Consider the following 55,832-nt stretch of genomic DNA (forward strand, 5'->3'; position numbering starts at 1 on the left):
CGGTGGTTATAGCGTCGCGGGGAACGCCCGGTCCCATTCCGAACCCGGAAGCTAAGCCCGACAGCGCCGATGGTACTGCAACCGAAGGGTTGTGGGAGAGTAGGACACCGCCGAACATTACCTGAAGAAAAAGGGCCCTGCCCGGTCGAGAACCCCCTGGTTCTCCCGGGCAGGGCCCTTTCTTCGTTGCCCGAGTTCGGCCGAGACGCCGGGCGCTAATCCGGTTGACACGCTTCCGCGCGGCTGGGCAGGCTACGGCCATGCGCTTCTCGTTCTGCATCCCCAACTTCGGTGACTTCGCCGACGCCCGAGCGGTGGCCAGGGTCGCGGCGGCGGCGGAAGAAGCGGGCTGGGACGGCCTGTTCGTCTGGGACCACGTGGTGCTGGACAAACGTCCCGGCCGCGCGTTCGGTGATCCGTGGATTCTGCTCACGGCCGCCGCGCTCGCCACCGAACGGATCCAGCTCGGCCCCATGGTCACGCCCGTCGCCCGGCGCCGCCCGCAGCAGCTCGCCCGTCTGGTGTCGACGCTGGATCACCTCTCCGGTGGCCGGGTCGTGTTCGGCGTCGGGCTTGGCGCGCCCCTCGACGCGGAGTTCGGCGACTTCGGCGAAGCCACCGACCCGAAGGTGATCGCCGGGAAGCTGGACGAGGGCATCGACCTGATCAGCCGCTTCTGGACGGGCGAACCGGTGACGTTCTCCGGCGAGCACTTCACGGCCCGCGACGTGACGCTGTTGCCCGCGCCGGTGCGGCGGCCCCGCCCGCCGGTCTGGGTGGCGGGCCGCTGGCCCAACCGGCGGCCGATGCGCCGGGCGGCCCGCTGGGACGGCGTGGTGCCGATCTTCGAGGCGGCAGGCGACACGGGCCTGCCGGACCTGGGCGAGGTGCGGGACCTGATCGGCTTCATCCGGCGCGAGCGGACCACCGACGCACCGTTCGACGTGGTGATCGGCGGGACGACTCCCGCCGATCCGGTCCGGGCGCGTCATCTCGTCGAGCCGCTGGCCGAGCTCGGCGTCACCTGGTGGGAGGAGAGCCTGCCGTTCGGCAGCCCGGAGGAGGACAAGCTGGAGCCCGTGCTGCGCCGGGTCGAAGCCGGGCCGCCCGCGCTGTAGATCGCGCCGGCGAAAGCCCCACGACCGCTCGCCAGGAGCCGTGGGATCACCGCGTTTCGGGGGCTCCCTGGCTGGGGCGGCGCAGCAGGTAGATGTCCATGATCCAACCGTGCCGCGCACGGGCCTCGGCGCGGGTTTCGCGGATGCGGTCCGACAGCGCGGAGTCGAGCGGCCCGGAGAGCAGGATCTCGTCCGGAGTTCCGACGTAGGCGCCCCAGAAGATTTCCAGTCCGGCGTCGGTGAACCTGTCGAACGTGGTGTGCGCGTCGAGCATCACGAAGACGTCGTCGACGCCCGCGGGCCAGCCCGAAGCCAGCCGCCTGCCCGTGGTGACCTGCACCGCGGTCCCGATCTGGTTCATCGTCGTGCGGTGCCGGGCCACCAGCGCGGACACACTGCTCACCCCGGGCACGACCTCGTACTCGAAGGCCACGGTCCCCCGCGCCAGCACGGCCTCGATCAGGGTGATGGTGCTGTCGTACAGCGACGGGTCGCCCCACACCAGGAACGCGCCGTGCTGCCCCTCGGCCAGTTCGTCGCGGATCATCCGCTCGTAGACGTCGGTCCGCCGCCGATGCCAGTCGGCCACCGCGGCCAGGTAGTTCCCGGGATCGCGATCGCGGGGCGGATCGGTGGCGCGCACCACGCGATACCCGGGGCGGGTCACGAACCGGTCGAGGATCTCCTGGCGCAGGCGGACCAGATCGGCCTTCTCCTCGCCCTTCTCCAGCACGAAGAACACGTCGACCCGGTTCAGCCGGTCGATCGCCTGGACCGTGAGGTGTTCCGGGTCGCCGGCGCCGATCCCGATCGCGTAGAGCTTCCGCATACCCGGCAGTCTGCCCTGCCCGCCACCGGGCATACCGTGGGGGCGGGAGGTAGCAAACCCTTACCCCCATGGGGTATAAAGACGGTAGGCGGTGATCACCGCCGCGGTACTACTGCGAGGAGCGAGTCCCATGACCGAAGCCACCTACACCGTCGAGGGTATGACCTGCGCGCACTGTGCCAGCTCCGTGCGCGAAGAGGTCGGCGAGCTCGCCGGCGTCGCTTCGGTCGATGTCGACGTCGCCACCGGATTCGTGAAGGTCACCAGCGAGGCACCGCTCACCAGGGACGAGATCGAGGCCGCGGTGAGCGAGGCCGGATACCGGCTTGTCGCATGACCGCCACCACCGCGCCGCACCGGGTCGAGCTCACGATCGGCGGGATGACCTGCGCCTCGTGTGCCGCCAGGGTCGAGCGCAAGCTGAACAAGGTCGACGGGGTGTCCGCCTCGGTCAACTACGCGACCGAGAAGGCACACGTCGAATACCCCGAGTCCGTATCGGTCGGCGATCTGATCGGCGTCGTCGAGGCCACCGGGTACACCGCGAAGGCGCCCCAGCCCGAGAAGCCGGAGGCCGGACCCGCCGAACCGGGAGACGAGACGCGCCTGCTGCGTGACCGGCTCATCTGGTCCGCGGTCCTCTCCGCGCCGGTGATCCTGCTGGCCATGGTCCCCGCCCTCCAGTTCACCAACTGGCAGTGGCTCTCGCTGACCCTGGCCGCGCCGGTCGTCACCTGGGGCGCTTGGCCGTTCCACCGTGCCGCGTGGACGAATCTGCGGCACGGCGCCGCCACGATGGACACCCTGATCTCCCTCGGTGTCGCCGCCGCCACGCTCTGGTCCCTGTACGCCCTCTTCTTCGGCATGGCCGGAATGCCGGGCATGACGCACGGCTTCGAGCTGTTCAGCGAGCCCGGGGCGGGTGGCGTCAACATCTACCTCGAGGTCGCCTCCGGAGTCACTACCTTCATCCTCGCCGGCCGCTACTTCGAAGCCCGGTCGAAGCGCCGCTCCGGCGCCGCGCTGCGAGCCCTGCTCGAACTCGGGGCGAAGGACGTCGCCGTCCTGCGTGACGGCCGTGAGCAGCGGGTCCCGATCGGCGCCCTCGGCGTCGGCGACCTGTTCGTCGTGCGGCCCGGCGAGAAGATCGCCACCGACGGCGTGGTCACCGAGGGTGGTTCCGCCGTCGACGCGAGCATGCTCACCGGGGAGTCCGTGCCGGTCGAGGTCGGGCCGGGTGACGCCGTCACCGGCGCCACCGTCAACGCGGGCGGCAGACTGGTGGTCCGCGCGAGCCGGGTCGGCGACGACACCCGGCTCGCGCAGATGGCCAAGCTCGTCGAGCAGGCGCAGAACGGCAAGGCCGCGGTGCAGCGGCTGGCCGACCGGGTGTCCGCGGTGTTCGTCCCCGTGGTGATCCTGCTCGCCCTCGGCACGCTCGTCGCGTGGCTGGCCACCGGCGCCGAGGCCGACGCGGCGTTCACCGCCGCCGTCGCGGTGCTCATCATCGCCTGCCCGTGCGCGCTCGGCCTCGCCACGCCGACGGCCCTGCTGGTCGGGACCGGCCGCGGTGCCCAGCTCGGCATTCTCATCAAGGGGCCGGAGGTGCTCGAATCCACGCGACGTGTCGACACGATCGTGCTCGACAAGACCGGCACCGTCACCACCGGCCGGATGAGCCTGCTCGAGGTCCACGTCACCGGCGGGACCACCGAGGACGAGGTCCTGCGGCTCGCGGGCGCGGTCGAGCACTCCTCGGAGCACCCGATCGCGAAGGCCATCGCCGACGGCGCCGCCGAACGCGTGGGCGCGCTGCCCGCGGTCGAGGAGTTCCGCAACACCGAGGGGCTCGGCGTCACCGGGATCGTCGAGGGCAGGGCACTGATCGCCGGTCGCGCCGCGCTGCTGCGCCAGTGGAGCGTCAAGATCGACGACACACTCGACGAGGCGAGGGTGGCGGCCGAGAAGCGTGGTGCGACCGCGGTGTTCGTGGCCTGGGACGGCGAGGCCCGCGCGGTGCTCGTCGTGGCCGACACGATCAAGCCGACCTCCGCTCAGGCGGTCGCCGAGCTGCGCGCGCTCGGGTTGCGGCCGGTGCTGCTGACCGGCGACAACGAGGGCGCGGCCAGGGCGATCGCGGCCGAGGCGGGGATCGAAGAGGTCGAGGCCGAGGTCATGCCGGAGGACAAGGTCGAGGTGGTCCGGCGGCTGCAGGCCGAGGGCCGGGTGGTCGCGATGGTCGGCGACGGCGTCAACGACGCGGCCGCGCTCGCCCAGGCCGACCTCGGACTGGCCATGGGCACCGGCACCGACGCGGCGATCGAGGCGGGCGACCTGACCCTCGTGCGCGGCGACCTGCGATCCGCGGTGGACGCGATCCGGCTGTCCCGCCGCACGCTCGCCACGATCAAGGGGAACCTGTTCTGGGCCTTCGCCTACAACGTCGCGGCGCTGCCTCTGGCCGCGCTGGGCCTGCTCAACCCCATGCTCGCGGGCGCGGCGATGGCGTTCTCCTCGGTCTTCGTGGTGACGAACAGCCTGCGGCTCCGCGGCTTCCGCGCGGTCACCCGCTGAGCGGCGGGCGGTCCTCCCTGTTGCCGTGCCGGTAAGGCCACCTTGCGGGCGTCCGACGCCCGCAAGGTGGCCTTACCGGCACCACGGGAGCACGACGGCCCGGAATTGTCGGTGGGTGACGTTACCGTCGCGCACATGGCGTTATCCGTAGCAGAACGAGAGCAGTTCCTGGCCGAGCCGCACGTGGGCGCACTGGCGGTGGCGGAGGTGCCCGGCCGTGCCCCGCTGACCGTCCCGATCTGGTACCAGTACACCCCGGGCGGGGAGCTGTGGATCAACACGGGCGTGCGTTCGCGAAAGACCGCGGCGATCAGGGCGGCGGGGCGGTTCAGCCTGATGGTCCAGCGCGTCGAACCGACGGTGCGCTACGTGTCGGTGGAGGGACCGGTCACCAGGATCGTGCCCGGCGGCCGGGAGCGGACCACGGAGATGGCCGCCCGCTACCTGCCCCCGGCGCAGGTCGAGGGGTATGTCGAGTACGAACTGACCCAGCTCGGCGAGCACGTGGCCATCTACCTGCGGCCGGAGCACTGGCTGTCGGCCGACTTGAGCCCGGCTCCGCCGGGGGAGTGATCGACCGCGGCCGCCGGCGGGGAAGGAGGGTGGCTCAGGAACGCACCAGCCGGGCGATGGCGTCGGAGGCCTCGCGGACCTTGAGGTCGGCCTCCTCGCCCCCGGTGGCCGCGGCCTGCACGACGCAGGTGGCGAGGTGCTCGTCGAGCAGTTCGAGGGAGAACGACTGGAGTGCCTTGGTCGCCGCGGACACCTGCGTCAGGATGTCGATGCAGTACTTGTCCTGCTCGACCATCCGCTGCAGCCCGCGGATCTGGCCCTCGATCCGGCGCAGGCGCTTGAGGTAGGCCTCCCGTTCACTGCTGTAGCCCGCCATGCACCCGACCCCTTCGTTGTCGTCCCTTGACCGCAGTATACCTGCCGGAAAGTATACCCTTCCCGGGTATGGCGTGGGCGGTCCTCGCCGAGGTCAGCCGCCACTCGCGGCGTCGGAAAGGGTGGCGACCGGTTTGACCCGTTGGACCGGGACGGCGGGTTTCTTCGCACCGGGCCGGGGATCGGGCTCGGGATCGAGCGCGGCATTGGCCTTCGACAGCAGGTCGCGGCAGCCGGTGAGACTCGCGGCGAGCCTGCGCCGGACGTCCTCCAGCGCGGCCACCTTGCCTTCGGCCTCGGTGACGATCCGCTGGGCCCTGGCCCCGGCCTCGCGCACCCGCCGTTCCGCTTCGGCCTTCGCGGTCGCGTCGCGTTCGGCCAGCTCTCGCATCGCGTCGGCACGTCGAAGCGCCATCGCCCGGTCGAAATCCTCTTCGAGACGCGCGCGCCGCGCGGCGGCTTGCTCGTCCAATTCGCGGCGTCGTCGCTCGGCCTGACGCGAGGCTTCCTCGGCGTCGGCGACCAGCTTGCGCTCCCGCCTGGTGAGTTCGACCGCCTCCAGTTCGGCGTCACGCCGCGTCTGCTCGGCCTTTTCCCGCGCCCGCGTCGTGATTTCGGCGGCCTCTTCGCGGGTGAGCTCGATCATCCGGCGCGAGCGCTCCTGCAACGCGTCCGGCGCGATCGGGGTGCGGCTGATCCGGTCGATCCGCGCGCGCAGCTCGCGGTTCTCCTCGGCCAGCCGGGCCGCCTGGCGCCGCGCCTCGTCGCGTTCGGCCGTCCTCCGGCGCAGCTCGGTTTCGGCCAGCTCGACGAACTCCCGGACCTGGCCACGATGGAAACCGCGCCACGCCAGGTCGAAGCCGGCCGCTGAGCGGGTCTTCTCCTCGCCACCACCGGGGATCATGCTCACCTCCCATTTGGATGGTTTCTCCTCGGCCGCGTGTTTTCGTTGCGGTACCGGGGTTTCGGCTGCCACCAGTGTGCCGCATGGCGGGCGATCGCGCCCGTGCCGGTTGTTCCGCCTATTCTTCGAGCGGATCCTCCGCGCCCGTCGCGGTGCTGCGCACCCCCGGCAGCTCCGCGAGTTCGGCGGTGAGATCGGGAAGATCGCCGCGGCCGTCCAGCAACAGCGTGACCACCGCGATCCGTTGCCCCTCCTCGGAAACCGTCTCCCGGTCGACCGCGACGCGCACCACGATCCAGCCGCGCCCGGTGCAGGTCGTCAGCACATCGCGGAGCACGCCTTGCCCGTCGTGATAGCTGAGCCGCACGACGGGCGGCTCCTTGCGATGCCGGGCCACGAACTTCGCCAGCGGCGGGAAACCACGCGTGATCACGAAGAGCCCGATCGTGGCGGCCACCGCGAGCACCGGCAGCCCGGCGCCGCAGGCCATGCCGACCGCGGCCGCCACCCACACGGTGGCCGCGGTGGTCAGCCCGCGGACGGCGTCGCGGCGCACGAAGATCAGCCCGCCGCCGACGAACCCGATCCCGGACACGATCTGCGCGGCGATCCGGGACGGGTCGAGCGCGACGTGCTCGGTGCTCAGCAGATCGGCGAAGCCGTACTTCGAGACCAGCATGAACACCGCGGAACCGACTCCGACCAGGGTGTGTGTCCGCAGGCCCGCGCTCTTGGCCCCGGCTTCGCGTTCCATGCCGATGGCGGTGCCGAGCACCAGCGCGAGCAGGATCGGGGGCAGCAGGGCCCACTGCTCGTCCGTGGACCACAGGGCGTGCACTTGTCGATCGCCTCCCGTCCCGACGCGGTGATCACCTTCCCCGGCTACCTTGCACCTTCGCCGATTTCCCGGTGCGGGCACCCCGGGTGTCCGGTGCGCACGGCGTGAGAACCACCGGCGCCGGTCCGCGCGCATACTGAGCGTCACCTGACTCGGGAGGAGGCCGGGCGTGACGAGCGGTGCGCGGAACGCGGTGGTGGCCGAGGACCACGTCGGCTATGCCGAGGTCCGGCGCAATATCCGGCGGCTGCTCGCGAACACCCCGGGGGTGGGCGCGGAGCCCGTGCCGGCCTGTCCGGAATGGACGGTCCGTGACCTGGTCGCGCACCTGGTCGAGATCGCCGAGCGCGTGCTCACCCGCTTCGGCGCCGAGGTCCCGTCCGCCGTGCCGGGGGAACCCGGCGTCGGCGAGCTTCTCGACCGCTGGGACCTGCTCGGTGCCGAGGTGGACCGGCGGCTCGCGGTGGCGGGCGGGCAGCGCGGTGAGGTACTGGTGATGGACGCCTTCACCCACGAGCTCGACCTGCGCTTCGCCCTCGGCCACGGCTTCCCCGCCGAGCACGTGGCCTGGGTACCCAGCTTCGAGGTCCTTGTCCGCGGGTTCTCCGGGGCGGTGGTGGAACGCGGGCTGCCCGCCGTGCGGATCACCACGCCCGGCGGGAGCACCTGGCTCGCCGGGACGGGACCCGTCGGAGCCGGGGTCACCGCGCGGCCCGACGTGCTCTACCGCGGTCTCGCGGGCAGGCGGACAGCCGCCCAGCTCAGCGCGCTGAACTGGGACACCGACCCCGCGCGCTGGCTGCCCGCGTTCACCTGGGGCCCCTTCCGCCCGCCGATCTCGCCGGTCGAGTAGCGGTTCAGCCGCTCGGGGAGATCGACGAGAGCATCGCCGCCAGGCCCAGCACCACCGTCGCCAGCGCCACCTCCGCGCCGACCGCGGTCCGCAGCCGGCGCAGCGGCACCGTCAGCACCTCGGTCCCGCCGCCGTGCCGGGTGCCCGCTCCGCGCAGGACCGCCCGCCGCGCGAGGGTGGCCAGCGCGAGCAGCCCGGCGAACCCGGCCAGCTTGAGCACCAGGAGCACCCCGTAGGTCGTCGACCACAGCGCGCTCGGCGACGGCACCGTCCGGAGGCTGAGGTAGGCGCCGCTCACCACGGCCACCACCACCGACGTCGCCGCGATGCGGGAGAACCGGGCCACCACGGCGCCGACGTCCTCACCGGCGGCGGGGCGCCACAGGCACAGCGCCAGCTGGACGAGCCCGCCGATCCACACCGCGATCGCGCCGAAGTGCGCCAGGTCGGCGCCGACCGAGAAGAACATGATCGGGTCCGCGACCGCGTGCCCGGAGGCGGAAAAGGTCAGCAGCACCAGGAACCCGGCCACCATCGTCAGATTCTCGTACCGCGACCGGAGCCGTTCCGGCACCGCGTCCCCCGGCACCAGCAGCCGGGGGAGGAGCCAGGCCAGCGCCCCGGCCGCGGCCAGCCGCAGCAGGAGCAGCTTCCCGTACGCCACCCGCAGCGTCGAGGCGAGCATGCCGGGGTCGAACACCGCCGACACCCCGCGCCCGGCGACGTACGGGCCCTGCAGGAGGAACCCGGCGATCGCGGTGACGGCCGAGAGCGCCCAGCCGTAGCGCAGCACCCGGCGCACTCTCGGGTCGGTCCGTCCCGCCCGGCGGCAGACCAGCACGAAGACCAGGCCGCCGAGCAGGGCGACCCCGGCGAACGAGCCCCAGCGGAACACGGTGAACAGCGCGTCCACCAGCCCGTCGGTGCCGGTCGCCGCCGACACCGCCCCGGCCGAGGTGACCAGTGGCCCCGCGCCGACGACGAAGGCGAAGGTGCCCCGCACCGGATGCGAATCCACCGAGACGAACGCGTATTCGACCAGGTAGCTCGCGTCGGGCAGGCCCGGTTTCAGCCGGACGGCCAGTTCCTCGGGGACCGCGCCGGGCTGGAACACCGGCCCCTCTTCGACCCGGTTGCCGCGGGGGTCCACGACGTGGATCGACCCTGGCTGGATGCCGACGTCCTCCGAGAGCCGCACGGACACCTGCGCCGGGGCCCCGCCGAGCCGCGTCCCGTCACGGGGCGTCGAGGAGACGATCTCCACGTGCGCCGAGGCCGGTGCCGCGGCGAGCACGCCCATCCCGAGCCAGCCGGCCAGGAACAGCAGCAGGGCGCCGGCGCGCCGCGCCGTCCGCGTGGTCACGGCCGGGACAGCGCGGGAGCCGCCGGCCGGGACGCCCCGCAGGAGCAGCCCGTCCGCGCGCGCTCGGCGGCCGACGCGCGCCGGTGCAGGATCACCGCGACGACCATCGGGATGGTGACGATCGTGTTGTAGAACAAATGCAGTTCCACCCGGGGAACGAACATCTGGATGATGCTGGAGGGCACCTTCTGCCCGGGGAACCGCCAGCCCGCCTGCGCCTGCAGCAGCAGGAGCAAATGTTCGATGTGGTGCCAGAACTGAATACCCAGTGCCAGGTTCCACCATTGCCGTGACCGCCCCGCGAAACCTTTTCGCAACAGGAACAACGCGATCAGCATGACGATCGCGTAGCCGTAGTGCAGCCATTCCGAGCTGATCAGCCACGGAAACGGAATACCGAGCAGGCCACGCGCGTCCGGCACCTTCCAGCCGAGCGCGTAGATCTGAAAGGCCTGCACCAGATGCTCGGCCCAGTGTGCCAGTACGACGACCATGAAAACCGCGAGCGCGGCGTGGTGGTACCTGCTGTTCAAACTCCCCAGAAAACCCGTTGGCCGCGTGAATTCGGAGGTCGACATGGCAGCCCCTTCCGGCGTCCGAACACGGTTCTTCCCGACGATAGCCGCTTGTCCGCTCCGGATGGTTACTCCGGATTGTCGGACTTGACCGGTCGATTGCGCTGTTCGGCGGATTGCCCGGCGAATCCGGTGACGGTGGGTGCGCGCGCGAAAACGCCGGTGCCACCGGTGGGAACCGGTGGCACCGGCGATCGCGTCGCGCCGCGGGAGGTCAGTGGACGCTGATACCTTCGGAGGGCTCGGGCGGGGCCGGAATGTGGAACAGCTTCGTGAACAGCTCGAGGTGCTGTGGTTCGCCTTCGATCCGGACCTTTCCGCTGCGGATGGCGTCCGCGGCGGAAAGGTCGCCGGTGAGGACGTCGATGAAGCTGGGCCCGGTCGGCTCGATGACGAGGTCGGCGTCCGGGTGCGGGCCTTCACCCGCCTTGAGCGCGCCGTCGTCGATCAGGGCGTGGATCACCATGTTGTTCGCGTGCTGGATTTCGTAGGTGATGTGGACGCCGGTGGCGTTGTCGGGGTTGAAGGTGGTGTAGAGGGAGAGGATGGCGGAGTCGAGGGTGAAGATCTGGTCGGGTCCGGGGTGGCCGAGGGAGCGTGCTCCCCAGAGTCCGAGGTCGAGGACGATTTGGTCGAGTTCGGAGCCGTATTCGGTGAGTTCGTAGACGACTCCGGCGTCGAGCTGGGGCAGGACGCGGCGGCGGATGACGCCGGACTGTTCGAGTTCGTTGAGCCGCGACGAGAGGATGCTGGCGGGGATCTTCGGCAATGTCTGCTGGAGATCGGTGAAGCGCTTCGGGCCGAGTACGAGATCGCGTACCACGAGAAGTGCCCAGCGTTCTCCGATGATTTCGAGTGCGCGGGCGAGGCCGCAGAACTGTCCGTAGGTGCGAGTGCTCATACCCCGGTCCTCACATTGTCTCGGTGGTGCGTCGTCTCGGTGGTGCGTCTCAGTGGTGCGTCTCGGTGGTGCGGTGTGCTCGCCGGTCGTGCCGGCCTGGCGGGACGGAGGCGCCCCCGTCGTGGATCAGCTCGGAATACAGCCGCTGCAACCGTTCGCAGGGTTGCACCCCGAGTTCTTCGTTCAGCCGGACACGCAGGCGCCGGTAGGTCGCCATCGCGTCGGAGCGGCGTCCGCTGCGGGCCATGAGCCGCATCAGCTGTCCGTGGACCGCTTCGTCAAGGGGATCGGCCGCCGCCAGCGAACGGAGCTCGCCGATCAGCTCGTGGTGCGCTCCGCTGCTGAGCTCGGCTTCGATCCGCGACTGCCGGGTGCCCCGGCGCCGTTCGAGCAGTTCGGCCGCGTAGGCGGACAGTACCGGTCCACAGTGGACGTTCGCGAACGGCTGGCCGGTCCACAGGTCCAGTGCAGCGCGGAACGACGCGGCCGCGGCGGCGTGTTCGCCGCGTGCCTGTTCCGCGTGCCCTTTCCGTTGCAGCTGCCGGAAGGCGAAGACGTCGACCTGCGCGGGGTCGATCCGCAGCACGTACCCCGGGGGTTTCCGCACGAGCATGGCCTCGCCGTCCGGCGCGAGCCGGTGCCGGTCGATGCAGCGGCGCAGGTGGTACACGTAGGTGTTGAGCGTGGTCCGGGCGCTGCGGGGCGGGGCCTCGTCCCACAGCTCCTCGATGATCGCTTCGGTGTGCACCACCTTGCCCGGCCGCATCAGCAGCATCGCCAGCAGTTGCAGCACCTTCGGCGTGCTGGGCGCGTGGTCGGTCCCGTCGCGGATCACCTCGACCGGGCCCAGAACGGCGAACCGCACCGAGCCGGTGCCGCCGGAGGCGGGGGCCGCGTCGTACGGTGCGTTCGGTACGGTACGTTCGGCGTGCGTCACTGAACCCTCCTTCCCGGCGCATCGGGGAACAGTCTTCGTCCTTGACTGTGGCGCAGGGACCCCATCGGGTACCAGTGAGCCCGGCATCGGCGGACAGTGGGTTTCACCCCCGGTGCCATATGCGTTTCGCATACTCGATCCGTGTGGCAGGCACTGGCCGCCGGGCCGCGGTGAAAGCAGGATCTCCCCTACGGGGTTTCCCACCACGGCAGGAGTGCTTATGTGCGAGACATCGGCATCGCCCGTGCGTTCCCGGCCCGGTGCGCGATGACGGCCGGGACGGCCAGCCGGACGCTGGGGTTCAAACGGCATCTGCGCGCCGAGATCAGTGAGGGCAACGGGGCCTACCTGTTCTCCGAACAGGGCGTCATCGCCATGCGCGGCGCGCACATCGCCTCCCTCGCGGCCCTCCTGGACGGCACCCACGATCTCGACGACCTGCTCCGTTCCCGGCCCGAAGGCATGGCACCCGAACAGGTCACCGGGCTGCTCGCCCGGCTCGCCGAGGCCGGTCTGGTGAGCCTGCGCGCCCCGGAGGACCAAGCCGCCGACGAGCGCTCACTGGCCTACTGGGACGCCTGCGGTATCGACAGCGCCGCCGTCGCGGCCCGCGAGAAACCGGCCAGCGTACGACTGTACGCCGTCGGGGACGACGTCGACACCACCCAGGTCGGGCGCGCGTTGTCCGACGCCGCGCTCGACCTCGCCGAGGACAGCCGGTTCGCCGACCTTTCCGTGGTCCTGTGCGGCGACTACCTCGACCCCCGCCTCGCCGAGATCGACGCCGAGCACCGCCGCACCGGCAAACCCTGGCTGCTCGCCCGCCCGGTGGGGGCCCAGGTGTGGATCGGCCCGTTCCTCCAGCCGGGTGAGTCCGCCTGCTGGCACTGCCTGACCAGCAGGCTGTGGGGGCACCGGCACGCGGAGGCCTGTGTGCAGGCCGTGCTCGGGCACGCGGGCCCGGCGCGGCGCCCGGTGTCCGCGGTGCCGCCGTTGACCGCGGCCGCGGCCCACCTCATCGCGCTCGAGACGACCAAATGGCTGGCCGGCTACCGGTACCGGGGCCAGCACTGCGTCTGGGTGCTCGACACCCTCGACCTGCAGGGCAGGCTGCACGAACTGCGCAGGCGGCCGCAGTGCCCGGAATGCGGGGACCCGGGGCTCGTGGCCGGGCAGGCGGCGCGGCCGGTGGTGCTCGGCGCCGCGGTCAAGGTGACCTCCTCCGGCGGTGGGCACCGCACGCTCACTGCGGCGCAGATGCTCGACCGCTACCGGCACCTGGTCAGTCCGGTCACCGGGATCATCAAGGAAATCCAGCGCGACCCGAACGCGCCGCCGTTCGTCAACGCCTACCGCTCCGGGCTGAACGTGGCCCGCGGGATCACCGGTATCGCCGGCCTGCGCGCCGGGCTGCGTGGCGAGAACGGTGGGAAGGGTGCCACCCCGATCGACGCCGAAGTCGGCGCGCTCTGCGAGGCGGCGGAACGGTTTTCCGGGAACTACCAGGGCGACGAACTCCGGATCCGCGGGTCGCTGCGCTCCCTCGGCGAGGAGGCGGTGCACCCCAACACGTGCATGCTCTTCGCCGATCGGCAGTACCGCGAGCGCGGGGAGTGGAACGCCGAGCACGCGACCTTCCAGCACGTGTGCGAGCGCTTCGACGAGGACGCCGAGATCGACTGGACGCCGGTGTGGTCGCTCACGCGGCGGCGGCGCAGGCTGCTCCCCACCGGCTACCTGTACTACGGCACCCCGCCGGAGTGCGGCATTCGCGGGGTCCGCGCGGATTCGAACGGCTGCGCGGCCGGAAGCAGCCTCGAAGACGCGATCCTGCAGGGCACGCTGGAACTGATCGAACGCGACGCCGTGGCGCTGTGGTGGTACAACCGCACGCCCGTGCCGGGGGTGGATCTGGGGGCCTTCGGCGATCCGCTGCTGGAGGAGATGACCGGGCACTACGCCGACCTCGGCCGCGACCTGTGGGCCCTCGACGTCACCTCGGACCTGGGCGTGCCGGTCATGGTGGCGCTGTCCCGGCGGACCGACGGGCCGACCGAGCAGATCATGCTCGGCCTCGGCGCGCACCTCGACCCCCGGATCGCACTGCGCCGCGCGGTCACCGAGCTGAACCAGCTGCTGCCCGCCGTCGTCGAGGACGGCCCGTTGTTCGACGACGTCGACGCCGCCCGCTGGGCGCGCTACGCGACCGTCGCCAACCAGCCGTACCTGCGGCCGGTGGCGGGGACGCGGGCCAGGACGATCGGTGACTTCGAGTTCGTGCACCGCAAGGACGTCCGGGACGACGTCGAGGCACTCGGGCGTACCTTGTCCGCCCATGGCATGGAAATGCTCGTGCTCGACCAGACCCGCCCGGACGTCGACCTGCCGGTGGTGAAGGTCGTCGTGCCCGGGCTGCGGCACTTCTGGGCACGCTTCGCCCCCGGCAGGCTGTTCGACGTCCCGGTGCGCCTGGGGAGGCTGGCCGCACCGACGCCGTACGAGCGGTTGAATCCGTTCCCGCTGTTCCTCTAGAACGGCCGGAGGGAACGCGACCCGTGGGAACCGCCCTCGGGAAGCCGCGCAGGACAACAGGAGTTTCAGGTGACACCGCAGAGCCCGGACGGGCAGGCCGAGACGATCCAGCTGTGGTCTCTCACGGAGGACGCGCTGGTCGAGATCGGTGAGGACGGCTCGCTCGTCGTGGTGACCCGCTGGGGCGAGTTCGACTTCCCCGACGCCGGCGTGCTGGTCCGCGAATCGTTGCGGCGGATGGCACTCGGGCCGATCTCGCTGACCAACGTCGCCGCCGCCGTGCACTACTCGGACCCGAGCAGCGAGTACTGGACGGTCCCGCTGCGGAAGGCGCTCGGCAGGCTCGGTGGCTCGGTGGTCCGTTCGCTGGGGCTCGCCGACGGCAGGGCGCCGCTGCTCTCGGCGATCCCGGTGACGCTCGCGCCGCACTTCTCCGTGCACCCGGTGCCCGCCGAACGGCCCGTCAAGCTGTCCCGGTTCGTTTCGCTGCGGCCCGGCGCGGGCGGGATGCTGCTGGCCTCGCCGGGGGCGCGGTACAAGGTCCTGCTCGAACAGCAGCAGGCGATCGTGATCGCCTGCTCACTGGCGGCCTCGACCTCGGCCGAACGGATCGCGGCGGCGACCGGGGTGTCCCAGGCGGTCGTCACCGACGTCGTCGCCTTCCTGGTGGCCGCGGGCGTGGTGCTGACCGGGGACGAGCGGGGCCGCTTCGCCGAGGACGACGACGCCGAGCTGGCCCTGTGGGCGCCCGACGACCTCATGTTCCACACCCGCAGCCGTACCTGGCAGAGCGGCGGCCCGCCCGACCTGGAGACCCGGCGGGCCGGTGCCGCGCCGCCGGTGGTCAAGCCGGTCAGCGCCGGGCCCACCTTTCCGTTGTACCGGCCGGATCTGAGCGAGGACGCGGAGGGGACGGCGCTGACGACGCTGACCTCGTTGCTGGAGACCGATCACGTGTGCCCCGAGTTCACCGACCGTGAGCTGACCGCGGAGCAGGTCGGCGAGTTCCTCTACCGGTCCGCGCGGGTCCGTTCGGTCGGCCCGGCGCATCTGCCCGCCGGGCCGAGCCATGAGGCGTCGCAGCGGCCGTACTTCAGTGTCGCGTGTCTTTACGAACTGGAAATCTACGTCAGTGTCAACCGCTGTTCCGGGCTGGCGCGGGGTATCTACCACTATGACCCGCTGTGGCACACGTTGACATTGATCAACGACGACGCCGCGGATCTGAGCCCGATGCTGGACATGGCGATGGTCGCGGGCGGCAGCCACCGCAGGCCGTCGCTGGTGCTGACGATGACCGCGAGGATGTCCCGGATCGCGTGGGTACTCGGCGGTGCCGCCTATGCCACGACACTGCTGCATGTCGGTGCGCTGCAACAGGTTCTGTACCTCATCGCGAAGGCGATGGGGCTGGCCGCGCACGCCGTGCCGGTCGATGCCAGCGATCGGGTCGACCGGGCACTGAAACTGGAATGGCCCGCCGAAGTGGGTGTCGGCGAGTGCGTTCTCGATTTCCCTTCGTGACCGAATCCTCCGAAGCCGGGTGACCCCGGCCGGTTGACCATACGCTCGCTTTTGCCAGGGTGATTCCTTCCTGCCGGAAACATCATTACCTGTTACCTTTGTGCCACTGGGGAAGCTAGACACGGAGGGGCGACCGTGGCAGCGATGGCGAAGGAGCTCGGGACAGGCAGATGGCGGCCGTCGTCGACGGGTGATCCGGCGGATCCACCGCTCGGGAACGGCCTGGGCCGCCTCGCGGGCGGGCCCGTTCCCGGACTCGTCTTCGCGGCGCGGGTGGGTGTGTACGGCGGAATCGCGGTGCTCGCCGTGCTGCCCGTGCTCGCGCACACCGCGTCGTGGCCGGCCAGGGTGGCGGGCCTCGGGTACGCGGCGGGCCTGGTCGCCGTCCTGCTCACCTGCCTGGGCAGGCTGCCGGCCCCGCGCTACGTGGGGCCCGCGCTGGTCCTGCAGGCCGCGCTCGGCTACCTGCCGGTCCTCCAGTTCGGCGCGGCCTGGAGCGTCTTTTCCGGATTCTTCGCGGGCGGGCTGCTGCTGGTGGTCAGACCGCCGGTCGCGGTGCCGGCCGCCGCGCTGGTCGTGGCCGTGGCCGGGGCGCTCACCGGGTTCGCGGGCGCGGCGGGGCCGTCGGCGACCGCCGGGCTCCTCGGCGCGGTGTTCACCGCCGTCACGGCACTGGCGGTGTTCGGGCTGACCTGGTCCGCGCGGCTGGCGGCCGAGCGGACCGAGACCCGGCGCGAGCTGACGCGCCGGGCGGTGGCCGAAGAACGCAGGCGGTTTTCGCGGGACGCGCACGACCTGCTCGGGCTCAGCCTGTCGGCCATCACGCTGAAGGGCGAGCTGACCAACCGCCTCATCGCCGACCAGCCGGAGCGGGCGATGGAGGAACTCGCGGAAATCCTCGACATGTCCCGTAAGGCGCTGGCCGACGTCCGCTCGGTCGCGGCGGGTTACCGTGAACTCTCCCTCGACGACGAATGCCTCAGCGCGGTCGGGGTGCTGCGCGCGGCCGGGGTCGAGGTGCTCGTGGACCGCGGCCCCCTCGAACTGTCGACGACGGTGGCCACCACGCTCGCCACGGTGCTGCGGGAAGGGGTGACCAACGTGATCCGGCACAGCAAGGCGAGCTGGTGCCAGCTCACCGTGCGGGCCGCGGGCGGGACGGCGTGGCTGGTGCTGGTGAACGACGGCGTCACCGAGGACCTGGAAGGGGAGGCCCGTACCGGCTGTGGGTTGCGCAACCTGACCTACCGGGTCGGCGCGCACGGGGGCGAACTCAGCGCGGCGATCCAGCCGGACGGCACGCACCGGCTCTCCGTGCGTGTCCCGTTGACCGCCCTGCGTCCCCATCGGCCCGGCAGGGCCCGCTGACCGGGAAACCCGCCCCGCTCAGCGGGAGGTTTCCCCTCGGGTCAGAGCCACTCGGCCTCGGTGGCGATGCGGATGGCGTGCACCCGGTTGCGGGCGTTGAGCTTGGTGACCACCGCGGCCAGGTAGTTGCGCACCGTGCCGGGGGACAGGTACAGCTCGGACGCGATGTCGGCGACGTTGCGCCCGCGCGCGGCCAGCCGCAGGATTTCGATCTCCCGCGGCGTCAGCGGGCATTCGTCGGTCTCCCACGCGGCCAGCGCCAGTTCGCTGTCGATGACACGGCGGCCCACCGCGACCGAGCGCACGGCGTTGGCGAGCTTGTCCGAGGGCGCGTCCTTGAGCAGAAAGCCGTTGACCTTGGCGTCCAGCGCGCGCCGCACGGTGCCGGGTCTGCCGAGTGAGGTGAGGATCAGCGTGTGCACGTCGGGCAGGCTCTCGTGGATCTCCATCGCCGCGGTGAGGCCGTCCTTGCCGGGCAGGTCGATGTCGATCACCGCGACGTCGGGCTGCACCGCCTTCGCGGTCGGCAGGATCTCGTCCCCGGAAGCGACTTCGGCGACCACTTCGATGTCGGATTCGAGGTTGAGGAGCGCGACGAGCGCGCCGCGGACCATATGCATGTCCTCGGCAAGCAACACCCTGATCACGACGACCTCTCACCCCAGTTCCGTCCGCTGCCCACCTATTGTACGCCCTGGCCGCTAACCAGCGGACCTTTCGTGGACAAACATCGTGCCGGCCGGAAGGACACAGGTGTTTCCGGTGCGTCGCGCGCACTGCGGGCAGGAGCAATACCCGCAGGTCGGCGTGCGATCGGCATCGTCCGAACGGACGCATTTCCCGATGCGGCGTGGTATTGCCGCCCGCTCAATCACTTGTCGAGAGTTCCGCGATGGTGCGCGTCTTATCTGACAGAAGGGGAAATGTCATCGTCAGGAATTCGAGGGTGCGGAAATGGAGCTACGAGCGGTCGCGTCCGCGGTGGGGCCGGTGGACACCGGCGGACCCGCGCTGGGGGACGGACCAGAGTGTTCGGTACGACCGGTGCCGCCCGCGGTGCTGCGGGCGATTTCGTCGATGCACGAACGATACTGCGAGCCGATCACCTTGACCGAGCTGGCCGGGGAGGTGTTCGCCGGCCCGTTCCACTTCTCCCGGGTGTTCACCAGTGCGACCGGGGTGACGCCGGGCCGGTTCTTGACGGCGGTCCGGCTGTTCGAGGCGAAACGGCTGCTGCTGACGACGTCGCTGTCGGTGCCGGACATCGGGCGCGGGGTGGGCTACCGCGGCGTGGGGGCGTTCACCAGCCGGTTCGTCCGCGCGGTCGGGATGACGCCCAGCCAGTACCGCGCGCCCGAGGTGAGTGAGCTGATGGTCGCGGTCGCGCCACACTTCCAGCGCATGCCGGCGCTGAGCCGGTTGCGAGAAATGGGCAGGGGCTGCGTCCCGGTCCAGCGCCACACCGGGACGCTCACCGCGCGGCTGACGACGCCTCCCGGCGCGGCCCCGGCACAGGTCCTGGTCGGGCTGTTCGGTGACGCGATCCCGCAGAGCGGGCCGGTCGCGTTCGCCGGGCTCGCCGAAACCGGCCAGTGCGAGCTCACGATCCACGGTGTCCCGCCGGGTGAGTGGACGGTCATGGCGGTGGCCGAACACGCCAAGGGCACCCCGGCGTCGACGTTCTCGGTCGGCACCCTGCCGTGGCGGCCGCGGGTCGGTCCCGGCGGCCGGACGACGGTGCGCCTTGACCTGCGGGCACCGGGGCCGGCGGACCCGCCGGTCGCCATCACCCTGGCCACCCGGACGGAACCGCTCGCGGCCGGGCTCGGCCGCGCGGTGCGGCGGCCGGTCCCGCGGGCGGTGGCCTGAGGTACCCGGAAACGGACGGGCCCCGGCCGTGCGGCCGGGGCCCGTCCGTCGCGCTCCGCGAAGGCGGACTCACACCGCGACCGGGCGCGGGGTGGCACGCCGCAGGTCGGGCAGCGCCAGCAAGGTCGGCGGATCGAAGCCGCGGCGTGGCCGCAGCCGGACGTCGGCGAGGCTCGCCGCGACGCCTTCGCGGACGACGACCGGCCCGGCCGTGCCGAGGTAGGGGCACGGCCCGCCGTCCTCGGGCGCGCCCGAGCCGACGGCGTGCGCCAGGACGTACCAGGTCCCGGTGGGCACGTCCGGCAGCACGTACGGTCCCCCTCCGGTGAGGAAGGTGTACCGGGCGGGCACGCCTTCGGTGATGCGGCCGGGGAACAGGCCGACGAACACCATGCCCACGGCGCTCGTGGGCGGGCACCACAGCTGCCCGCGCACGGTGGCCCCGGAGCGGACGCCCTCGGGCCGCTCGGGCAGCCGGGGGGTGCGGCCCCGCAACTGGCGGTACGCCGTCGGGGAGTACCCCACGCTGCTGCTGAACCGGGCGCTGAACGTGCCGACGCTGTTGTAACCGACCTGGTGACTGATGTCGGTCACCGACGTCGACGTGCACAGCAGCAGCCGCTTGGCCTCGGCCAGGCGCAGCGCCGAGAGGAACCGGCCGGGGGACAGGCCGGTGACCCGGTTGAACACCCGGGAGAAGTGGAACTTGCTGAACATGGCCGAGCGGGCCATGTCGTCGATGGTGAGCCGTTCGCCCAGATTGTCCCGCATGGTCACGATGGCGCGTGCCACGGCTCGCCGGACGATCTCATCCATGGTGGCCGCCCTTCCTGTTCGCCGTTACCCGGGCCGACGGGATGCCGAAGTGCCTGTGGCCGATCGGCCGGAATTGTTTCGCCCATGACTCTAAGAGCGGACGCGTCTACTTCTTAAGTGCTCGGTGCAAGGACTCGACGTGGGTTCCCCACGCGGCGGACATGCGTTTCTCATACCCATTCCGGGCATGGATCAGGCGGGCGCCGATCCGTGGCCGACGGCCTGGGACAGGGCACGCGAGCATGTCACTTCACGCCTACCGGTGCGACAGGCTTGACTACCCTGAGTACCGAACAGGGCATTTCGGCCGCCCGATCGTCGCTCTCCGTGGCGCGATCGGCCTAGCGGGGCGCGCTGCGCGGAGCATGTGGAAAACACGGCCGCGCGGTGACGCGGACACTGGAATCGTAGCCGGGGAAAGCGGAGGATTTTCGGTACGTGAACCGTTCTGATTCACCACTGGGAGCCTCGACATGCGTAAGCACGGTTGTGACAACGTCCTTTCTCTGCTCGCTGACCACGGTATCGATGTCGAGAACGTGGACAGCTCGGCAGAACTCGAAATCAACCACTTCGACCAGTGGATCAACGGCAAGGGCCGGATATCGGGCACCACCGACTGCCTGATGGCGGAATTGCTGCTCGAAGCGGCGTGATTCCGCCGACCTACCCCTGACCAGCCCTGGTCGAGAGTCCGGGAGCGCACCTTCCCGAAGCAAGCCGGTCGCCGGTGGCGTGATGAGCACGCGCCCGGCGGCCGGTTTTCCATTTTCGCCGCACCCGGCCGAAGTGTTTTCCCCGAACTCGAACACCGTACTGTAACCAAAGGTGTTCGGACGTACGCGGAACGAATTCCGGCTCGCTCGCGCGGCCGCCGTATGTCCTGGTGACCGCACTTCGGGTTACCCGAATGGCGCAGCTGAAAGTCCCTCGCGGATGTTTAACTGACAACACCGAGGGGGCTGTGCGGTGAAATGGGGACACTGGGTGATCAAGGTAATGGTTGCTGAGGACATGCATATCGTCCGTGGTGCGCTCATCGCGTTGCTGCAGCTCGAACCCGACATCGAGGTGGTCGCGGAAGTCGCCTCTGGCGACGAAATACTGCCGGTGGCGCGCGCGACCGGTGCCCAGGTCGCGGTCATCGACATCGACCTGCCGGGCAAGGACGGCCTGACCGCGGCCGAGGAGCTGCACGAGTACCTGCCGGACTGCCGCACGCTGATCCTCACCAGCCTCGGCAGGCCCGGCACCCTGCGCCGCGCGCTGGCCGCCAAGGTCAGCGGGTTCCTGCTCAAGGACGCGCCGCCGGACAAGCTCGCCAACGCCGTCCGCGGCGTGCTCGCGGGACGGCGCATGGTCGACGGCGACCTCGCGCTCGCGGCGTGGGACGCGGCGGACTGCCCGCTCACCGGCCGCGAGATCGACGTGCTCCGGCTGACCGCCGAGGGCTACGAGACGGTCGAGGTGGCGGCGCGGCTGTACCTCTCGGCCGGGACGGTGCGGAACTACCTGACCACCGTCGTCGCGAAGCTCAACGCGCGCAACCGGGTCGACGCGATCAGGATCGCGAAGGACTCCGGCTGGCTTTGAGACCCCGGTACCGGGCCGGTCAGGCCGGGACGACGGCGCGGAGCCGGAACCGGCCGTCCGGCTCGACCGCCGCGGTGAGCCTTCCGCCGAGGCCGGCGACCCGTTCGGACATGTTCCGGATACCGCTGCTCGGCGCTTCCAGCCGGGCCGGCTCCGCCGGTGCCTCCGCCGGCTCGGCGGGCCGGCCGTTCACCCCGTCGTTCACGATGTCGAGGCTCACGCCCTCCGGGGTGCGGCGCACGGCGATCTCGCAGTGTTCGACGTTGCTGTGCCGCAGCACGTTGGTCACGCCCTCGCGGAGCACGACGGCCAGCACCGTCCGGACCGGGGCGGGCAGGTCCGCGTGCTCCATCTCCATCCGCACCCGCACGTCCGCGGTCTGGAGGATGGACTGCGCGGACCGGGATTCGCTCTCCAGGGAAAGCTCCCGGTAGCCGCTGGCGACCGAGCGGACGTCGGAGAGCGCCTGCCTGGTCAGGCCGAGGATCTCCGCCAGCTCGTCGGCCGCCCGTCCCCGGTCCAGCGGCAGCACCCTGCTGGTGAGCTCGCTCTTCAGCGCGATGGCGGACAGCGTCATGCCCAGCAGGTCGTGCAGGTCCCTGGCGAACCGCAGGCGTTCCTCGGCGACGGCGATCTGGGCGAGCCGCCGCCGGGTGTTGTCCAGCTCGGCCGCCACCCGCACCAGCCAGGTCAGGCCGAACACGACCAGGCTGGACAGCACCGCGGAGGTGGTGCTGTAGATGATCGCGTACGTGCCGACCTGGTGCCCGACGGTGATCCACACGGTACTGCCGACCGTCACCGCGAACACGGCCCAGCCCGCGATGGGCGGCAGCACGAGCAGCGCGCTGCCGGCGAGCATGCCGGGGACGCTGAGCCAGTCGTCGCCCAGCGGGATGGCGGGCAGGTAGATGAGGCAGGCCTGGACGAACAGGAGGCCGTAGCTCTGCGGGGACCGCAGGCGGGTGGTGGGGCGGCTGAAGTAGGACAGCTGCAGGGTCAGCAGGGCGGCCAGGTAGCCGGTGATGAGCAGGATCTGCCAGGCCTCGCGGGTGACCGTCAGTACCCGCAGTTCGACGGCGAGGGTGACCGTGCAGAACGTGGCGGTGAGCAGCGCGCGGACCTGTCGCGTGTCGCCGCGGTCGAGGTCCCGGCGCTCGCCGCTCGCGGCCTCGTCGTCGGGGCCGAGCTCCTCGGGCAGGGGCAGTTCGACGTGGAAGCGGTAGCGCCCGTCGCCGTCCTTCCCGGCGGACACCTTGCCGCCCAGGGACTCGAGTTCCCGTACGAGGCTGTCGTACTCGCTCTCGGCGTCGGGTTCCTCGTCGCGTACCCCGTCGCTGACGATGTCCAGGGACACCTGGTCGCGCCGCTTGCGCACGGAGATCTCGCAACTGTCCACTTCGCCGCGCCGGAGCACGTCGGTGACGCCCGCGCGGAGCACCTTGGCGAGGGTGGTCCTGGCCTGCACGGGGAGCGCGCTCTGGTCGATGTGGACGCGCACCGCGATGTCGGAGGCCCGCAGCAGGGATTCGGCGGCACGGAACTCGTTGGCGAGGGAGACCTCGCGGTAGCCGCGGGCGACGGCACGCACGTCCGACAGCGTCCGCTGCGCGACACCGGTGATCTCCGACAGCTCCCGCTGGGCCTGGTCGATGGACCGGTGGATCAGCCGGTGGACCAGTTCGCCCTTGAGCGCGATCGCGGACAGGCTCAGCCCGAGCAGGTCGTGCAGATCCCTCGCGAAGCGGAGACGCTGCTCCGCGACCGCGCGCTGCGCGAGTTCGGACCGCGCCGCGTGGAGGTCGGTGATCATCCTGGCGAGCCTGCTCATCAGGTACACGTCGAGCCCGAACGCCGCGCCCGCCACCGCGGTGTAGACCGCGTCGAGCGCGCCGGAGCCGAAATGCAGCTGGAGCAAGGATTTGGACAGCAGCACGGCGGCGAACAGCGGCCAGCCGACCCGGGGACGGAACACGAGCAGGACGCTGCCGGCCAGGAAGGACGGCAGCCCGGTCCACACTTCACCGAAGGTGAAGATCGGGACGTACACCAGGAACGCCTCGATCGCGAGCATCACCCGGCTCGTCGGGGAGTTCAGCCGCGTGGCCGGGCGGCTGAAGTAGAACAACTGGATCGCCAGCACCGCGACCACGGCGAGGACGCCGTAGGTGCTGCGCAGGTAACCGAGATGGGCTCGCTCCAGAGTGGTCAGTGTGACCGCGACGTGTCCCAGGAAGACCGTGGTGACGACCGCCCGTGCCAGGTACCACGCCAGTTTCGGGCGCTGGTCCGCGCTCGCCGTGCCGCGTGGCTCCGCCGTCGCGGCCAGGTGTGGTTCGGATCCGTCGCTTCCCAGTGCCGGAGACAGCAAAGGAATCTCCTCCGGCATCTCGGGTGGTGAGCTCGTCAAGGGCTTCCCACGTCGTGCGATCCTATCCCAGGCCGTGGGCGCCCGATGGCGTCCGACTTGCCCGCGACCGGTCGGCGCACGCCCGTTACGCTGTTTCGCCCACCTGCGAACGACCGTGGGGGAAGCACGGGTGGCCTAGCCGCACTGAAGGGTTCCGGCGGGCGTGAGGACGCTGAGCGCCCGCACGAGGAAGTCCAGCCCGGGAATGCCGATCGAGCCGGTGTGCAGCACGGTCCTCCCGATACGGTGGAACACGCTGAGGCCCGGGATCTCGTCGTCGCCCCCGTCCGCGGGCACGCCCGTGGTGGCGGGGAAGTCCGAGCCGAAGCCGCGGTCGGTGACCGAGTAGCAGGGCAGGCTCCGGCCGAGGTAACGGCGGTACTGCTCGATTTTCGCGGACGGCGCCGAGGAAACCAGGACCAGCCGCGAGTCGCGCCTGCGCAGCCGCGCGAGGCGGTCGGCGACCTCGTCCGGCGGGTTCGCGTGCCGGATCCGGTCGGGCATCGTGTGGTAGACGATCAGCTGGCGGTGCCCGGCGAACAGGTCGCCGAGCCGGACGCGGCCTTCGGTGCCTTCGAACGTGTAGGCGGAGGCCGGGATCAGCCGGGACCGTTCCCGCCCGGCCACCGTCCCCGCGTGGACGATCTCCGACAACGTCATGTCTTTTCCTCCCGCCGACTGGCGCCTGGCGACGCCGGTTCCCCGGTGTGATTGTGCGCCGGGTTCGCACCGGAGTGCGGGGAAGCGACCGAAGTGCGCACGATGGGAGACGCGCGGCCCCGGGCGTCCACACGGGATTCCCCGGGTCCCGCGACGCGGCGGGCCGGCGCCGCGCCCGCTAGGCTTCGGTGATGGCGAAGTACTTCGACATCCATCCCGAGAACCCGCAGCGTCGCGCGCTCGGGCAGGTCGTGGACGTCCTCCGGTCCGAAGGGCTCATCGCGTACCCGACCGACTCCTGCTTCGCGCTCGGCTGCCGGCTCGGCAACCGGGACGGGATCGACCGGATCCGGGCCATCAGGAAGCTGGACCACCGGCACCACTTCACGCTGGTGTGCCAGGACTTCGCGCAGCTGGGCCAGTTCGTGCACGTGGACAACACGGTGTTCCGCGCGATCAAGGCGGCCACCCCCGGCCGGTACACGTTCATCCTGCCCGCCACCAAGGAGGTCCCGCGGCGGCTGATGCACGAGAAGAAGAAAACGGTCGGCGTGCGCATCCCCGACCACGTCGTCACCCAGGCACTGCTCGCCGAGCTGGGCGAGCCCCTGCTCTCCAGCACGCTCCTGCTGCCCGACGCCGGTGAGCCGCTGACCCAGGGGTGGGAGATCAAGGAACTGCTCGATCACTCCCTCGACGCGGTGCTCGACTCCGGGGACTGCGGGGTGGAGCCCACCACGGTGGTCGACTTCTCCTCCGGCGAGGCGGAGATCGTGCGCTACGGCGCCGGAGACGCGTCCCGCTTCGAGTAGCACCGCGCGGAGTGGCCGCCCCGCGCGGTGCCAGGCCTGCGCGGGATCAGCGGACCGTCAGGCCCTCCGACGGCTCGGGAGCCAGCGGGACGTGGAACAGCTTGCCGAACAGTTCCAGGTGCTGCGGTTCGCCCTCGATCCGGACCCGCCCGCTCCGGACGGCCTCCTGCGGCGTGAGCTGTCGCGTGAGGATTTCGAACAGCGCCGGGCCGCGCGACTCGATGACGAGGTCCGCGCCGGCGTGGGCGCCTTCACCCGCCTTCAGCGCACCGTCGTCGACCAGCGCGTGCACGACCATCGAGTCGTCGTACCGCAACTCGTAGGTGATGTGGACGCCGGTGGCGTTGTCGGGGTTGAAGGTGGTGTAGAGGGAGAGGATGGCGGAGTCGAGCGTGAGGATCTGGTCGGGTCCGGGGTGGCCGAGGGAGCGTGCTCCCCAGAGTCCGAGGTCGAGGACGATTTGGTCGAGTTCGGAGCCGTATTCGGTGAGTTCGTAGACGACTCCGGCGTCGAGCTGGGGCAGGACGCGGCGGCGGATGACGCCGGTCTTCTCCAGTTCGTTGAGCCGCGACGAAAGAATGCTCTCCGGGATCTTCGGCAGGCCCTGCTGCAGTTCGGTGAAGCGCTTCGGGCCGAGGACGAGATCGCGTACCACGAGCAGGGACCAGCGCTCCCCGATGAGCTCGAGTGCGCGAGCCAAGCCGCAGAACTGGCCGTAAGTACGAGTGGTCATCCTACGATCCTCACTTTTTCTCTTGGTACACCAGGTTTTTCGACGGGCAGGGCGGGCCGGCGTAGACGTGTCATGTCGCGGGCTCGCCTTCGGACAACAGGTTCCGGTGCAGTACTTGCAGTTCGTCGCAGGGTTCCACCCCCAGTTCGTCGGTCAGCTTGGCGCGCAGGCGCCGGTAGACCACCATCGCGTCGGAACGGCGGCCGCTGCGCCCGAGCGCCCGCATCAGCTGCCCGTGCAACGCCTCGTCGAGCGGGTTGCCCGAGGTGAGGGAACGGAGCTCGCCGATCAGCTCCAGGTGCTTGCCACTGTTGATCTCCGCCTCGATCCGCATGCGCAGGGTGCTGCGCCGTTGTTCCAGCAGGTCCACGGTGTAGGCGGACAGCACCGGTCCACAGTGGATGTTCGCGAGCGGGGGCCCGGACCACAGGTCCAGCGCGGCGCGGTAGGCGCGCGCGGCTTCGGCGTGCCGGTTCGCCCGCTGCGCTTCCCTGCCCTGCTGCTGTAACCGGGCGAAGGCATGGACGTCGAGCTGCGCGGGATCGATGCGGAGGATGTAGCCCGGCGGCTTCCTGACCAGCAGGTCCTCCCCGTCGGCGGCGAGGCCGTGCTGGATGATGCACCGGCGCAGGTGGTAGATGTAGGTGTGCAGGGTGGCGCGGACGCTGCGCGGGGGGCTGCTGGCCCACAGCTCCTCGATGAGGGAATCGGTGTGCACCATCTTGCCCGGCTGGGTCACCAGCATGGCGAGCAGCTGCAGGATCTTCGGTGTGCTCGGTGCGTAGTCGACGCCGCCGCGCCGCACCTCGAGCGGGCCCAGCAGCGTGAACCGGACCTCGTCCTCCGGTGCGGGCGCCGTGGCCCGGTCGAGGGCGCCGGTGAGTCCGTCCGATAGGTTGCTGTCGGAGTACATCACTACGCCTCCAGTCGGTACCGCTTGTGATCCCCAGTGCGGTCCGCGGCGACGAACGCCAGAACACGGGCCGTGGCTTCGAATGTGACAGAGTGCCCCGTCCCGGGCCAGTGAGCGGTCCATCGGGGTGCGCGTGTGTTCCGCCCCGGTGCGTATGTGTTTCTCCCGGTTTCCGAGGTGTCCGGCACTGGTGGCTACCGAAGGCGAGTCCGCAGGATCGGATATTGACCCTCGCCGGGGTGGCCCCGACCTGCGGACTCGGATCCTCGTCGGGAGCCGGTCCGGTACGACGGAGGGTGAAAAACCGCTCACCGGATGTCGCCGGGTACCGGATCTTCCCAACCGAAACCCTGGCTCCGCCGCTGCGAACCGCGCGGGGCGGGCCGTGCGGTTCACCGGTGCGGCCACTGAGGAACACACGAGCCGGTGTGCGGAACGCATATCCGCCCAGCCGGGGCCGATCGATCCTCGATCGGCCGTCGACCGGGCTGCAATCAGCGGAGTCTTGGCTGGCGGTCAGGAAAAGAGAGTCAGCGAGGAATTCGAGGTTGGACTCATGGTGGTGTTACGACCGATCGCGTCCACGATGGACGGTGACCTGCTCGACCGGCCGGCTTCCGGCGCTCTGCTTTCGTCGCCCGCCCAGCCGGTCCCGCCCGCTGTGCTCCAGGCGATTTCGTCGATGCACGCGCGGTACTACGATCCGATCACCCTCACCGGCCTCGCCGCGGAAGTATTCGTCAGCCCGTTCCACTTTTCGCGGATCTTCAGCAGGGCGACCGGGGTGACGCCGGGGCGGTTCCTGACCGCGGTCCGGTTGTTCGAGGCCAAACGGCTTCTGCTGACGACGTCCCTGACGGTGTCGGACATCGTCTGCAGTGTCGGCTACAGCAGTGTCGGGACGTTCACCAGCCGCTTCGCCCGCGCGGTCGGGATGACCCCGACCCAGTACCGGGACCCGGAGGTCGGCGAGGTGCTCGTCGCCATCGCCCCGCACTTCCAGCGGCTGCCTTCGCTGCCCGCGCTGCGCGGCGCGGGGCACAGCTGCGCCTCGTTGCGGGCGGGCACCGGCACGATCACCGCGCGCGTCGAGATGCCGCGTGGTTCGGCGCCGGCGGACGTCCTGGTCGGGGTCTTCGCCGACGCCATCCCGCAGAGCGGCCCGGTGGCGTTCGGTGGCATGGCCAACGCCCGTTCGGGAGAGCTCACCATCCACGGGGTCCCGGACGGGGAGTGGACCGTCATGGCGGTCGCCGCGCATTCCCCCGGCACCTCGGCGGCGAGCTTCTCGATCGGCACGCTGGGCAGCCGGGTGGCGGTGCGCCCGCACGAACGGGTGCGCGTCGGCCTCGGCATGCGGGCGCCACTGGCGACCGATCCGCCCATCGCCATCACGCTCGCGGCGAAGCCCGCCCCGCTGGTCAGCCGGATGACCTCCCCGCAGCGGCCGTACCTGCGTGCGGTCGCCTGACCTTCGACCATCCACAAAGGACAAAATATGTCGACACTGTTCGGTGTGCTGCGCAAGAAGATGCTCGCACCGTCCCTGGCCTCCGTCGGGTTCGCCGAGCGGGGTTTCCCGGTGACGCCGTCCGCGGCCACCGTGAAGCTCGAGGCCGTCCCCCAGGCGGTGGTGTGCGGATTCGAATGGGCCATCGAGGGCGCGTCGCTGTGGGAACTCGAGCGGCGGCTGGAACTGGTGGAACCGGAACAGCGCGGATTCGCCTACGAGGGTGCGACCATGGGGTGCAGCATCCTCGACGCGATGCCGGGCGGCGGCCGGAACAGAACCCGGGAACTGCTGGAAGGGCCGGGGAAACCGCATATCTTCCTAACCTACATCGGGATCGGGTTCGCGATGGCGAGGCTGCCGAGGCCGTTGTGGAAGAACATCCTCCCGGAACTGTCGGAAGTGCCCTATCACCCGACGATGAGCTGGCTCGCCGTGGACGGCTACGGGTTCGACCGCGCCTATTTCGACACCCGCCGCTGGGTGGACGAGCGGGCCGAGCCGGAACCCTATCCGTGGGCGGGCAGGCCCGACTACTTCCCGCGCGCCTTCGACCAGGGCGTCGGCCGGGCACTGTGGTTCATCAACGGGGGCGACCCGCGGGCCGTCGCCGAGGCGGTGAAGCGCTTTCCCGAGCAGCGGCAAGCGGACCTGTGGAGCGGCGTCGGCCTCGCCGCGACCTTCGCCGGGGGCTGTGACCGGGCCGGGCTGGCCGAACTGCGCCGGTCCTCCGGGCCGCACCACGCCGAGCTGGCGCTCGGTGCGGTGTTCGCGGTCAAGGCACGCACCTTTTCCTCTTTCGTGCCAAGGCACACCCACGCCGCGGCCGGGGCGCTCACCGACCTCACCGTGGAGGCCGCGGTCGAGCTGGCCGACCGGACGGAGGTCGCGCCGGACCTGGCCGCGCCCGAACCGCCGTACGAGGTGTGGCGGGAACGGATCCGCGCCGGGTTCGGTGCCGGGGAACACCGCAGGGCGGGCTGACCGCGCCGGTCCGGTTGCGCAACGGAGGAGACACCGGGCGCAACTCCGGAGGTAGCCGGACGGTCACCGAATATGTGAATCTGACCTGTAGAAATGCACGGACGACTTATTCTACCCGTAAGGGGGAGAGTGCGTTGGGCAATGGTTGGCGCGCGTTAAGACGCCGCATCCTGACTCCGGACGTCTCGGAGACCACGCTGGACAAGCGAGGTTTCCACAAGAAGAGCCCAGCCGCTCAGGAACTGCTGGAGACGGTCGGGGAGAAGTTTCTTCTCGGCTACGCGCACGCGGTCGAGGCACGCTCCTTCGAGCAGGCCGAGGAATGGCTCGAACGGATTCCCGAACAGTTCCGCGGATTCGCCTACGAGGGCGCGGGAATGGGATACGGGATGCTCGACGGCCTGCCCGGCGGCGGTCGTTCGCACATCACCGGTTTCCTCGACGGCCCTGGTGAAAAGCACGACTACATCATCTACGTCGGTGTCGGCTGGGCGATGGCGCGGCTGCCGCGCTTCCGCTGGCCCTCGCCCGCGGACTTCGACCCGCTGCTGCGCTGGCTCGTGCTCGACGGCTACGGCTTCCACCAGGCCTACTTCAGGACCGACAGGTACGTCCGGCAGCAGTACCAGGAGCAGGGATTTCCCTGGCCGGACAAGGCACGGAGCGGCTACGCGCTCCGCGCGATCGACCAGGGCATCGGACGGGCGCTGTGGTTCATCTGCGGCACCGACGTCGACCTGGTGACCGAGACGATCGCCGGGTTCGCGCCGGAGCGGCACGGCGACCTGTACGCGGGCGTCGGCCTGGCCTCGACCTACGCGTGCGGGGTCGACGCGGACGAACTGCGGAAGCTGGCCGAGTTCGCGGGCCCGCACCGCGGCAGGCTCGCGCAGGGCAGCGCGTTCGCCGCGGAGGCCCGGGTCCGCGCGGGCCTGCTCATCCCCGAAACCGAGGTCGCCACGACGGCGATCTGCGGGCTGCCCGCCACGCGCGCGGCGGCGATCACGCAGGAGGTCCGGCCGGCCGTGGTGGTCGACCGTGAGCTCCCGGCGTTCGAAACGTGGCGGCAGGAGATCGCCGAAACGGTGTTGGCACACGGAGGTGTGGAGAAATGACCGCGACCTTGGGCTGGCTGCGCAGGCAGCTGGCGGGCATCGTGGCGCTGGTGCTGGTACTGGGCCTGTTCATGGTCGCCAGGCTGCCCAGCGTCTCCGCCGCGGAGCAGGACACGATGGCGTCGAAGTACGCCTTCCAGCCGATGTCGATCGCGCTGCCGCCCGCGCCGAAGCAGCAGTCGATCCGGCCGGTGAACAAGACCTACGAGCACATCCGGGCATGGATCTCCTCGGTCGGCGCGGGCATCGCCATGGCGGACCTGAGCGGGACCGGGAAGCCGAAGGATCTCTGCCTGGTCGATCCGCGCAGTGACCAGGTGGTGGTGACGCCGGTGCCGACCTCGGGCCAGCGGTACGCGCCGTTCGCGCTGGACGTGGCGCCGCTGCCGACGAACCCGAACGTCGCGCCGATGGGGTGTGTCGCGGGTGACTTCAACGAGGACGGCCGCACCGACCTGATGGTCTACTACTGGGGCCGCACGCCGGTGGTGTTCCTGGCCAAGGCGGACGCGACGAGGTTCGACGCCACCGCGTACGCGCCGGTCGAGCTGCTGCCGGGGGACAACCGGGCGAAGGACGGCACCTACAACGGTCCGAAGTGGAACACCAACGCCGCGACCGTCGGCGACTTCGACGGGGACGGGCACCAGGACATCTTCATCGGGAACTACTTCCCCGACAGCGCCGTGCTCGACCCGAACGCCGAAGGCGGCGTGCAGATGAACCAGTCGATGTCGCACGCGCCCAACAGCGGCGGGAAGCACATCTTCCGCTTCACCGGCGCCTCGGCGGGCGCGAAGCCGACGGCCACCTTCGCGCACGAGCCCAAGGCCATCCCCGAGGCATTGCAGATGGGCTGGTCGCTCGCGGCGAGCGCGACGGACGTGGACGGTGACGGGCTGCCCGAGCTCTACATCGGCAACGACTTCGGCCACGACCGCATGCTGTACAACAAGTCCACGCCTGGCCACGTCGAGTTCGCCGAGGTCAACGGTGTCCGCGGGATCGCCGACCCGAAGTCCAAGGTGATCGGCAACGACTCGTTCAAGGGTATGGGCGTCGACTTCGCCGACCTGAACCACGACGGCCTCTACGACATGTACGTCTCCAACATCACCACCTCGTGGGGCATCGAGGAGAGCAACTTCCAGTTCATGAACACCGCCAAGGACACCGCGGACCTGCGGGCGAAGCTGCGGCAGGGCGAGGCGCCGTGGACCGACCGCAGCGCCGAGGCGGGGACGGCGTGGTCCGGCTGGGGCTGGGACGTGAAGATCGCCGACTACAACAACAGCGGCGACTCGGTGATCACCCAGGCGACCGGGTTCGTCAAGGGCCAGGTCAACCGGTGGCCGCAGCTGCAGGAACTGGCCACCTCGCACGACGGTCTGCTGTCCAATCCGTTCTGGTGGCCGAACCTCCGTGCCGGCGACGACATCGGCGGTGACCAGACGCTGCACTTCTTCGCCAAGAGCCCGGAGGGTCGCTATGTCGACCTCGCCCCGAAGCTGGGGCTGGCGGTCCCGGTGCCGACCCGCGGTATCGCGGTCGGCGACCCGGACGGCAGCGGGCTGCTTGACTTCGCGGTGGCGCGGCAGTGGGAGGCCCCGGTCTACTACCACAACGTCAGCCAGAAGCCGGGGAAGTTCCTGGAGCTGGAGCTGACCACCGACGCGGCCAAGTCGGCGGGCCCGCTGCCCGCGCCGGGCACCCCGGCGATCGGCGCCGAGGTCACCGTGACCACCGCCGACGGCAAGAAGTACATCGACCGCGTGGACGGCGGCAGCGGCCACTCCGGCCGGCGCAGCCACCAGGTCCACTTCGGACTCGGCGAGACCGTGTCCGGCCCGCTGAACGTGCACCTGCAGTGGCGGGACCGCACCGGCCAGCTCCGGCAGCAGGACCTCAAGCTGGAGCCCGGCTGTCACATGATCCAGCTCGGCACCCAGGCCATCCAGGAAGGAATGTGACGGTCATGGCCCAGACAACCGCGGCGGCGGCTCCGCCGAGGCACACGAACAAGGTCGTCATCGCGCTCCGCCGGTTCGCGATCTCGATCAGCGTGTTCAACATCGTCGGCTACACCCTGCTCGGTTTCGAGCAGCCGTGGCTGTACCCGTTCATCGCGCTGGCGACCGCGTACACCACGGAGATCGTCCTCGAGATCATCGGCGCGAACGCGCAGAACCGGCCCGTCCGGTTCAAGGGCAACGGCTTCAAGGGGCTCGCGGAGTTCCTGCTCCCCGCCCACATCACCGGGCTCGCGCTGAACATGCTCACCTACGTCAACGACCAGTGGCTGGTCATGGTGTTCGGCGTGGTGGTCGCGGTCGGCGCGAAGTGGATCCTGCAGGCGCCGGTGCGCGGCCGGTTCCGGCACTACATGAACCCGTCGAACTTCGGCATCACGATCATCCTGCTGGTCTTCCCGTGGGCGAGCATCGCCCCGCCGTACCACTTCACCGAGAAGGTGGACACCTGGATCGGCTGGCTGATCGTGGGCATCATCATCGTCTCCGGCACGGTGCTCAACGCGATGCTGACCCAGCGGATGTGGCTGATCGGCGCGTGGGTGATCACCTTCGCGCTGCAGGCGATCCTGCGTGGCGTCATCTTCGACACCGCGATCCCCGGCGCGCTCGGCATGATGACCGGCGTCGCGTTCGTGCTCTACACGAACTACATGGTCAGCGACCCCGGCACGACCCCGTCGAAGCCCTCCTCGCAGATCCTGTTCGGTTCCGGCGTGGCGCTGGCCTACGGGTTCTTCATGTCCGTGCACGTCGCCTACGGCCTGTTCCTCGCCACCGCGTCGGTGTGCCTGATCCGCGGGTTGTTCCTGTGGGGCCTGCACTTCTCGAACAAGGCGCGGCTGAAGTTCGAGGCCGAGCAGCGGGAGCTGGCCACCACCACGCAGCTCCGGCCCGCCGAGAGCAAGCCCGACACCGGATCCGGGGCCATCGCCGCATGAGCAGCCAATCGGTATCGGCCCGGACGGCGCGCTCCGCGCCGCCCGGGCCCCCTCGGCGGAAGACGGTCAAGCTGCTCGCCCAGCTGTTCACCGACCGGCTCGCGCTCATGTCGGAGTCGGCGGAAGGCTACGGCGACGTCGTCCGGATCGCGATCGGTCCGAAGGCGATGTACCTGGTGAACCACCCGGAGCTGGCCAAGCACGTCCTCGCGGACAACAGTGCCAACTACCACAAGGGAATCGGTCTCCAGGAGGCCAGGCGCGCGCTCGGCGACGGGCTGCTCACCAGTGACGGGGAGACCTGGCGCGCGCAGCGCCGGACGATCCAGCCGGTGTTCCAGCCCAAGCGGATCTCGCGCCAGGCCGCGATCGTGGCGTCCGAAGTGGACGGACTGGTCAGGCGGCTGGCGGCGCACCGTGGCCCGGTCGAGATCCTGCACGAGATGACCGGGCTGACGCTCGGCGTGCTCGGCAAGACGCTGCTCGACGCGGAGCTCGGCGGCTACGAGACACTCGGGCACTCGTTCGAGGCCGTGCAGGACCAGGCGATGTTCGAGGCCGTCACCCTGAGCATGGTGCCGGAGTGGGCGCCGCTGCCCAAGCAGCTGCGGTTCCGCTCCGCGCGCGACGACCTGCGCCGGATCGCCGACGAACTCGTCGAAAAGCGGCTGGCGGACCCGGTCGAGGGCGGCGAGGACGTGCTGTCGCGGCTCATCGCCTCGGCGGGTGACGACGTCGACGGCGCCAGGGAACGGATGCGGGACGAGCTGATCACCCTGCTGCTGGCCGGGCACGAGACCACGGCGAGCACGCTGGGCTGGGCGTTCCACCTGATCGACGAGCACCCCGAGGTCGGCGAGCGGCTGCACGCCGAGGCCGTCGAGGTGCTGGGCGACCGGCTGCCGGGGCACGAGGACCTGCGGAAGCTGCGCTACACCACGATGGTCGTCGAGGAGGTCATGCGGCTCTACCCGCCGGTGTGGCTGCTGCCGCGCGTCGCGCAGGGCGACGACGAGATCGGCGGCTACCACGTGCCCGCCGGATCCGACGTCGTCGTGGTGCCCTACACCCTGCACCGGCACCCGGAGTTCTGGACCGATCCGGAGCGGTTCGATCCGGGACGGTTCGACCCGGACAACCCGGCGGGCAGGCCGCGGTACGCCTACATCCCGTTCGGTGCGGGGCCGCGCTTCTGCATCGGCAACAGCCTCGGCGTCATGGAGGCGGTGTTCGTCCTCGCCATGGCCTCCCGGGATCTGCGGCTGCGCAAGGTGCCCGGCTACCAGGTCGTGCCCGAGGCGATGCTGTCGCTGCGGGTGCGGGGCGGCCTGCCGATGACGGTGGACGCCAGGGTGGGGCGGTCCGACGAGGAAACCCGGCCGCGTGCCGCGTAAATCCACTGTGGACGGTGGGGAAGCGCCGTCCCGTTTTCGACGAAGGAGGTAGGCCGGTGTCACCAGCGATCGACGAGGAACGCGTCAAGGTACTGACCTTGGAGGCCTACGCGGACACCATTGTCCCCGGGGAGAAGCGGTCCGAGACCGACCGCGCGATCGCCGGTGCCTCGGCGGGGCCCGGCGCGGTCGAGGCCGGGGCGCTCGAACTGCTGCACACCGAGGCGACCGGCGTGACCGTGGGGCTGCCCTATCTGGCCCAGTCGCTCAACGACCACGCCAAGTCGTACGCGGGCGAGCACGACCTGGTGCTCGACGACGACGTGCCGCCGTTCGTGGCGCTCCCGTTCGCGCACCGGACCGCGCTGGTGCGGCAGCTGACTGCCCCCGGCCATCCGGAGAAGGACGGCTGGGTGAGCCTTTCGCTGTTCTGCAACATGGCCTTCGACAGCGCCGCGCACCTGCACACCGCCGACGCGATCCGCGCCGGTCACCCCGGCCTGCTGGCGCTGGGCTACCGCGAGCCGGACCCCGACGGGTTCTGGCGGTTCCCCAAGTTCTCCTACGGCCGCAAGCTGGCCGAGGTCCACCCCGACACGACGCCTTCAGGGAGCCCAGCGTGAGCGCGATCGAGAAGACCGACGTCGTCATCGTCGGCAGCGGTTTCGGCGGCTCGATCCCCGCCTACCACCTCGCCGCGGGCGGGGCGAAGGTCACCGTGCTGGAACGCGGGCCGTGGCTGGCCGCCGACGAGGTCGAGCACGACTACCTGCTCGGCTCGTCCTACACCCGCGCGTTCGACTTCGTCGTCGGCGACGGCATGAGCGTGCTCGGCGGCAACTGCGTCGGCGGCGGCAGCGTGGTGTACTTCGCCGCGATGCCGCGCGCGCCGCGGTTCGTGTTCGAGCGCCACGGCAGCATCGGGCGCCGGATGTGGCCATCGGTGCTGTCCCGCGACACCCTGGAACCTTGGTACGACCGGGTTTCCGAGTCGATCCCGGTGTCCACACAGGACTGGGACGACGTGTCCTACGCCGGCGGGCTCTGGGCCGCGGCCTGTCACCACTCCGGGCGTACCGCGAACCCGGCGCCGGTGGCGGTGGACAACGACCGGTGCGTGAACTGCAACTTCATGATGGCGGGCTGCAAGTTCGACGCGAAGCGGTCGATGCTGACGAACTACCTGCCCGCGGCGCTCTCGCACGGCGCGAAGATCCGGCCGCTGCACGAGGTGCAGAAGCTGGAACGCACCGAGGACGGCGGCTACCGCGTGCACTTCACCGTCCTCGACGACGTCGACTACCGGGTGCACACCGGCACCGGCGCGATCGACGCGAAGATCGTCATCATCGCCGCCGGCGCGGGCGCGACCCCGGTGATCCTCCAGCGCTCGGAGGCCGCGCTGGGCACCATGCCGCACGCGGTCGGGCGGTACTTCTCCGGCAACGGCGAACGCCTGAACACCGCGATCATCGACGAGGACCGGGCGCGCGAAGTACTCGGCCTCGCCAGGGAGAACGGCCTGGCGTACGCGGCCAACCACATCGGCAAGGGCCCGACCGTGGCGAACTGGGACCGGCTCGACGGATCGCTGCCCGAATACGAGCGGTACTCCCTGGAGCAGCTGTACTTCCCGCCGGGGCTGGGCACCATCCTGGCGCAAGTGCCCGGCGGGGACGAACCACGCTGGTTCGGGGTGCAGAAGAAGGAGATGCTCAAGCAGTGGGCGTCGTGGCTCACCATCTTCCTGATGACCGAGGACGACAACGAGGGCGTGTTCGGTACCCCGCCGCCCACCGGGAACGCCTACCGCATCTCGCAGCAGATGCTCGGCCGTGGCCCGCTGCGGTACGACCCGACCCCGAACACCCGGCGCGGCTGGGCGCTCGCGGACGCGGAGTGCAAGGAGATCATGGAGAAGGACGGCATCGCGAAGGTCGCCCCGTGGACCAACGACGTCGTCGGCGCCTACACCGTGCACCCGCTGGCCTCCTGCCGGATCGGCGACGACCCGGCGACCTCCGCCCTGCACCCGAACCACGAACTGCGTGAGCACCCGGGCATCTTCGTCACCGACAGCGCGTCGGTGCCGGGGGCGCTGACGGTCAACCCGGCGATGACCATCGCCGCGCTGGCCGAACGCGCCGTGCCCGGCATCGTCCGCGCCGCGCGGGAACGCGGCGTCGACGTCAGCTACGGCGCCCCGGCCCCCGACGGCTCCATCACCGGGCGTCGCGCGGTCAGCAAGCTCAGCGTCGTGGCGGGCAACTGACACACGAAACGGAGATCCGGCGTGCTTGAACGGAGATCTCGCGTGATTGGGCGAGATCTCCGTTCAAGCACGTGAGATCTCCATTCTGGGAGGACATCATGACGTCGGGAGTGGTGCGGCTCGCGTTGCGGCGGGCGATCGGGGAGGTCCGGTACGTCGGGGTGGTGCGGCCGAGGCGGGCGTCGGGGCTCGTCGCGGAGGTCTACCGGCAGCTGGAACGGGACTTCGGGATGCTGGCGCCGCCGGTCGCGCTGCATTCGGTGGCGCCTCCGGTGCTCGCGGCCGCGTGGCTGATGCTGCGCGAGTCGCTGGTCGCGGACGGGACGGTGAGCCGGTCGGACAAGGAGGTCGTCGCGGCCTCGGTGTCCGAGGGCAACGCCTGCCCGTACTGCGTCGAGGTGCACGGGATGGCGCTCGGGGCGCTGGGCTCACCCGGCGACGCCGCCGCGATCGAGCACGGTGACTACGCGGGGATCGCCGAGGAGGACACCAGGGCGCTGGCGCTGTGGGCCCGTGGCGACGGGTCGCTTCCCGCCGGGGTGCCCGCCGAGGCGGCGGCGGAGCTCACCGCGGTCGCCGTGGTGTTCCACTACCTCAACAGGATGGTCAACATCTTCCTCGGCCCGTCGCCGTTGCCGCCCGCGGTCCCGGATTCCGCGCGGCCGAAGGTCCGCGCGGTGCTCGGGCACTTCCTCAAACCCGGTCCGGCCCCGAGGGCGGGCGCCGCGCTCGACCTGCTCCCACGGTCCTTCGTGGACGGTCCTTCGTGGGCGCTGCCCGGTACCGCGGTCGGGGAGGCCTTCGCGCGCGCGGCGGCCGCCGTCGCCGGGGCCGCCGAGGGCTCGGTTTCCCCCGGGGTCCGTGACGTGGTGGTGCGGGAACTGAAGGCGTGGGACGGCCGGCCGCCGGGCCTGAGCCGCTCCTGGGTGGACGCGGCGGTGGCCGAGGTCGCCGAGGCGGACCGGCCCGCCGCGCGCTTCGCGTTGCTGACCGTGAAGGCGGCGTACCAGATCGACGAACCGACGGTCGCGGACGTCCTCAGTGGACAGACGGACGGACGCGGCCTGGTGGAGCTCGCCGCGTGGGCGAGTCTCACCGCGGCGACCGAGCTGGGCGGCAGGCTGCACCGGCCTGCCGGTGACGAACGGGGATGACGGGCGGCACCCGCCGTCGGCATAACTCGGCACGAAAGAGCCCCGGACCTCGGTGTCCGGGGCTCTTCGGTGTGCGGGCTCGGGGTGGCGCCGGGTCAGGCGGCGTTGGCCGGCGTGTTCTGGTACGCGGCCAGCTGCCATTCGCCGTCGTTCTTCGCCAGCACCCACAGCGCGCGGACCTTGCGCTCCTCGGCGATTTCGGTTTCGCCCTTGCCGAGTACACCGCCGAGGGTGACGACCACGGCCGAGTCGGCCCCGAGGAACTTCACGTCGATCGGCTCCCCGTAGACCCGGGTTCCCTTGTACGGTCCCGCGTACCCGGCGGCCATGAAGTTCTTGACCCCCTCACGGCCCTTGACGAAGACGCCGGGGAGCGCCATCGTCCCGTCTTCGGCGAAGACGTCGGCGAAGGCTTCGGCGTCGTTGCCCGCCCAGGCATCGATGATGCGCTGCGGCACAGCCGTCACCGCGGCCAGTTCGTCGTTCTGCTTGGCTGGAGCACTGTTGAGCGACATACCTGTATCCCTCTCGTTCGCCGTCCCGACCGAGCGTATGGCCGCTGCGCGCGGCACTGCTACCTGTCGATTGCCGGAAAGCGCCTTCCCGGCAGGGGATGTCTTCCGCCGTGCGGACTTCCCCGGCCGGTGCCGCGGCGTGGAATTCCCACGCTGACCAGGTGCGGAAGTGCCACGCAGAATGAGAGAAGACTCCGGGCGGCGCACAGGGGATGGTAGTAGTCGGATCCGAACCGGATTCGGTGCGACGGCGGCCCTGATTCACCTGCCGGCCTCGACCGCGCACGGCCGGTTCGGTTGTTCGGCCACGGACGGGTTTCGAACACGATATCGCGAGCTATTGGGAGTGCGGTGGCATGAGCGTTGAGCGGATTGCGATTGTCGGGATAGGACTGCGGTATCCGGACGCCCGTTCACTGGAGGAACTCTGGGAGAACGTGCTGGCGGGCCGCCGGGCGTTCCGGCGCCTGCCCGACGAACGGATGAACCACGAGGACTACTATTCGCCGGACCCCAAGGCGCCGGACCGGTTCTACTCCCGGAAGGCCGCGGTACTGCGCGACTTCGAGTTCGACCGGGTCCAGTACAAGGTCGCGGGCAGCACCTTCCGCGCCACCGACACGACGCACTGGCTCGCGCTCGACGTCGCGGCGCAGGCGCTGGCCGACGCCGGGTTCGCCGAGGGCGAGGGCGCCCCGAAGCAGTCGACCGGCGTGGTGATCGGCAACAGCCTCACCGGGGAGTTCTCCCGGGCGAACATCATGCGGCTGCGTTGGCCGTACGTGCGCCGCACGGTCGCCGCCGCGCTGGCCGAGCGCGGCTGGGACGACGACGAGACCGCGACCTTCCTGCGTGATCTCGAGGTGCAGTACAAGTCGCCGTTCCCGGAGATCAACGAGGACAGCCTCGCCGGGGGACTGGCGAACACGATCGCGGGCCGCGTCTGCAACCACTTCGACTTCGCCGGCGGCGGGTACACAGTGGACGGTGCGTGCTCGTCCTCGCTGCTCGCGGTCGTCAACGCGGCGAACGCGCTGGCGCAGGGCGATCTCGACGTCGCGATCGCCGGTGGGGTGGACCTCTCGATCGACCCGTTCGAGGTCATCGGCTTCGCCAAGACCGGCGCGCTCGCCAAGGGCGAGATGAAGGTCTACGACGCCGACTCCAACGGCTTCTGGCCCGGCGAGGGTTCCGGCATGCTCGTGCTGATGCGCGAGAGCGACGCGATCGAGCAGGGCAAGCGCGTCTACGCCTCGATCAGCGGCTGGGGCGTTTCCTCCGACGGCAAGGGCGGCATCACCCGGCCGGAGGCGGCCGGGCACCGGCTGGCGATCAGCCGCGCCTACCGGCGCGCCGGGTACGGCGTGGAGACCGTGTCGTACTTCGAGGGCCACGGCACCGGCACCGCGCTGGGCGACGCCACCGAGATCGAGGCGCTGTCCACCGCCCGCCGCGACGCCGATCCGCTCGCCCCGCCCGCCGCGCTGGGCACCATCAAGGGCAACATCGGGCACACCAAGGCCGCGGCCGGGGTCGCCGGGCTGATCAAGGCGACGCTGGCGGTGCACCACCAGGTGATCCCGCCGGGCACCGGGCACTTCGAGCCGCACGAATCGCTGCTGGGCGACTCGGCCCGCATGTACGTCCCCGGCGAGGCCGGGCTGTGGCCCCCGGAGCAGCCGGTCCGCGCCGGTGTCTCGGCGATGGGTTTCGGCGGTATCAACTCGCACATCGCGGTCGCCGAGGCGCCGGGCGCCGCGCGGCGCCGCGTGCTCGACGAGCGGACCAGGGCGCTGGTCTCCGGACGGCAGGACGCCGAGCTGCTGCTGCTCGACGCCGCGGACTTCGACGCGTTGCGGGAGCGGATCACCGAGCTGCTCACCGTCGTGCCGAAGCTGTCGCTGGCCGAGCTGACCGACCTCGCGGGCACGCTGTCGGCCGAGCTGACCGGCAAGCCCGTCCGCGCCGCCGTCGTCGCGACGAACCCGGAGGACGCCGAGCGGAAGCTGACCAGGCTGGCCGAGCTCGTGACCGAGGGCGACGGCGAGGTCTTCGCCGTCACGGAAGGGATTTTCGCCAGCGGGCGCACGGGAACGCCGAAGATCGGCTACCTGTTCCCCGGGCAGGGATCGGGCAAGGGCACCGTCGGGGCACTGCGCCGCCGGTTCGCCGGCGCGGAGGAGATCCACCGCGTCGCGGGGCTGAACGCCGCGGGCGACCAGGTCGCCACCGAGATCGCCCAGCCGAGGATCGTTACCGGTTCGCTCGCGGCGCTGCGCGTCCTGCGGCAGCTGGGCATCGAGGCCGACACCGCGACCGGGCACAGCCTCGGCGAGCTGACCGCCCTGCACTGGGGCGGCGCGCTCGACGAGCACGAGGTGCTGCGGCTGGCCAAGATCCGCGGCAAGGTGATGGCCACGGCGAGCGCGGGCGACGGCGCGATGGCGGGCCTCGCCGCGAGCCCGAGCCGCGCCGAGGAGCTCAGCCAGGGCGAGGACGTGGTCATCGCCGGGTACAACGCGCCGGGCCAGACGGTGATCTCCGGTCCGGCCACCGCGGTCGAGCAGGTCTGCGCCCGCGCCCGTGCCGAGGGTGTGACGGCCACGCGCATCAACGTCTCGCACGCCTTCCACTCGCCGTCGGTCGCTCCCGCGGCCGAGGCGATGACCGAACGGCTCACCGAGTTCGAGTTCGCCCGCATCGAGCGGCCCGTGGTCTCCACGGTGACCGGCGACGTGCTGCACGGCGCGGAGGACCTGCGCGAGCTGCTGCGTGACCAGGTCGTGCTGCCGGTGCGGTTCCGCGAGGCCGCCGCGAAGGTGGCCGAGCGCAGCGACCTGGTGATCGAGGTCGGCCCCGGCCGGGTCCTTTCCGGGCTGCTCGACGAGATCGCCCCCGGCAAGCCGGTCCTGCCGGTCGACTCCGACGCCCCCACGCTGGGCGCGGTGCTGCGGGTCGCCGCGGCGGCCCACGCGCTGGGCGTCACGATCGACACCGGGGCGCTGTTCGCGGGCCGGGTCGTGCGGCCGCTGCCGATCGACGGCGAGTTCAGCTTCCTGGCCAGCCCGTGCGAGGCGGCTCCGGCGATCGACGCCGAGCTGGCCCGCGAACTGGCCGCCGAGCGCGAGCAGCAGGCCGCGACGGTCGACCCCGGCACGGCCGAGGGCGGGGCGAACGCCACGCTCGACCTTCTGCGGAAGCTGGCCGCCGAACGGGTCGAACTGCCGCTGGAGACCGTCACCGCGGACACCCACCCGCTCGACGACCTGCACCTGTCCTCGATCACCGTCGGCCAGCTGGTCAACGACGTCACCAGGGCACTGGGCCGTCCCGCGCTGGAGGGCATGCCGAACTTCGCGACGGTGTGCCTCGGCGAACTCGCCGAGATGATCGACGAGCTGGCCCAGACCGCCAAGCTGGAGGACGCGAACGGCGCGGCCGAAATCCCCGGCGTCGGCCCGTGGGTCCGGCCGTTCTCGGTCGAGTACGTACCCGCGCTGCGGCCGAACCCGGATCTCACCCCTGGCATCGCGGCCGCGGAATGGCAGGTCTTCTCGACGCCCGGTCACTCGCTGGCCGAGCCGCTGCGCGCGGCGCTGGCCGGTGCCGGTCTCGGCGACGGTGTCCTGCTGTGCCTGCCGGGCGACTGCGACGCCTCGGACACCGGGCTGTTCCTCGACGCGGGCCGCGCGGTCATGGCCGCGCCGAACGGCACGCGCTTCGTCGTGGTGCAGCACGGCCTCGGCGCCTCCGGTCTCGCGAAGACGCTGAGGCTCGAGGACCCGTCGGCCCGCACCACGATCGTCGACCTCGCCGACCCGGCCCCGGCCGGGGCGGAGGACATCGAGGAGGCGGTGCAGACCGTACTGCTGGAGGTCGCGGCGACGACCGACTTCACCGAAGCGCGCTACGACACGCGATGGACCAGGACGGTGCCGCGCCTCGGCGCGCTGCCGCCTGCCCCGGTCGGCCCGATCCCGGAACCGCTGGGCAGCGACGACGTCCTGCTCGTCACCGGCGGCGGCAAGGGCATCACCGCGGAGAGCGCGCTGGCACTGGCCAAGGATTCCGGTGCGAAGCTGGCGTTGCTCGGCCGCAGTGACCCGGCCGACGACACCGAGCTGGCGGAGAATCTGCGCCGGATGGCCTCGGCGGGCATCACCTACCGGTACGAGCGCGCCGACGTCACCTCCGCCGAGCAGGTGGCCGCCGCGGTCGCCGCCGTGCAGGCGGCGCTGGGCCCGGTCACCGCGGTCCTGCACGGGGCGGGGCGCAACGAGCCCGCCGCGTTGTTCAGCCTGACCGAGGAGAGCTTCCGCAAGACGCTCGCGCCGAAGATCGGCGGCCTGCACGCGGTGCTCGGCGCGGTCGACCAGGACCGGATCAAGCTGCTTGTCACCTTCGGCAGCATCATCGGCCGCGCGGGTCTCCGCGGTGAGGCGCACTACGCCACCGCGAACGACTGGATGACCGAACTGACCGTCCGATTCGGACAGGAACACCCGGCGGCGCGGGCGATCGCGCTGGAGTGGTCGGTCTGGTCCGGCACCGGGATGGGCGAGAAGCTCGGCGTGGTCAGCGCGCTCATGCGCGACGGCATCACACCGATCCCGACCGAGGAGGGCATCGCGATCCTGCGCCAGGTCCTCGGCGACCCGGAGGCGCCGTCGGTGCTGGTGGTCTGCGGACGCACCGCGGGACTGCCGACGCTGCCGGTGGAAAGCGAGGAGCTGCCGCTCACCCGCTTCGTCGACCGCGCCGTCGTGCACTACCCGGGCATCGAGCTGATCACCGAGGCGGACCTGTCCGCGGGCAGCGACCCGTACCTGTCCGACCACCTGCTCGACGGCGACCTGCTGTTCCCCGCCGTGCTGGGCATGGAGGCGATGACCCAGGTCGCCTCCGCGACCCTGCGGGGCACGGAGGTCACCCCGGTACTGGAGGACGTCGAGTTCCTGCGCCCGATCATCGTGTCGCCCGCCGGGACCACGACGATCCGGCTGGCCGCGCTCGCGGTCGACGCCGAGACGGTCGACGTCGTGCTGCGGAGCGGCGAGACCGGGTTCAGCGCCGACCACTTCCGGGCCCGGCTGCGGTTCGCCCGGCCGGACGAACTCGGCGAGCGTGTCCCGCGTGACGTGGGCCTGCCCGCGGTCCCGGTCGACCCGGTGACCGAGCTGTACGGCTCGGTGCTGTTCCAGGGCAAGCGGTTCCAGCGGGTGCTGGGCTACCGGCGGGCGAGCGCGCGGCACGCGGTGGCGGAGATCGCGACCGGCTCGGACGTCTCCTGGTTCGCGCCGTTCCTGCCCCAGCAGCGGTTGCTGGCCGACCCGGGCACCAGGGACGCGATGATGCACGCCATCCAGTGCTGCGTCCCCGACGCGACCCTGCTGCCGCAGGGGATCGAGAAGCTCTACCTCGCCGAGCCGGGCGCGCAGGACCCCGAATACGTCCTGCTCGACGCTCGCGAACGGTCGCAGGATGGCGACAGCTACCTCTACGACCTCGACGTCCGCAATCCCGACGGGACGCTCGTCGAGCGGTGGGAGGGGCTGAAGCTGCGGGCGGTCCGCAAGCGGGACGGCGCGGGGCCGTGGGTCCCGGCCATGCTCGGGTCCTATGTGGAGCGTGCGGCGGAGCGGATGCTCGGCGGCAGCCGGTCGGTGGTCCTCGAACCGGACCCGGCCGACACCGAGGTCGCCACGATCGCGCAGCGGCGGGCGCAGACCGCGCTGGCCGCGGGCCGCGCGCTCGACCGGCCGGTCGAGGTGCGCTACCGCCCCGACGGGAAGCCGGAGGCCGACGGTGCCGAGGTGACCGCGTCGCACACGTCCCAGCTCACCCTGGTGGTCGCCGGGAGCGGGCAGGTCTCGTGTGACATCGAGACCGCGATCGAGCGCACCGAAGAGGACTGGTCCGGTCTGCTCGGCGAGGAACTGCTCGCCGTCGGGCAACTGCTCGCGGCCGACGCGGGCGAGTCCGTCACGGTGGCGAACACCCGGGTCTGGAGCGCGCTGGAATGCGTGCGCAAGGCGGGTGACATGACCCAGGCACTGACCGTGCGGCGGGTGGAGGCCGACGGGTGGGCGTTGCTCGCCTCCGGTCAGTTCCGCATCGCCACCTGGTCCACCACGATCAACGACCGGACCGATCCCGTGGTCTTCGCGGTCCTCCAGGGAGAGGAGAGCTGACATGGCCGACTACTACGAGATCCGCCACACGGTCGGGTTCGAGGAGACCAACCTGGTGGGCAACGTCTACTACGTCAACTACGTCCGCTGGCAGGGCCGCTGCCGCGAGATGTTCCTGAAGGAGAAGGCACCCGCGGTGCTCGAGGAGGTCCGCGACGACCTCAAGCTGTTCACGCTCAAGGTGGACTGCGAGTTCTTCGCCGAGATCACCGCGTTCGACGAGTTGTCCATCCGGCTGCGCCTGGAAGAGCTGACCCAGACCCAGATCCAGTTCACCTTCGACTACGTGCACCTGACGGACGAGGGGGAGCGGCTGGTGGCGCGGGGGCGGCAGCGGATCGCGTGCATGCGCGGCCCGAACACCGCGACCGTGCCCTCGCGGGTCCCCGAGCAGCTGCGGGAAGCACTCGCCCCCTACGCCACGGGTGCCGCGCGGGCGTCCGGTGCCGGTTCGGTCAACGGCAAGGGAGAGTGACGTGACCAACCTCGGCGAAGGCACCGAACGTCCGGTGCTGAAACGGGTGCCCGTCCCGCCTGCCCGGCGGCGGTTGTCCGAGCAGGCGGGCCTGCGGGAGGTGATGGGGCAGTTCGCCACCGGGATCACCGTGCTCACCGCCGGCGGCGAGGAGGGCCACGGGATGACCGCGAACTCGTTCACCTCGGTGTCGCTGGAACCGCCGATGGTGCTGTGCTGCGTCTCGCGGGCCGCGCGGATGCACACGGCCATCGTGTCGGCCGGTGGCTACGCGGTGTCGGTGCTGAGCGGCGGACAGCGTGAGCTGGCCCGGTACTTCGCCGACTGGCGGCGTCCCGCCGGCCTGGCGCAGTTCGACTCGGTCGAGTGGACCCCGGGCCCGCTCACCGGCGCGCCGCTGCTGTCCGGCGCGCTGGCCTGGGTCGAATGCGAGCTGGCCGAGATCTACGAGGGCGGCGACCATTCGATCTTCCTCGGCAGGGTGCTCGCCTCCAGCCGCAGCACGGGCACCGACACGCTCGTGTTCTACAACGGCGGCTACCACCACATCGACGGCCGCGTGCGGGCCACGGCCTGAACCGGGGAGAAGACGATGGACATCAGCGTCACCGGGGGCACCGGGTTCCTCGGTGCCCACGCCGTCGCCGAACTGGTGCGGCGCGGGCACCGGGTCCGGGTGCTCGCCCGCGATCCGGAGCGGCTGGCGCCCGCGCTGGCGCCGTTCGGCGTCGATCCCGGCGTGGTCGGTCTCGTCGAGGGCGACGTCGTCGACGAGACCGCGGTGACGCGGCTGGTACTGGGCGCGGACGCGGTGCTGCACGCCGCGTCCGTGTACTCCTTCGACAGCAGGCGCCGCGCGGAAATGCGGCGTACCAACGAACGCGGCACCGAGGTGGTGCTCGGCGCCGCCCGCGCGTCCGGTGCCGGACGGATCGTGCACGTTTCGACCGTCGGGGCGCTGTACCCGTCGCCGTCCGCGACGATCGGCGCGGAGTCGCCGGTCGCCGCGCCGAAGGAGACCTACCTCGCCACCAAGGCGGCGGCCGACCGCGTGGCGCGGCGGCACGCGGCCGAGGGCGCGCCGGTCGTCATCAGCTATCCGTCCGCGCTGATCGGGCCGGACGACCCGTACGTCGGCGACCAGAACGCCCGGCTGCGCAACGTCTTGCGCGGCCTCATGCCGTTCTGGCCGTCCCGCGGGCTGCCGATCGGGGACGTCCGCGACACCGCGGTGCTGCACGCGGACCTGCTCACCGGGCCGGACTTCGGCGCGCGGGCGCGGGTTTTCGGTCCGGGGCACTGGGTTCCGACGTCGCGTTATCTCACCGTGCTGCGTGCGGTCACGGGTCGGGCGTTGCCCGCCCTGTTCCTGCCGCCGCGTGCGATGGTTCCGGTGGGCCGGTTCGCCGACCTCGTGCAGCGGGTGTGGCCGTGGAACATCCCGGCCGAGTACGGCGCGATCTACGTCTGCGCCGTGGCCGTACCGGTCGACGGCGATCCGGCCGTCACCGGCGGCGTCGTGGCCCGTCCGTTGTCCGAGACCGTGTGCGACACGGTCGCCTGGCTGCACCGGGCCGGCCTGCTGACCGATCGCCAGGCCGGCGCGGCGGTGGTGCGGCCACCAGCAGACGGACCGGTGCTCGCCGGTTCCGCAGGAAGGGGAGAGGGGCAGTCATGACGACGAACGAGGCCGTGCCGGTACCGGACGGGCAGCAGATCTCCGGTGCCGAGTTGCCGGATCCGCCACCCGTGCTGATCCCGATGCCGCGGCTGGGCCGGGGCATCCGGTGGAGCGACATCGTGGCCGAGATCGAGAGCGACAACCAGGCCCGTGCCCGTGGAGGCGAGCGAGTCCGGGACGCGGCATGAACGATGCCTGCGAGCGAAGCGAGGCGATCACATGAGTGCGAGCGGCGAGGCGGGAGCCACGGCCGCGGGCGACGACGTCGTCGTCGCCGGGCCCGCCGACTTCCGCCGCGGCCACCGGAGGCTGCCCCGCCCGGAAGGCGCGGACGCCGAGGTCATCCCGCTGGCGCGGGGCAGCGAGCCGGTGCACCCGCCGGCGCCTGCCATGCCCGCGTTGCGGGAACAGCGGGAAGAGCTGCGCGCGCACATCGTCGAAGGCCGGTTCGAGGGCATCCGGCGCCAGCACTCGCTCGGCAAGCGCACCGCGCGGGAACGCATCGAGCTGTTGCTCGATCCCGATTCGTTCACCGAGGTCGAGCTCTACCGGCGGCACCAGGCCAGCGGGCTGGGGCTGGCGGAGAACCGGCCCTACACCGACGGGGTGATCGCGGGCTCCGGCACCATCGACGGCCGCCGGGTTTTCGTGTACGCCCAGGACTTCACGGTGTTCGGCGGTTCGCTGGGCGAGGCGCACGCGGCGAAGATCCAGAAGGTGATGGACCTGGCGGTCAGCACGGGTTCGCCGATCATCGGGCTCAACGACAGTGGCGGGGCGCGCATCCAGGAAGGCGTGATGTCGCTCAACGGCTACGGCGGCATCTTCCGCCGTCAGGTCGAGGCGTCCGGCGTGATCCCGCAGATCAGCGTCGTGCTCGGCCCGTGCGCGGGCGGCGCCGCGTATTCCCCGGCGCTGGCGGACTTCACGTTCATGGTCCGGGACACCGCGCGGATGTACCTGACCGGTCCCGACGTGGTCGAGGCCGTCAGCGGGCAGCGCGTCAGCCACGAGGAGCTCGGCGGTGCCGACGTGCACGGCACGTACTCCGGGGTGGCGACCGTGGTGCACGACGACGAGGAGAGCTGTCTCGACGACGTCCGCTACCTGATTTCCCTGCTGCCGGGGAACTATCTGGACCCGGCGCCGCCGAACCCGTCGTGCGAGGCCCACCGCGACAAGCGGCCCCGGCTCGCCGAGATCGTCCCGGTGGAGCCGAACCGGCCCTACGACATGCGTGAGGTGTTCGCCGAAATCGCCGACGACGGCGAGTTCTTCGAGCTGCACGCGGGCTGGGCCCGCAACGTGCTGTGCGCGCTGGCGCGGATCGACGGCCGCGTCGTCGGCCTCGTCGGGAACCAGCCGGTGGTCTTCGCCGGTGTCCTGGACGGTCCCGCGTCCCAGAAGGCCGCGCGGTTCGTGCGGTTCTGCGACGCCTTCGGCATCCCGCTCGTGACGCTGGTCGACGTGCCGGGGTTCGTCCCCGGCGTCGAGCACGAGCGGTCCGGCATCATCCGGCAGGGCGCGCAGCTGCTGCACGCCTACTGCGAGGCGACGGTGCCGCGGGTACAGGTGATCCTGCGCAAGGCCTACGGCGGGGCGTACATCGTGATGGACTCGCGCTCGATCGGCTGCGACCTTTCCCTGGCCTGGCCGACGAACCAGATCGCCGTCATGGGCGCCGAAGGCGCGGTGAACGTCCTGTTCCGGCGCGACCTCGCGGCCGCGAAGGACCCGGACGCGCTGCGCGGGAAACTCGTCGCGGAGTACACCGAGGAGTTCATGAACGCCCAGTACGCCGCCGAACGCGGCCTCGTCGACGACATCATCGACCCGGCCGACACCCGCGCGGCGCTGGCTCGCGGGCTGGCGATGGTGCGGGACAAGCGCAAGGCGGCGCCGCGGCGCAAACACGGCAACCTGCCGATCTGAGTCCGAGAGGTACGGCCGATGGGCGAACGCGCCGACGAGTCCACTGTGGACTCTCCGGAACTGCGAGTGGAACGGGGCGCACCGGACGAGGTGGAGCTGGCGGCGCTGGTCGCCGTGCTCGCCGGTCTTTCCGCGGCCGCCGCGGCGCGCCGTGCCGACGCCGGTGCCGTGGGGGACCGGCCGCGGATCTGGGCGGACGCCGCCTGGCGGCCCGGCGCTCCGCTGCGTGCCGCCCACGGCACGTGGCGGGCTTCCCTGCTGCCACGGTGACCCGCGCCTCCCTCGCGTGGTGGCAGGTGGGTGCTGAAGGACGCCTTCAGTGCGCTGAGCGCACTGAAGGCGTCCTTCAGCACACCCGGCGTCCCTTGAGAAGCGTTCGGGACATCGATGCGACAAGGGGGTCCCTCGCTGCGTTCGACGCGACGGGGGCGTCCCTCGGTGCGCCGAACGCACCGGGGGCGTCCCTCGGATCCGCGCGGGACGCGAGGTCAGGCGGCGCGGCGCAGGCGGTCGGTGATCCGGCGCTCCCGGCTGCTCGCGTAGATGCTGTGGCCGGGATGCACCGCGGTGTACCGGATCTCGCCGTCGGTGAAGGTCTGCAGTTCGGTCCGCTCGCCGGGGGAGAACGGGGCGCCGCACACCGCGCACGTCCGCTGCCGGGCGGCGGCGCTCAACGGCGTTCCGGTGCGCCGGCGGGGCACCTGCCAGCCGCCGGTGCGTGCCGCCGGGACGGCGGGCGTCCGCGACGGTCTCCACGACTCCGGCACGCGTGGCCGCGGCGGGCGGGCGTGCGGATCGTGGCGCGGGCCGCTCATCGGTCGAGCGGTGCGGCGTCGGAGACCCGCGGCTCACGCGGAAGTTCGAAGCGGGCCGGCGTCGGCAGGTCGATGTCGGCGTCGTCGTCGGCGAAGATCTCGTACGGGTCAAGGCGTTCGGTCATGGCGCACTCCGTGGCGTGAGAGCCGGCCCGCGGAAGTGGTCACGACGTCGCCGCGGGCGTGTTTTCCGTCTCCTCCAGGATCGCCGCCGCCCACCCCCCACCGGCCACTCACGGCTTGCGCAGCATGTCGCGGGCATGGCTGTCAAGTGAGGATTCCACTGTCCTTCAAGGAGAACTCCATCGGCGCGCGGGACAGTGGTCCGCAGCAGGAAGTGGAGGTCGCGTCATGACAGCTCACCTGACCCACCGTGAAGTCCCGTCGTACGACGAGGATCTGTGGGTGCTCGACGAACCCGTCCCGGCCGAGGAACCGGTGGTCGTGCGCGAGTACCTCGCCGAGCACATCGTCCTCGGCTACAACTGAGCACACCGGCGGGCGGGCACACGCGGTGTCCGCCCACTACCGCTCGGCAACTTCGAAGATGATTTTCCGGCCCGGCCACTGAGAGACTGGGATCCGACTGCCTGGCCGGCGGCGTCATCCGACCCGTCGGCCCGCGCCGGGGTGGACGGGGACGAGTTCCGGGTCGCGATGGTCCCACGGGACGCCGGCGCCCACCCCCCAGCCGGCACCTCGCCGGCGACTGCTGGAGCTGAGGAGGCCAGTGGATGGCTACGCGCCTCCAGTTCACTTCGGGATTCGACCTCCTCGAGGAATGGGCCCAGGCCGCCAGTCAGGCCGAACGCAACGTGGTCTATGAAGCGTTGTTTTCGGTCGCGGACGGTTCGGCCTTCATGATCTACGATATTTTCGGGGACAGCGAGAACCCGAAACATTTCATTATCGTGGTGAAAAGAAATCTCGTTCTCAAATTCAGTATGCGCCGCGCGGAGTCCGCATTCGATCTGCTTTACGTCGGCGCGCTCCAGGGCGGGATGATCGCGGCGGCCCGGGAAGAGGAGTACGACGAGACGTGACCCGGCCCGTTCTGCCCGCGGGTGCCGGTGGGTGGCCGGGAACCAGGCCGGACTCACCGGCGTACCGCCGAACGGAGTAACCCGCGGGCTCCGTTTCGCCGAACGCTCGTGGGAGTGTGTGGTTCTCCGGCCGACGGGATTCATCTTCGGCGCCGACGTCGTGCATAACTCATCTTGACACCCCTATGGGCGTATGAAATTCTTTCCTTGCTTGATGCGCAACTTTCTGCTCCGGGGGCAAGCGAGGAGGCACGAATACAATGTCGTCACCGGAATTTGCCGGATTGGATGTATCGACTCGGGTCCGCGCGCGTGATATTCAAATGGCCGGGGTCGCCGATGTCCGCCGACGGGTGCTGATGATCACGGGGGCGATCGACACCACCGACCACGACGTCTCGGTCAGCGTCAACCTCCCCGAACCCGGCCGGTGGCAGGTGATCAAATCGGAGACGAACCTGACCGACCAGACCTGGGTCGCGATGCAGGTCGTCACCGACGAGGATTCCACCTTCGTCAACGACCCCGACACGCTCGTGCTTTCCCGCCAGTTCTCGAAGTCCTTCATGACCCCGGACCAGCGGCGCCTGACCTTCTACGACGGCGAGGTCCGCCCCGGCGAATCGGTGCTCAAGGTCTACACGCTCGAAGCGGGTGGCTCGAAGCCCACCTACGCCTACTCGCGCTACAGCCCGATCGCCACCGACAGCGCCGAACAGTCGCAGCGGACGCTCGAAGAGATGGTCACCAACGGCATGCAGCAGCGTCCGGTGGTCGAGCTGATCGTCCCCGTGACCGTCATCGGTTGAGGCGTGCTCACCTTCGTCCCCGACCCCGTGCTGCTCGGTTCGCCGCGGGGCCGGGAATGGCCGGTGCTGCCGGGCGGAAGACCCGCGCCGGGCGGGAACCCGCCGCGCACCGCGGATGTCGTCGTGGTGGGCGCCGGACCGGCCGGCCTCGCGGTGGCTTCCGCGCTGTGGCACCACGGGATCCACGACGTCGTGCTGGTCGACCGTTCCGGGCGGCCGTGCCACCGGTTCTTCGGCCGCGTGGACCTGCTCGGGCAGCGGGTGCTGCGCTCGCCCTACGAGCACCACCCCGGCGTCGAGGGATACCGCGACTGTGAACTGCTCGATTTCGCGCGGCTCCACTGGGGACTGCTGACCCCGGTGGAACGGCGGGAAATCCGCATGGCGCAGGCGGGGCACCGCTCGGTCGTGCCCGTCGACGTCTTCGACGCCTACTGCGGGCACCTGGCTTCCAGTCACCACGTCGCCGAGAAGACCTGGCGGGGCGTGGTGCGGGAGATCCTGCCCGCCGCCGACGCGGTCACCGTGCGCACCGACCGGTTCGGCGTGACCGCGCGCTGCGTGGTGCTGTGTCTCGGCGAAGAGCGCAGGGACGCGCCGGAACACTGGTGGGGCGGCGGATTCCCGCCGCCGTCGGTGAGCTACTGGGACCAGAAACTGCCCGCCTACGGCGAACGTCTCGTCGTCGTCGGCGCCGGGCTCACCGCGGCGCACCTGATCGGCGGCGGGCTCGCCGCGGGCAAGCAGGTGCACTGGGTGATCCGCGAAACGGGAGAGCGCTATCAGTGCGCCGATGTCAACTCCACGTTCTTCCGCCCGGAGGGCAGGGCCCGGTTCGACGGCGTGGACTGGGACGACCGCCTCGATCTCCTGCGCCGCTACCGGCACGCGTCGATCATGTTCGAATTCCGTCCGGAGCTGGCACGCGCGGAAGCCGAAGGGCGCCTGGTCGTCCATCGTGGCGAGGCGATCACGAAGGTGGCGCCCGGCGCGGGCGGGACGGCCGTGCTGCGCATGGAGGGTGGCGGCCGGGTCACCGGCGACCACGTCGTGCTGGCGCTCGGCACCACGCCGTCGATCGGCACCGGGCTGCTGCCCGGCGAACTGGTCGGCGAGCGCGACGGCTGGCCGGAACTCGACGGGCGGACGATGGCCTACGCGCGTGCGCCCCGGGTGTTCGCGGTGGGCGCGGCGGCGGGCATGGTCCTCGGCCCGGCCGCGCGCAACATCGACGGGCACCGCGTCGCGACGGCCCGGGTCGCCGCCGCGGTCGCCGCGAGCGTGCGCCACGGGGCCGGCCGCGCGGAATTCGCGCCGGCACCGGGAAGGGCCGTCGCCCGTGTCTGAACCCACCTCGCACGACACCCGGTTTTCGCTGCCCTCGATCGACGACCCGGCCTCGACCGAGGTCGGCGTGATCCTGCTGGGCCTGGACGCCGACCGGCTGCTGGCCGGCGTCGGCCTCGCCCGTCTCGCCGACGACCCGGCACTGGTGACGCTCGCGGTGGACCAGGCCCGGCACGGCGCGCTGGACCGGCTCGGCACCGCCGCGCTTCTCGACGCGGGCCGGATCCGCTGGCGCGAGGTGCGCGCGCGGATCGAGGCCGGGCCGGGCCCGGCCGTGGCGGGCTCCCTGCGTCAGGAGTGGGCGGGCACCACCGAGCGGGTCACCGCCGCCGTCCCCGGTCTCGGCCCCGCCTCGGCCGCCTACCTGACCGCCTGCTGGCTGCGCCGCGACGATGTCGACCGCCTCGCCGCCCGGCCGTCCGAACCCGAGGGAGCGACTCCTGATGTCCTATCTGAAGTCTTTGCCGACTGACACGACCCTGCTGGACGTGTTCCGGGCCTACCCGGCGTCCGCGCGGCCGCTGCTGGACTTCCACGAGCTGATCATGCGCGCGCCCTCGGAGTTCAGCGCGGGGGAACGGGAACTCATCGCGGCCTACGTCTCCGGGGTGAACGGCTGCGACTACTGCCACGGCGTGCACACGGTGACCGCCGAGGCCTTCGGTGTCCCGGAAGGACTGCTGACGGCCGCGCTCACCGATCTCGACAGCGCGCCGGTCGACGAGCGGCTCAAGCCCGTGCTCGCCTACGTCGGCAAGCTGACCAGGACCCCCGCCAGGATCACCGACGCCGACGCCGAGGCGGTCTTCGCCGCCGGCTGGAACGAGCGGGCGCTGCACGACGCCGTGCTCGTGTGCGCGCTGTTCAACTTCATGAACCGCATGGTCGAAGGGCTCGGCATCGAGGCGGACGCGGCCTACGCGAAGACCTCCGGGGTCCGGCTGCGCGACGGCGGCTATTCCGGACTGGCCACTTTGCTCGGTGCCTGAGATCCGCGTCTCGTGCCGGACAACGGACTTGCGATGCCTGGGTGGCTTGTGATCTTATCTGCTCAGCGTCGCGTGCCGGTGGCGGACAGCGTCAGGCATGGAGGCGTCGGTTCGAAAGGTCATTCATGACCACCTTGTTCAATCACACCATCGTCGCCGCGCGCGACAAGCGGGAATCCGCCTCCTTTTTCGCCGAGATGTTCGGCCTGCCCGAAGCCGAGGAGGGCGGGCCCTTCCTGACCGTCCGGCTGGACGGCGGTGTGCTGTTCCAGTTCGCCGAGCCCGGCGTGGAATTCCCGCCGCAGCACTACGCGTTTCTCGTGACGGAGCCGGACTTCGACGAGATCTACGCGCGGCTCCAGGCCAAGGGCATCGAGCACTGGGCCGATCCCCGCAAGGAGCGGGTGGGCGAGTACAACACCAACCACGGCGGCCGTGGCGTGTACTTCGCCGACCCGTCCGGCCACTACCTGGAGGCCATCACCCAGCCCTACGGCGCGGGCGCGGTGAGCTGACCACGAGCTCCCGGGCCGCCCCCTCGGCGGCCCGGGACCTCTTGTCCGCCAAGGGTTTCAGCGTCCAAGTACCTGCGAGAGCGCTTTCCGGAGCGCCTCGGCCGGGTGTGCCGGGCACGCGGGGGAGTGCCAGGCCACCACGGCGTCCGGGCGGACCAGGACGGCGCCGGTGCCGGTGAGTTCCGCCGCGGTGAGCCAGCCGTCGTCACCGACCACCTCGAGGGCGACCCCGGCTTCGGCCGCGGCACGCCGCCACGCCTCGCCGTCCGGACCGGTCAGCAGCGTGAAACCGGGGCCCGCCAGATCCACAGTGGACACTCGCTCGCCGTCGCGGTCGAGCCAGGCGTGCGGGATCCGGGTGCCCGGCCGCGCACCGGGCGCGTACCGGTCCTCCGGGGAGGGCCCGCGGTCGTCGGCGACGAACGCGCCCTCGGGGTACTGGACGCCGAACATCGCGGCGGCGAGGTCGAACCGCTGGGCGTCCCCGCTGGTGAGCGCCTTGAGCATGGTGCCGAGGTGGCCGCTGACCTGGCTGGAGTACGCGGCGGTGGCGTAGCCGACGGGATGACGCTCGGCGTGGTAGCTCTCGAGCAGCGCGGCCGAAGCCGTCCCGTCGAGCACGGCGGCGAGCTTCCAGGCGAGGTTGGCGACGTCGGCGATCGCGGTGTTCGCCCCGGCCGCGGCCATCGGCGGCATCGCGTGTGCCGCGTCGCCGGTGAGGAAGACCCGTCCTTCGGCGAACCGCTCGGCCACGTACATCCCGGATTCCCACGGCATCTTCGAGAGAATCTCGATGTCCACATCGGACACGCCGACGAGTTCGCGCAGCAGGTCCGCCCACGCCTCGTCGTCGAGATCGCGGGCGTGCCGGTCGCCGACGGGGAAGTCCGAAGTGGAGAACAGCCACGTGTCCGTGCCGTTGACGGAGACGAACGCCCCGGACGCGGCGGGGTTCTCGATCCGGCACAGATTGAACTCCTTGCCACGCACCAGTTCGGTGAGATCGGCGCGGAAGCACACGTCGAGGTTGTCGGCGAGGTGCCCGGCCCCGGCACGGGGGATGCCGAGCGCCTCGCGGATCGGGCCGCGGGCGCCGTCCGCCGCGATCAG

The 55,832-nt window shown here is 71.0% G+C and carries 53 protein-coding genes and 1 rRNA gene (1 of these 54 running past the window's edge); 36 read left to right on the forward strand and 18 right to left on the reverse strand.

Annotated elements, in window-relative coordinates:
- Positions 1–116, forward strand: a 5S ribosomal RNA gene (rrf, locus tag ABD987_RS35565); the annotation flags it as partial.
- A gap of 144 nt (positions 117–260) precedes the next feature.
- A complete protein-coding gene (locus ABD987_RS35570; protein ID WP_345404642.1) occupies positions 261–1,118 on the forward strand; it encodes an LLM class flavin-dependent oxidoreductase in 858 nt (285 codons plus the stop codon).
- Positions 1,119–1,164: 46 nt separating this feature from the next.
- Here ABD987_RS35570 and cobF read toward each other — a convergent pair whose 3' ends face one another.
- Positions 1,165–1,947 (reverse strand): precorrin-6A synthase (deacetylating), encoded by a 783-nt coding sequence (cobF, locus tag ABD987_RS35575; RefSeq protein WP_345404645.1) that lies wholly within the window; start codon positions 1,945–1,947, stop codon positions 1,165–1,167.
- A gap of 130 nt (positions 1,948–2,077) precedes the next feature.
- On the opposite strand from cobF, the gene ABD987_RS35580 reads away from it, so the two are divergent.
- The 3 genes from ABD987_RS35580 to ABD987_RS35590 all read left to right on the forward strand — a co-directional run bounded on the left by ABD987_RS35580 (position 2,078) and on the right by ABD987_RS35590 (position 5,094).
- On the forward strand, positions 2,078–2,284 hold the full coding sequence (locus tag ABD987_RS35580; RefSeq protein WP_345404648.1) for a heavy-metal-associated domain-containing protein: 207 nt from the start codon (positions 2,078–2,080) through the stop codon (positions 2,282–2,284).
- On the forward strand, positions 2,281–4,521 hold the full coding sequence (locus tag ABD987_RS35585; RefSeq protein WP_345404651.1) for a heavy metal translocating P-type ATPase: 2,241 nt from the start codon (positions 2,281–2,283) through the stop codon (positions 4,519–4,521). The genes ABD987_RS35580 and ABD987_RS35585 overlap by 4 nt, the downstream gene beginning before the upstream one ends.
- Positions 4,522–4,656: 135 nt before the next feature.
- On the forward strand, positions 4,657–5,094 hold the full coding sequence (locus ABD987_RS35590; RefSeq protein ID WP_345404654.1) for a pyridoxamine 5'-phosphate oxidase family protein: 438 nt from the start codon (positions 4,657–4,659) through the stop codon (positions 5,092–5,094).
- A 34-nt stretch (positions 5,095–5,128) separates the two neighbouring features.
- Here ABD987_RS35590 and ABD987_RS35595 read toward each other — a convergent pair whose 3' ends face one another.
- The 3 genes from ABD987_RS35595 to ABD987_RS35605 form a co-directional block, all read right to left on the reverse strand.
- Positions 5,129–5,410, reverse strand: coding sequence for a metal-sensitive transcriptional regulator (locus ABD987_RS35595; RefSeq protein WP_345404657.1), 282 nt, complete (start codon positions 5,408–5,410; stop codon positions 5,129–5,131).
- 93 nt (positions 5,411–5,503) lie between these two features.
- Positions 5,504–6,313 (reverse strand): hypothetical protein, encoded by an 810-nt coding sequence (locus tag ABD987_RS35600; RefSeq protein WP_345404660.1) that lies wholly within the window; start codon positions 6,311–6,313, stop codon positions 5,504–5,506.
- Positions 6,314–6,431: 118 nt separating this feature from the next.
- Positions 6,432–7,151 carry an MgtC/SapB family protein gene (locus ABD987_RS35605; protein WP_345404663.1) on the reverse strand — a complete coding sequence of 240 codons (720 nt, stop codon included), beginning with the start codon at positions 7,149–7,151 and terminating at the stop codon, positions 6,432–6,434.
- A 169-nt stretch (positions 7,152–7,320) separates the two neighbouring features.
- Between ABD987_RS35605 and ABD987_RS35610 the strand changes: the two genes are divergently transcribed.
- Entirely contained in the window at positions 7,321–8,004 is a 684-nt protein-coding gene (locus tag ABD987_RS35610) for a maleylpyruvate isomerase N-terminal domain-containing protein (protein WP_345404666.1), read from the forward strand.
- Positions 8,005–8,008: 4 nt separating this feature from the next.
- On the opposite strand, the gene ABD987_RS35615 is transcribed toward ABD987_RS35610, so the two are convergent.
- The 4 genes from ABD987_RS35615 to ABD987_RS35630 form a co-directional block, all read right to left on the reverse strand.
- Positions 8,009–9,304, reverse strand: a complete 1,296-nt coding sequence (locus ABD987_RS35615) for a copper resistance CopC/CopD family protein (RefSeq protein WP_345405190.1) — start codon at positions 9,302–9,304, stop codon at positions 8,009–8,011.
- 59 nt (positions 9,305–9,363) lie between these two features.
- Positions 9,364–9,945 (reverse strand): hypothetical protein, encoded by a 582-nt coding sequence (locus ABD987_RS35620; protein WP_345404669.1) that lies wholly within the window; start codon positions 9,943–9,945, stop codon positions 9,364–9,366.
- A gap of 211 nt (positions 9,946–10,156) precedes the next feature.
- Positions 10,157–10,843, reverse strand: a complete 687-nt coding sequence (locus tag ABD987_RS35625; RefSeq protein ID WP_345404672.1) for a winged helix-turn-helix transcriptional regulator — start codon at positions 10,841–10,843, stop codon at positions 10,157–10,159.
- Between the two features lie 49 nt (positions 10,844–10,892).
- Complete coding sequence (locus ABD987_RS35630; RefSeq protein WP_345404675.1) at positions 10,893–11,780, reverse strand: AfsR/SARP family transcriptional regulator; 888 nt, start codon at positions 11,778–11,780, stop codon at positions 10,893–10,895.
- A gap of 267 nt (positions 11,781–12,047) precedes the next feature.
- Between ABD987_RS35630 and ABD987_RS35635 the strand changes: the two genes are divergently transcribed.
- The 3 genes from ABD987_RS35635 to ABD987_RS35645 all read left to right on the forward strand — a co-directional run bounded on the left by ABD987_RS35635 (position 12,048) and on the right by ABD987_RS35645 (position 17,204).
- Positions 12,048–14,312 (forward strand): TOMM precursor leader peptide-binding protein, encoded by a 2,265-nt coding sequence (locus tag ABD987_RS35635; RefSeq protein ID WP_345405193.1) that lies wholly within the window; start codon positions 12,048–12,050, stop codon positions 14,310–14,312.
- 69 nt (positions 14,313–14,381) lie between these two features.
- Positions 14,382–15,836, forward strand: a complete 1,455-nt coding sequence (locus ABD987_RS35640) for a SagB/ThcOx family dehydrogenase (RefSeq protein WP_345404678.1) — start codon at positions 14,382–14,384, stop codon at positions 15,834–15,836.
- A gap of 144 nt (positions 15,837–15,980) precedes the next feature.
- A complete protein-coding gene (locus ABD987_RS35645; RefSeq protein WP_345404681.1) occupies positions 15,981–17,204 on the forward strand; it encodes a sensor histidine kinase in 1,224 nt (407 codons plus the stop codon).
- 41 nt (positions 17,205–17,245) lie between these two features.
- Here ABD987_RS35645 and ABD987_RS35650 read toward each other — a convergent pair whose 3' ends face one another.
- Complete coding sequence (locus ABD987_RS35650) at positions 17,246–17,851, reverse strand: response regulator transcription factor (RefSeq protein WP_345404684.1); 606 nt, start codon at positions 17,849–17,851, stop codon at positions 17,246–17,248.
- Positions 17,852–18,158: 307 nt separating this feature from the next.
- On the opposite strand from ABD987_RS35650, the gene ABD987_RS35655 reads away from it, so the two are divergent.
- Positions 18,159–19,073: a helix-turn-helix domain-containing protein gene (locus ABD987_RS35655; protein WP_345404687.1), complete on the forward strand. Its 915-nt coding sequence runs from the start codon at positions 18,159–18,161 to the stop codon at positions 19,071–19,073.
- A gap of 69 nt (positions 19,074–19,142) precedes the next feature.
- On the opposite strand, the gene ABD987_RS35660 is transcribed toward ABD987_RS35655, so the two are convergent.
- Entirely contained in the window at positions 19,143–19,889 is a 747-nt protein-coding gene (locus ABD987_RS35660; RefSeq protein ID WP_345404690.1) for a helix-turn-helix domain-containing protein, read from the reverse strand.
- A gap of 473 nt (positions 19,890–20,362) precedes the next feature.
- Between ABD987_RS35660 and ABD987_RS35665 the strand changes: the two genes are divergently transcribed.
- Together ABD987_RS35665 and ABD987_RS35670 are read left to right on the forward strand one after the other, a co-directional pair.
- Positions 20,363–20,545: a hypothetical protein gene (locus tag ABD987_RS35665; protein WP_345404693.1), complete on the forward strand. Its 183-nt coding sequence runs from the start codon at positions 20,363–20,365 to the stop codon at positions 20,543–20,545.
- Positions 20,546–20,876: 331 nt separating this feature from the next.
- Positions 20,877–21,482, forward strand: a complete 606-nt coding sequence (locus tag ABD987_RS35670) for a response regulator transcription factor (protein ID WP_486303890.1) — start codon at positions 20,877–20,879, stop codon at positions 21,480–21,482.
- A 19-nt stretch (positions 21,483–21,501) separates the two neighbouring features.
- On the opposite strand, the gene ABD987_RS35675 is transcribed toward ABD987_RS35670, so the two are convergent.
- Both ABD987_RS35675 and ABD987_RS35680 read right to left on the reverse strand, forming a co-directional pair.
- Entirely contained in the window at positions 21,502–23,853 is a 2,352-nt protein-coding gene (locus tag ABD987_RS35675; protein ID WP_345404700.1) for a sensor histidine kinase, read from the reverse strand.
- A gap of 174 nt (positions 23,854–24,027) precedes the next feature.
- The gene (locus ABD987_RS35680) at positions 24,028–24,552 is read right to left on the reverse strand and encodes a DUF899 family protein (protein ID WP_345404703.1); all 525 of its coding nucleotides are present in this window, start codon (positions 24,550–24,552) and stop codon (positions 24,028–24,030) included.
- 191 nt (positions 24,553–24,743) lie between these two features.
- On the opposite strand from ABD987_RS35680, the gene ABD987_RS35685 reads away from it, so the two are divergent.
- Positions 24,744–25,364 carry an L-threonylcarbamoyladenylate synthase gene (locus tag ABD987_RS35685; protein ID WP_345404706.1) on the forward strand — a complete coding sequence of 207 codons (621 nt, stop codon included), beginning with the start codon at positions 24,744–24,746 and terminating at the stop codon, positions 25,362–25,364.
- A gap of 46 nt (positions 25,365–25,410) precedes the next feature.
- Here the strand turns inward: ABD987_RS35685 and ABD987_RS35690 are convergent, their stop codons facing one another.
- Positions 25,411–26,097, reverse strand: coding sequence for a winged helix-turn-helix transcriptional regulator (locus ABD987_RS35690; protein ID WP_345404709.1), 687 nt, complete (start codon positions 26,095–26,097; stop codon positions 25,411–25,413).
- Positions 26,098–26,167: 70 nt separating this feature from the next.
- Positions 26,168–27,010, reverse strand: a complete 843-nt coding sequence (locus ABD987_RS35695; RefSeq protein ID WP_345404712.1) for an AfsR/SARP family transcriptional regulator — start codon at positions 27,008–27,010, stop codon at positions 26,168–26,170.
- A 559-nt stretch (positions 27,011–27,569) separates the two neighbouring features.
- Here ABD987_RS35695 and ABD987_RS35700 point away from each other — a divergent pair.
- From ABD987_RS35700 to ABD987_RS35740, 9 genes are all read left to right on the forward strand, one after another.
- Positions 27,570–28,481 carry a helix-turn-helix domain-containing protein gene (locus tag ABD987_RS35700; protein ID WP_378214332.1) on the forward strand — a complete coding sequence of 304 codons (912 nt, stop codon included), beginning with the start codon at positions 27,570–27,572 and terminating at the stop codon, positions 28,479–28,481.
- A gap of 27 nt (positions 28,482–28,508) precedes the next feature.
- Complete coding sequence (locus tag ABD987_RS35705; RefSeq protein ID WP_345404714.1) at positions 28,509–29,504, forward strand: DUF1702 family protein; 996 nt, start codon at positions 28,509–28,511, stop codon at positions 29,502–29,504.
- Positions 29,505–29,671: 167 nt separating this feature from the next.
- Positions 29,672–30,619 carry a DUF1702 family protein gene (locus ABD987_RS35710; RefSeq protein ID WP_378214331.1) on the forward strand — a complete coding sequence of 316 codons (948 nt, stop codon included), beginning with the start codon at positions 29,672–29,674 and terminating at the stop codon, positions 30,617–30,619.
- On the forward strand, positions 30,616–32,589 hold the full coding sequence (locus tag ABD987_RS35715) for a CRTAC1 family protein (RefSeq protein WP_345404720.1): 1,974 nt from the start codon (positions 30,616–30,618) through the stop codon (positions 32,587–32,589). Before ABD987_RS35710 ends, ABD987_RS35715 begins: the two co-directional genes overlap by 4 nt.
- Positions 32,590–32,594: 5 nt before the next feature.
- Complete coding sequence (locus ABD987_RS35720; protein ID WP_345404723.1) at positions 32,595–33,590, forward strand: enediyne biosynthesis protein; 996 nt, start codon at positions 32,595–32,597, stop codon at positions 33,588–33,590.
- Positions 33,587–34,984, forward strand: coding sequence for a cytochrome P450 (locus ABD987_RS35725; protein ID WP_345404726.1), 1,398 nt, complete (start codon positions 33,587–33,589; stop codon positions 34,982–34,984). Before ABD987_RS35720 ends, ABD987_RS35725 begins: the two co-directional genes overlap by 4 nt.
- A 56-nt stretch (positions 34,985–35,040) precedes the next feature.
- On the forward strand, positions 35,041–35,607 hold the full coding sequence (locus tag ABD987_RS35730) for a DUF5987 family protein (RefSeq protein WP_345404729.1): 567 nt from the start codon (positions 35,041–35,043) through the stop codon (positions 35,605–35,607).
- Complete coding sequence (locus tag ABD987_RS35735; protein WP_345404732.1) at positions 35,604–37,256, forward strand: GMC family oxidoreductase N-terminal domain-containing protein; 1,653 nt, start codon at positions 35,604–35,606, stop codon at positions 37,254–37,256. Before ABD987_RS35730 ends, ABD987_RS35735 begins: the two co-directional genes overlap by 4 nt.
- A 98-nt stretch (positions 37,257–37,354) precedes the next feature.
- Positions 37,355–38,410, forward strand: a complete 1,056-nt coding sequence (locus ABD987_RS35740) for a carboxymuconolactone decarboxylase family protein (protein ID WP_345404735.1) — start codon at positions 37,355–37,357, stop codon at positions 38,408–38,410.
- Between the two features lie 95 nt (positions 38,411–38,505).
- On the opposite strand, the gene ABD987_RS35745 is transcribed toward ABD987_RS35740, so the two are convergent.
- Positions 38,506–38,925, reverse strand: coding sequence for an SgcJ/EcaC family oxidoreductase (locus tag ABD987_RS35745; protein ID WP_345404738.1), 420 nt, complete (start codon positions 38,923–38,925; stop codon positions 38,506–38,508).
- 356 nt (positions 38,926–39,281) lie between these two features.
- Between ABD987_RS35745 and ABD987_RS35750 the strand changes: the two genes are divergently transcribed.
- The 7 genes from ABD987_RS35750 to ABD987_RS35780 are packed head-to-tail and all read left to right on the forward strand — an operon-like array spanning position 39,282 to position 49,474.
- Positions 39,282–45,116 carry a type I polyketide synthase gene (locus tag ABD987_RS35750; protein ID WP_345404741.1) on the forward strand — a complete coding sequence of 1,945 codons (5,835 nt, stop codon included), beginning with the start codon at positions 39,282–39,284 and terminating at the stop codon, positions 45,114–45,116.
- Position 45,117: 1 nt separating this feature from the next.
- The gene (locus ABD987_RS35755; protein WP_345404744.1) at positions 45,118–45,591 is read left to right on the forward strand and encodes an acyl-CoA thioesterase; all 474 of its coding nucleotides are present in this window, start codon (positions 45,118–45,120) and stop codon (positions 45,589–45,591) included.
- Between the two features lies 1 nt (position 45,592).
- A complete protein-coding gene (locus ABD987_RS35760; protein ID WP_345404747.1) occupies positions 45,593–46,168 on the forward strand; it encodes a flavin reductase family protein in 576 nt (191 codons plus the stop codon).
- A 15-nt stretch (positions 46,169–46,183) separates the two neighbouring features.
- Entirely contained in the window at positions 46,184–47,269 is a 1,086-nt protein-coding gene (locus ABD987_RS35765) for an NAD-dependent epimerase/dehydratase family protein (protein WP_345404750.1), read from the forward strand.
- Positions 47,266–47,460 carry a DUF6222 family protein gene (locus ABD987_RS35770; protein WP_345404753.1) on the forward strand — a complete coding sequence of 65 codons (195 nt, stop codon included), beginning with the start codon at positions 47,266–47,268 and terminating at the stop codon, positions 47,458–47,460. The genes ABD987_RS35765 and ABD987_RS35770 overlap by 4 nt, the downstream gene beginning before the upstream one ends.
- A 31-nt stretch (positions 47,461–47,491) precedes the next feature.
- Positions 47,492–49,204, forward strand: coding sequence for an acyl-CoA carboxylase subunit beta (locus ABD987_RS35775; protein WP_345404756.1), 1,713 nt, complete (start codon positions 47,492–47,494; stop codon positions 49,202–49,204).
- Positions 49,205–49,222: 18 nt separating this feature from the next.
- Positions 49,223–49,474 carry an acyl-CoA carboxylase epsilon subunit gene (locus ABD987_RS35780; RefSeq protein ID WP_345404759.1) on the forward strand — a complete coding sequence of 84 codons (252 nt, stop codon included), beginning with the start codon at positions 49,223–49,225 and terminating at the stop codon, positions 49,472–49,474.
- A gap of 218 nt (positions 49,475–49,692) precedes the next feature.
- Here ABD987_RS35780 and ABD987_RS35785 read toward each other — a convergent pair whose 3' ends face one another.
- Both ABD987_RS35785 and ABD987_RS35790 read right to left on the reverse strand, forming a co-directional pair.
- Positions 49,693–50,019 carry an LIM domain-containing protein gene (locus ABD987_RS35785; protein WP_345404762.1) on the reverse strand — a complete coding sequence of 109 codons (327 nt, stop codon included), beginning with the start codon at positions 50,017–50,019 and terminating at the stop codon, positions 49,693–49,695.
- On the reverse strand, positions 50,016–50,144 hold the full coding sequence (locus ABD987_RS35790; protein ID WP_345404765.1) for a hypothetical protein: 129 nt from the start codon (positions 50,142–50,144) through the stop codon (positions 50,016–50,018). The genes ABD987_RS35785 and ABD987_RS35790 overlap by 4 nt, the downstream gene beginning before the upstream one ends.
- Before the next feature lie 226 nt (positions 50,145–50,370).
- Between ABD987_RS35790 and ABD987_RS35795 the strand changes: the two genes are divergently transcribed.
- The 7 genes from ABD987_RS35795 to ABD987_RS35825 all read left to right on the forward strand — a co-directional run bounded on the left by ABD987_RS35795 (position 50,371) and on the right by ABD987_RS35825 (position 54,722).
- On the forward strand, positions 50,371–50,508 hold the full coding sequence (locus ABD987_RS35795) for a hypothetical protein (RefSeq protein ID WP_345404768.1): 138 nt from the start codon (positions 50,371–50,373) through the stop codon (positions 50,506–50,508).
- A gap of 245 nt (positions 50,509–50,753) precedes the next feature.
- The gene (locus ABD987_RS35800; RefSeq protein WP_345404771.1) at positions 50,754–51,062 is read left to right on the forward strand and encodes a DUF6235 family protein; all 309 of its coding nucleotides are present in this window, start codon (positions 50,754–50,756) and stop codon (positions 51,060–51,062) included.
- Between the two features lie 323 nt (positions 51,063–51,385).
- Entirely contained in the window at positions 51,386–51,871 is a 486-nt protein-coding gene (locus ABD987_RS35805) for a DUF6423 family protein (protein WP_345404773.1), read from the forward strand.
- Between the two features lie 3 nt (positions 51,872–51,874).
- Positions 51,875–53,218, forward strand: a complete 1,344-nt coding sequence (locus tag ABD987_RS35810) for an FAD-dependent oxidoreductase (protein ID WP_345404776.1) — start codon at positions 51,875–51,877, stop codon at positions 53,216–53,218.
- Positions 53,211–53,690, forward strand: coding sequence for a DUF6187 family protein (locus ABD987_RS35815; protein ID WP_345404779.1), 480 nt, complete (start codon positions 53,211–53,213; stop codon positions 53,688–53,690). Before ABD987_RS35810 ends, ABD987_RS35815 begins: the two co-directional genes overlap by 8 nt.
- Positions 53,662–54,207: a carboxymuconolactone decarboxylase family protein gene (locus tag ABD987_RS35820; protein WP_345404782.1), complete on the forward strand. Its 546-nt coding sequence runs from the start codon at positions 53,662–53,664 to the stop codon at positions 54,205–54,207. The genes ABD987_RS35815 and ABD987_RS35820 overlap by 29 nt, the downstream gene beginning before the upstream one ends.
- Positions 54,208–54,332: 125 nt before the next feature.
- The gene (locus ABD987_RS35825; RefSeq protein WP_345404785.1) at positions 54,333–54,722 is read left to right on the forward strand and encodes a VOC family protein; all 390 of its coding nucleotides are present in this window, start codon (positions 54,333–54,335) and stop codon (positions 54,720–54,722) included.
- 57 nt (positions 54,723–54,779) lie between these two features.
- Here ABD987_RS35825 and ABD987_RS35830 read toward each other — a convergent pair whose 3' ends face one another.
- Positions 54,780–55,832: the 3' portion of an FAD-dependent monooxygenase gene (locus ABD987_RS35830; protein WP_345404788.1), read on the reverse strand. Its footprint extends 528 nt past the window's final position; 1,053 of the gene's 1,581 nt are visible here — the last part of the coding sequence; the start codon falls outside the window, past its right edge; it ends in the stop codon at positions 54,780–54,782.

Origin of the sequence: Amycolatopsis samaneae (assembly GCF_039541975.1) — a bacterium.
GTDB lineage: Bacteria > Actinomycetota > Actinomycetes > Mycobacteriales > Pseudonocardiaceae > Amycolatopsis > Amycolatopsis samaneae.

What these genes read in the sequence shown, in the direction of transcription:
- ABD987_RS35570 (WP_345404642.1), top strand. Translation starts at nt 261, where the DNA reads ATGCGCTTCTCGTTCTGCATCCCCAACTTCGGTGACTTCGCCGACGCC.
- cobF (WP_345404645.1), bottom strand. Translation starts at nt 1,947, where the DNA reads ATGCGGAAGCTCTACGCGATCGGGATCGGCGCCGGCGACCCGGAACAC.
- ABD987_RS35580 (WP_345404648.1), top strand. Translation starts at nt 2,078, where the DNA reads ATGACCGAAGCCACCTACACCGTCGAGGGTATGACCTGCGCGCACTGT.
- ABD987_RS35585 (WP_345404651.1), top strand. Translation starts at nt 2,281, where the DNA reads ATGACCGCCACCACCGCGCCGCACCGGGTCGAGCTCACGATCGGCGGG.
- ABD987_RS35590 (WP_345404654.1), top strand. Translation starts at nt 4,657, where the DNA reads ATGGCGTTATCCGTAGCAGAACGAGAGCAGTTCCTGGCCGAGCCGCAC.
- ABD987_RS35595 (WP_345404657.1), bottom strand. Translation starts at nt 5,410, where the DNA reads ATGGCGGGCTACAGCAGTGAACGGGAGGCCTACCTCAAGCGCCTGCGC.
- ABD987_RS35600 (WP_345404660.1), bottom strand. Translation starts at nt 6,313, where the DNA reads ATGATCCCCGGTGGTGGCGAGGAGAAGACCCGCTCAGCGGCCGGCTTC.
- ABD987_RS35615 (WP_345405190.1), bottom strand. Translation starts at nt 9,304, where the DNA reads ATGGGCGTGCTCGCCGCGGCACCGGCCTCGGCGCACGTGGAGATCGTC.
- ABD987_RS35620 (WP_345404669.1), bottom strand. Translation starts at nt 9,945, where the DNA reads ATGTCGACCTCCGAATTCACGCGGCCAACGGGTTTTCTGGGGAGTTTG.
- ABD987_RS35625 (WP_345404672.1), bottom strand. Translation starts at nt 10,843, where the DNA reads ATGAGCACTCGCACCTACGGACAGTTCTGCGGCCTCGCCCGCGCACTC.
- ABD987_RS35635 (WP_345405193.1), top strand. Translation starts at nt 12,048, where the DNA reads ATGACGGCCGGGACGGCCAGCCGGACGCTGGGGTTCAAACGGCATCTG.
- ABD987_RS35645 (WP_345404681.1), top strand. Translation starts at nt 15,981, where the DNA reads ATGGCGAAGGAGCTCGGGACAGGCAGATGGCGGCCGTCGTCGACGGGT.
- ABD987_RS35655 (WP_345404687.1), top strand. Translation starts at nt 18,159, where the DNA reads ATGGAGCTACGAGCGGTCGCGTCCGCGGTGGGGCCGGTGGACACCGGC.
- ABD987_RS35660 (WP_345404690.1), bottom strand. Translation starts at nt 19,889, where the DNA reads ATGGATGAGATCGTCCGGCGAGCCGTGGCACGCGCCATCGTGACCATG.
- ABD987_RS35665 (WP_345404693.1), top strand. Translation starts at nt 20,363, where the DNA reads ATGCGTAAGCACGGTTGTGACAACGTCCTTTCTCTGCTCGCTGACCAC.
- ABD987_RS35680 (WP_345404703.1), bottom strand. Translation starts at nt 24,552, where the DNA reads ATGACGTTGTCGGAGATCGTCCACGCGGGGACGGTGGCCGGGCGGGAA.
- ABD987_RS35685 (WP_345404706.1), top strand. Translation starts at nt 24,744, where the DNA reads ATGGCGAAGTACTTCGACATCCATCCCGAGAACCCGCAGCGTCGCGCG.
- ABD987_RS35690 (WP_345404709.1), bottom strand. Translation starts at nt 26,097, where the DNA reads ATGACCACTCGTACTTACGGCCAGTTCTGCGGCTTGGCTCGCGCACTC.
- ABD987_RS35695 (WP_345404712.1), bottom strand. Translation starts at nt 27,010, where the DNA reads ATGTACTCCGACAGCAACCTATCGGACGGACTCACCGGCGCCCTCGAC.
- ABD987_RS35705 (WP_345404714.1), top strand. Translation starts at nt 28,509, where the DNA reads ATGTCGACACTGTTCGGTGTGCTGCGCAAGAAGATGCTCGCACCGTCC.
- ABD987_RS35715 (WP_345404720.1), top strand. Translation starts at nt 30,616, where the DNA reads ATGACCGCGACCTTGGGCTGGCTGCGCAGGCAGCTGGCGGGCATCGTG.
- ABD987_RS35720 (WP_345404723.1), top strand. Translation starts at nt 32,595, where the DNA reads ATGGCCCAGACAACCGCGGCGGCGGCTCCGCCGAGGCACACGAACAAG.
- ABD987_RS35725 (WP_345404726.1), top strand. Translation starts at nt 33,587, where the DNA reads ATGAGCAGCCAATCGGTATCGGCCCGGACGGCGCGCTCCGCGCCGCCC.
- ABD987_RS35740 (WP_345404735.1), top strand. Translation starts at nt 37,355, where the DNA reads ATGACGTCGGGAGTGGTGCGGCTCGCGTTGCGGCGGGCGATCGGGGAG.
- ABD987_RS35745 (WP_345404738.1), bottom strand. Translation starts at nt 38,925, where the DNA reads ATGTCGCTCAACAGTGCTCCAGCCAAGCAGAACGACGAACTGGCCGCG.
- ABD987_RS35750 (WP_345404741.1), top strand. Translation starts at nt 39,282, where the DNA reads ATGAGCGTTGAGCGGATTGCGATTGTCGGGATAGGACTGCGGTATCCG.
- ABD987_RS35755 (WP_345404744.1), top strand. Translation starts at nt 45,118, where the DNA reads ATGGCCGACTACTACGAGATCCGCCACACGGTCGGGTTCGAGGAGACC.
- ABD987_RS35765 (WP_345404750.1), top strand. Translation starts at nt 46,184, where the DNA reads ATGGACATCAGCGTCACCGGGGGCACCGGGTTCCTCGGTGCCCACGCC.
- ABD987_RS35770 (WP_345404753.1), top strand. Translation starts at nt 47,266, where the DNA reads ATGACGACGAACGAGGCCGTGCCGGTACCGGACGGGCAGCAGATCTCC.
- ABD987_RS35775 (WP_345404756.1), top strand. Translation starts at nt 47,492, where the DNA reads ATGAGTGCGAGCGGCGAGGCGGGAGCCACGGCCGCGGGCGACGACGTC.
- ABD987_RS35780 (WP_345404759.1), top strand. Translation starts at nt 49,223, where the DNA reads ATGGGCGAACGCGCCGACGAGTCCACTGTGGACTCTCCGGAACTGCGA.
- ABD987_RS35785 (WP_345404762.1), bottom strand. Translation starts at nt 50,019, where the DNA reads ATGAGCGGCCCGCGCCACGATCCGCACGCCCGCCCGCCGCGGCCACGC.
- ABD987_RS35790 (WP_345404765.1), bottom strand. Translation starts at nt 50,144, where the DNA reads ATGACCGAACGCCTTGACCCGTACGAGATCTTCGCCGACGACGACGCC.
- ABD987_RS35795 (WP_345404768.1), top strand. Translation starts at nt 50,371, where the DNA reads ATGACAGCTCACCTGACCCACCGTGAAGTCCCGTCGTACGACGAGGAT.
- ABD987_RS35800 (WP_345404771.1), top strand. Translation starts at nt 50,754, where the DNA reads ATGGCTACGCGCCTCCAGTTCACTTCGGGATTCGACCTCCTCGAGGAA.
- ABD987_RS35805 (WP_345404773.1), top strand. Translation starts at nt 51,386, where the DNA reads ATGGCCGGGGTCGCCGATGTCCGCCGACGGGTGCTGATGATCACGGGG.
- ABD987_RS35820 (WP_345404782.1), top strand. Translation starts at nt 53,662, where the DNA reads ATGTCCTATCTGAAGTCTTTGCCGACTGACACGACCCTGCTGGACGTG.
- ABD987_RS35825 (WP_345404785.1), top strand. Translation starts at nt 54,333, where the DNA reads ATGACCACCTTGTTCAATCACACCATCGTCGCCGCGCGCGACAAGCGG.